Genomic DNA, 56363 nt, shown 5'->3' on the forward strand with positions numbered 1-56363 from the left:
TACTTTTTGTCTTCAGGTGCGTGAATGGCATCGGCGCCGTGTTTTTCACCGCCCATGTCTACTTGATCGCCGAACTGCATAAGCATATAGAGAGAGATGGCTGCAAAAATAGCAAAACCGAGTGCAAGCTTCCACATATTTTGTCTCCTGATGGTTGGTGTGACGGAGGTGCTTGCGTCCATTAAAAAAGCCTCAACCCGGTTGGGTTGAGGCTTAAACCTTGGAGCAAGCCCTGCTTGGATTACACCAAGCAGGTATTGCAGAGAGCTTACGCTCGATCAGAACAGGTGACGGATACCAATAGCAACGGAGCGAGCATCTTCGCCAGCGGTGCCAGTCAAGTAGGATGCGTTGTCGCCGTTGCCTACCTTGGTGAAGTAGCCGTATACCTTGGTACGCTTGCTCAGGTTGTAGTTGTAACCCAGAGTCCATTGGGTGGCTGCAGAGCCATCAACGGAGGTGCCGGCAACCTTCATCTTGCCAGCGCGGCCCACATTCGCGTGGAACTCGGATGCACCCATGGTGTACATGGCAGACAGTCGGTATGCATGGCGCTTGGCATCGGCATCGGTCGCGTTGACATCTTGCAGCTTGGCGTACTGATAGTAGGCGCCCAGCGTCAGAGCGTTGATGGAATAGCTTACGCGTGCAGCGAATTGCTGGCCTTTATCAGATCCGTAGCCGTTCACTTCAGTTGGCGAGTTGCTGTAGCCCAGGCCCACACCCAGAGGGCCATTGGCGTAGTTCACAGCCAAATCCCAGGCGTTACGACCACCTGTGGCTTGCTCGTGGAAGGAATGCTGAATTTCTGTAGTGAAGCCACCAACATTGGGTGTCACATAAGCCAGCTTGTTGGTTTCACGCATGGTGTATGCGTAGAGTGCATCAGACGACAGGCCTGTGTCATGGTTGTGCATGCTGATGTAGTCAGCAGTGGCCAGATAAGAGGCCGCATTGAATGTGCCCAAACGCACAGTACCAAAATTGCCCGACAGATTCACTTCGCTGTGGCGAGAGAAATTGATGCCAGCCCCACCGCCGCCGGTGCCATCGTCAGAGTTGAACAAGCTTTCCAGCTGGAATCCCACCTTCAGGCCATTACCCAGGTCTTCAACGCCGCGAAAACCAACGAAGGAGCTGTTGCTATTCATTTCGGTCACTTTGTCGCTGCCGAACTTCACATTTTCAATTGTGGTATTCACGCGGCCGTACAGAGTCACGCTGCTTTGGGCCATTGCAGCGGAAGTGCCGCACACAGCCAGCACAGCCAGCATCAAGCGAGTTGTCTTCGTCATGTTATTTCCTAGTCCTAGGTGATTGAAGGTAGCCAGTAACTTTGGTGTTAGACACATTCAAAGGGCTGGATAAATTCTAGTTTTGTGCTTTCGAAGGGGGGGGATTTGTGTGCATATTTCGTGACACATGATGCGTTGCAGCAACAACGGAAAACCCTTTGCCCTCTTTGGGTGCGAATGCACCAAGAAAAATCCCCGCACTAGGGCGGGGATGCACCAATAGTTATTAATTGGTTAGGTGGGCGGTATTAATCTTCCGCGTAAATATCCACATCCTTGGTTTCACGCAGGAACAGTGTGCCGACTACAGCGGTCACGCCGGCGATGATGATGGGATACCACAGACCGTTATACATATTGCCGGTCTGCGCCACGATGGCGAACGACATGGTGGGCAGCAAGCCACCAAACCAGCCGTTACCAATGTGGTAGGGCATGCTCATCGAGGTGTAGCGGATACGTGTGGGGAACAGCTCAACCAGCATCGCGGCGATTGGGCCGTAGACCATGGTGACCAGCAGCACCAGATAGAACAGGATGGCCACCATCAGCGGCTTGTTCATCTTGGCGGGGTCAGCCTTGTCTGGGTAGCCGTCTTGCTTCAGCGTTTCGGACAGGTTCTTGTTGAACTCAGCACCCTTGGCCTTGGCATCGTCGGCACTCAAACCGACCAGCGAGTAGCTGTTGATGCTGTGGTCACCGATCTTGATGACCGCAGGTGTGCCGGCAGGTGCGGCTTCGGTGTCATAGCTGACGGAGCGGTTGGCCAGCGCTTGCTTGGCCACGTCGCAGGAGCTGGTGAACTTGGCAGTGCCTGTGGGGTTGAACTGGAAGGAGCACTCTGCAGGGTCGGCAATGATGACGACCTTGGCGTTGGCTTGTGCATTGGCCAGATCAGGGTTGGCTGCGCTGGTCAGTGCCTTGAAGGCCGGGAAGTAAGTCAGTACGGCGAGTACGCAGCCCAGCATGATGATGGGCTTGCGGCCAATCTTGTCCGACAGCGAACCAAAGATCACAAAGAACGGGGTGCCCAGCAGCAAGGCTGCGGCAATCATCAGGTTGGCTGTGACGGCGTCGACCTTCAGCTGCTGTGTCAGGAAGAACAGCGAGTAGAACTGGCCGGTGTACCAGACCACGGCCTGGCCGGCTGTCAGACCCACCAGCGCCAACAGCACAACCTTCAGGTTTTTCCATTGGCCGAAGGATTCGGTCAATGGTGCTTTGGAGGTCTTGCCTTCAGCCTTCATCTTCTGGAAAGCGGGGGACTCGTGCAGGGTCATGCGAATCCAGACCGACACAGCCAGCAGCAAGATGGAGACGAGGAATGGAATGCGCCAGCCCCAGTCAACAAACTTTTCTTCGCCCAGCGTGGTGCGCACACCCAAGATGACCAGCAGCGACAGGAACAGGCCCAGCGTTGCGGTGGTCTGGATCCAGGAGGTGTAAGCGCCGCGCTTGCCGTGGGGGGCGTGCTCCGCCACATAGGTGGCAGCGCCACCGTATTCACCGCCCAGCGCCAGTCCTTGTAGCATGCGCAGTGCGATCAGGATGATGGGAGCCGCCACGCCGATGCTGGCGTAGGTTGGCAAGACGCCCACGATGAACGTGGAAATGCCCATGATCAAGATGGTGACCAGGAAGGTGTACTTGCGGCCAATCATGTCGCCCAAGCGGCCAAACACCAGCGCGCCGAACGGGCGCACGATAAAGCCTGCTGCAAACGCCAGCAGCGCAAAGATGAAGGCAGAGCCCGCATCCAAACCGCTGAAGAACTGCTTGGCAATGATGGCGGCGAGCGAACCGTAGAGGTAGAAGTCATACCACTCGAACACGGTGCCGAGGGATGAAGCAAAGATCACTTTGCGCTCTTCTGGCGTCATGGGGCGAGAGGCTACGCCTTTCGCGCCTACGCCGTTTGCAGCGTTGATGGCCATGTGTTGTCTCCTGAATGTGTTTTATGAGCCGCCTTGTGCGGGCCATCCCATTTTTGGAGTCACTACTGACCGGCTTCTGACGTCAATCCAACGTGAACTTGCATCAAACTGACGCACATCTGACAAATTCGGGTCAAACCCGCGTCTTGCGTTTCGTGATGTGAGAGTGCGCGCAAATGCCTAAAAGCAGGGGGCAGATCTGAAATCAGGCCAAACCCGAGGAAATGGCCTTGGCGTTTTCCCATCCCCCCGATTGGAACCAGGCGTGGCCATCCAGGCAGTCGCGCAGCATGGGCAAACTGTCCAAGCCCCAGAACACTTGCCCCTGAAACTCAAAGGACGGCACGCCAAAAACGCCAGTAGCAGATGCTTGCTCGGTATTGCTGCGTAGCAACTGTTTGGCGTGTTCCACCAAGTTCTCTGTGGTTTGAAAGTTTGGCTCCAGCGTCTGCTGCAGCGCTTGCAGGCGCACAGGGTCCAGCGCGTTCTCTCCACCTTCCCAGACATGGCGCAACACGGTCTCAGCAACGTAGCGGTTGATGCTGCCATCACGGCTGGTGTGCAGGGCCAGGCGCAGCAGTGCCAAGGGGTTGAAAGGGTGTAAGGCCGGGGTGCGCAGTGGAATGCCCATGTGCTGGCCCAGCCACTCGGCATGGCGATAGGTCCACAGTCGTTTATCCGGGATGCCTGCAGGGCCAGGATTGCCGTTTTGTTGCAGCAGCGCCCCCAGAAAAACGGGGCGGTATTCCACATGCACGCTCAGACCAGCGAGGGTGTGCGGTAGTTGCTGAAAAGCCAGCCATGCGTAGGGCGACACAAAATCCAAGTGCATGGTGATGTGGTGCATGGCGCGGCTCTTTCCAATGGGGTCAGCTGGTGGTGCAAAGGGCCCGCGAGCGCACGCGTTCCCAGATGTCGCGCTTGGCGCTCGCATCTGCGCTGCCCCAGGCACGTAATTCGTCCAGTGTACGCAGGCAGCCTACGCAGTACTGTCGCGCATCATCCATGCGGCAGACGGACACACAGGGGGAGGGGACAACGTCGCTCGTGTGCAGGTCGACGGTACGCAGCTTGTGCAGCAGTGCAGGGGGGGCGGGGGGCATCATGGGCATGGGCGCGATGTTAGGCAGCATCCGCCAGCGGCGCTTGGGCGATGTCGACAACAGGCGCTTGCGTAAGGCTTTGCAGCTGTTCCAGCGAGAGCGCAAACACCGCATGCGGGTGTCCTGCAGCCGCCCACAAGACGGCAAAGCGCGACAGAGAGCTGTCAATCAGCGTGGTGGGTGGGCAAAGGTGTGCGACGGGGCTGACACCACCAATGGAAAAACCGGTCTGTGCTTTCACATATTCGGCATCTGCACGGCCAATCTTGCCGACCAGGGCTGCGACCTTTTTCTCGTCCACCCGGCGGTCTCCGGCTGCTACCACCAGCACGGGCGCGCCATCTGCCTTGCTGCGAAAGATCACGCTCTTGGCAACTTGCCCCACCCAAATACCCAGCTGGTCTGCGGCTTCCTGTGTAGTGCGTGCAGCCCCTTTCAGCATCTGGGGGGCATGGGGGGGTTGGCATCCTGCAAAAAACGGGCAACCCGCTGCACGCCTTCAGGCAATGCCAGCACTTCAGCGCCGCACATTCAAACCGCCTCGCACACGGAAGCACTCGCACGCTTGGCCAGAATGGCTTTGGCCACGCGTGACTGCGTGGTGCGGCCCAGCGCTGCGCTGATAAATGCCCCGGTATCCACCAACTGATCCAAGTCGAGGCCCGTTTCAATGCCCATGCCATGCAGCATGTAGACCACGTCTTCGGTGGCCACGTTGCCGGTGGCTCCCTTGGCGTAGGGGCAGCCACCCAGGCCTGCTACCGCGGTATCAAACTGCCAGACACCCATGCTGAGCGCCGCCAGCGTGTTCGCCACGGCCTGGCCGTAGGTGTCGTGGAAGTGGCCGGAAACCTCGTTGATGTCAAAGTGCTGGAGGGTGGCTTCGATGGCCTTGCGAATCTTCACCGGTGTGCCTACGCCAATCGTGTCTGCCACGCCAATGTGCTGCACACCAATGTCTTTCATCAGCTTGGCCAGGTAGCCCACCTGGCTGGGGGATACATCCCCTTCGTAGGGGCAGCCCACGGTGCAGCTCATGGCACCGCGCACATAGATACCGGCTGCGCGTGCGGCCTCCACCACGGGGGCGAAGCGCTCAATGCTCTCGGCGATGGAGCAGTTGATGTTTTTCTGGCTGAATGCCTCGCTGGCAGCGCCAAACACCACGATTTCATCGGGGCGGGTGGCTGCGGCGGCTTCGTAGCCCTTCATATTGGGTGTCAGCACCGAGTAGCGAACACCTGGCTGGCGGGTGATGCCATTCATCACCTCGGCGTTGTCTGCCATCTGCGGCACCCATTTGGGAGAGACAAAGCTGGTGACCTCAATCTCTTTGCAGCCTGCCGCCTGCAGGCGGTGCACCAGCTCGATCTTGATGGCCGCAGCAACCGGCTGCTTTTCGTTTTGCAGGCCGTCACGGGGGCCGACTTCAACCAGCTTGACGTGGGTGGGGTAGGACATGGTGGGCTCCTTGGTACGAATGGATGAAGTTATTGGACCGCCGCTGGGTGCAGGTCTTTGACCTGAGAAAACCAGTCGGTGCACAGGCTGCTATCCGCCGCAGGAGGATAGGAGGCCGGGTGGGTCGATGGGGTGGCGCGCGGCAACGTGCGTTCGTAGCCCACCAACTGCGCAATAGCCTGTGCAGGCAGCAGTGTGGTGAATCGCGGAATGCCAGCATCGTCTACCGCCTGCTGGGTCAAAGCGGACCATTGCTGCCACCAGCTGTCTTGCTGCTGGCGCAGTGCGTCATTGGTCCACATCAGAAAGGGCACTTCATACGTGCTGCGGGTGTTGCCGTGCACATAGCTGCCGCCACAGAGCGGAAAGTCCTGCCCATGGTCAGAGACGTAGATCAAGGCAGCGCGCTTGCCCTTCAGTGCTTGAAGCTGTTGGATCCACTGGGCCAGCAGCACACTGGTGTAGTGCATGCTGTTGTCGTAGGGGTCAGCCCAGCTGGCCAATGCGGGGGGCGTGCGCTTTTCCACGCGGGGGTGGCTGCCGTAGGTGTGCAGCGTGATCAACCAGGGCTGTGTGGTTGCCTGTGCTTGCTGCAGTGCCGTGTTCAGCAGTGGCGTGAGTTCGCCATCCAGCTGCCCATCTTGCAGCTTGACATACTGGTCTGAGCGCATGCGCAGCGCCACATTGGCAAAGCCAGGGGCTTGCTGGTTGGCATACACCGCATTGTGGAAACCGGCGGCCTTGCCCCAATCCAGGTAGGAAGACAGGCCCGTGGCAGGGATGGGGTTCAGTGGCTGGCCAGCCATGATCACTGGCAGTGTCTTGCCGGTATTGTTGCCATTGGTGGTCAGCGGCATGCTCAGCCAGCCATTTTTCCACGGCGCCAATTCGGCATTGGTGGGGTTGCCGGTATAGCCCAGCGTCGACCAGCGGTGTGCGCTGGCACTTTCGCCCAGCACGATCACCAGCACGTCCACCATGGGGGCATGCTGCGGAGGGGGTACCTCACTGGTCAGGCTCGTCAGCGCTGCGTGTTGTGTATAGCGCTCCCAGGATTGCACCGCCATGAGGGGGTAAACGCGGTCTACGCGGCTGAAGAAGCGGTAGAGGCTGTAGCCCTTGGCCAGGCTGATGCCCAGCCACAGCAGCCAGATGGCCAGCGTCACCCAGGCCAGCGCGCGCAGCTTGCGGTGCTGCAAGGCGCGTGGCAAACGCCACAGGTGGCGCGCAGCCAGCAGCGCGGGCAAGGCCCAGGACAGCATCAGTGCCACATCGCCGGGGCGAAAGGAACGGGCATATTCCCAGGCTTCGGACGTGTGGGAGCCCAGGATGGATTGCCAGAAAAACTCATCTGGCAGGCTGTGCACCGCCAAGAAGTAACCCAGAAAGCACATGCCCAGCAGCCACAGCAGCACCACGGCGATGCGGGTGGTGGTGCGAGAGAGCAAGATGCCCATCAGCAGCAGCGCCGACAGCAGCGCTTCACCCAAGCTGCGGGTGTTGGGCCACATCCACACCAGCGGCAAGAACAGCCACAGCCACGCCAGCAAAGTCAGCAGCTTGGCGGGCAGGCGTGGTGCAGAGGGCGCTGAGAGCGTGGCATTCATGGTGAAACAGGCAGTGGGCAAAGCGCGCATTCTGAGGGTGCGCACGGTGCCCGGTGGTGGGGTATGTCAATAACCGCGCTGGGGGTCAACCATGCCCAGCACGGCTTCGCCACGGCCCATGGCCGCTACCTTGCCCACGATTTGCGCAATGCTTTCATCGCGCAGGGTGCGGGCCGAGGTGTGTGGCGTCATGGTGATCTGGGGCATGTTCCAGAACGGGTGATCGGCGGGCAGTGGCTCCTGGCGGAACACGTCGAGCGTGGCACCCGCCACATGGCCTTCTTCGATCAGCGCGATCAGGTCTGCATCGACCAGGTGCGCGCCGCGCGCCACGTTGATCACATAGGCGCCGGGCAGCAGTTGCTGCAGGGTGGCGCGGTTGATCAGGTTTTCGGTGCCGGGCGTCAAAGGCAGCAGGTTCACCAGAATGCGCGTGCCGCGCAGAAACTCGGTAAAGCCTGCTTCGCCGCTGAACGTCTGTACACCGTCAATCTGTTTGGCAGAGCGGCTCCAGCCACGCACGGGGAATTCAAACACGCCCAGCGCCTTGGCCACACGTTCGCCCAGCACGCCCAGGCCCATCACGCCCACGGGGAAGTCCGCACGCATCTGCGGCTTGCGGAATTTCCACTGGCCGCTGCGCATGTCGGCTTCGTAGCTGTCTAGTTCACGGAAGTGGCGGATCACGGCCTGCGTCACATATTCGGCCATCTGCACCGACATGCCGGCATCGTCCAGGCGCACGATCTGGGCCTGCGGCGGCAGTCGCAGCTTGAGCAGGCCATCGACGCCCGCGCCAATGTTGAACAAGCCTTTGAGCGCAGGCTGTTCATCCATGAATTGCTGGGGCGGCGCCCACACCACGGCGTAGTCCGCCTGCGGTGCACCGGGGGCCCACACACTCACCTCTGCGCCGGGCAAGGCCGCGCGCAGTCCGTCCAACCAAGGTTCGGGCTTGGTGCCCGTGCAGCAAAAAGTCACTTTCATGGCGTGCAGATTACAGGGTGCGCGGAGTGCCGTCAGTCACCCGCAGGCAGAAATTGCAGAAAAAGGAGCGGCTAGCGCAGATGCAGCCAGCATTTCAGAAGATTTTCTATCTGAAGTGCGCTGACATCGTGCGCGAGCAGCTCTTGTTTTTAAGCCGTAGCAGTGGCCGCTTCAATGCGGATCAGCTCGGCCCCTTCGGCCACCTGGTCGCCGGGGGCGTACAGCAGCTCCTGCACCACACCGTCCGCAGGGGCGGCGATGGTGTGCTCCATCTTCATGGCTTCCATCACGGCCAGCGGCTGGCCCTTGGTGACTGCATCACCGGCCTGCACGGCAAACGACACTACCTTGCCGGGCATGGGCGCCGTCAGGCGGCCGCCCTCGCGGTGGCCTTCGCCGGCATGGGCCAGTGGGTCTTGCAGTGCCAGCACTGCCGCGCCGCGGGGGGTGAAGATGTGGCGCTCTTCGCCGCTCACATGCACCTGGCCGGTCGTGCGTGCCTGGGCAAACTGCACCAGCAGCCGATCGGCCTGGGCTTGCCAGTGCAGATCGCCCTGGGTGGCGCTGTTGCCTTCGCCCACTTGCAGCTGCAGTGCGCCCGCGCGGCCATAGGTCAGCACGGCAGGCACGGTGGCGCTGCCTTGCACAAAGGCAAAGTGGCGGCGCACGGCGGCGTGGCTGTGCCAGCCATCGCGGCGGCTGAACGGGTCGTGCCCCTGTAGCGCTTGCTCGGTCTGCAGTTGCTGGGCCACGGCCATGGCGGTGGCCAGCGGCGTGGGTACAGCGGTTTGCTCGAACAGCGCGGCTTTTTCGCGCTCGATCAAGGCTGTATCGAGCTGGGCGTTGGCGAATGCATCACTCTTTACGACGTGGCGCAGGAACTGCACATTCGTGCTCAAACCCACAATCTGTGTCTGCGCCAGTGCCGCATCCAGGCGGGCCAAGGCTTGTTCGCGGTTGTCGCCCCGCACGATCAGCTTGGCGATCATGCTGTCGTAGAAGGGGCTGATGGCATCGCCCTCGCGCACGCCGTCGTCCACGCGCACATCGCCTAGGCAGAAGCTGCTGCACGCAGGCTTGCGGTAAACATTCAGTGTTCCGGTCGCCGGCAAAAAGCCGTTGTCCGGGTTCTCAGCGCAGATGCGCGCTTCGATGGCGTGGCCGATGATCTTGAGTTCGCTCTGCTGCTTGGGCAGCGGCTGGCCTGCGGCCACGCGCAGTTGCCACTCCACCAAGTCTTCGCCGGTGATGGCCTCTGTCACCGGGTGCTCCACCTGCAGGCGGGTGTTCATTTCCATGAAGTAGAACTGCATGGCGTCCGGTGCGTCGTAGCCACCGGGTTGCTCCACGATAAATTCCACCGTACCAGCGCCCACATAGTTGACGGCTTTGGCCGCGGCCACGGCGGCTTGTCCCATCTTCTGGCGCAGGGCTTCGGTCATGCCCGGGGCGGGGGCTTCTTCCAGCACCTTCTGGTGGCGGCGCTGCACGGAGCAATCGCGCTCAAACAGGTAGACCACATTGCCTTGCGTGTCGCCAAACACCTGAATTTCAATGTGGCGCGGGCGCAGCACGTATTTTTCCACCAGCACGGCATCGTTGCCAAAGCTGTTGATGGCCTCGCGCTGGCAGCTGGCCAGGGCGGCGGCAAAGTCGGCAGCCTTCTCGACCAAGCGCATGCCTTTGCCACCGCCACCGGCGCTGGCTTTGATGAGCACCGGGTAGCCAATGCGGTCGGTTTCGCGCTGCAGCAGCGCGGGGTCTTGGTCGGCGCCGTGGTAGCCGGGCACCAGGGGCACGCCGGCTTTTTCCATCAGCTGTTTGGATTCGGCCTTCAAGCCCATGGCCCGGATGGCGCTGGCGGGCGGGCCAATGAACACCAGGCCCGCTTGCGTGCAGGCGTTGGCAAAGTCTTCGTTTTCGCTCAAAAAGCCATAGCCGGGGTGAATGGCCTGTGCGCCGGTTTGCTGCGCGGCTTCGAGGATGCGCTCCCAGCACAGATAGCTGTCTTTGGGGGCGCTGCCGCCAATGTGCACCGCTTCGTCGCAGGCGGCCACGTGCTTGGCTTGGGCGTCGGCATCGGAATACACAGCGACGGTTTGGATGCCCATGCGGCGCGCGGAGGCTGCGACACGGCAAGCGATTTCGCCGCGATTGGCGATCAGTATTTTCTTAAACATGCCTTGTCTCCGTTTATGAATGTTTTAGGCATCTAGCGCTTATTCAGCAAGCGCTAGCAGCTATGTTTTTGGTAATTCTGGGTAGGTGCTGACGTCGCCGCTGCCTATCCAGCTTTTGAGTTTGCGAATGGACGCTTTCAAAAAGCGCCACAGCAGCCACGTCACCACCCACATCACGATCACGGCCACCACCAGTACGCCGGCAAATACAGCCGGATTGGCCAGCGCCAGCCAGACTGCGCCGACAGCAGCGGCGTCTTCCGCCAGGCTGGCGCCCACGTTGCTGAATGGCTCAGGGCTGGTGTTGATGAGGGCGCGCGTGGTGGTTTTGGCGGCCTGGCTGGTGGCTGCCAAGCCGCCGCCCATGACTGCCGCCACCATGGCCATCGTGGCGTTGTCGGCACCAAACACACCGGCAGCCAGCGCCGCCCCAGCGGGCACGCGCAGCACGCTTTGCAGGATGTCCCACAGCGAATCCACGCCGGGGATCTTGTCGGCAAAGAACTCCACAAACAGCAGCCCGCCGCTGGCGATCAGCATCAGCGGGTGCTCCAGCACATGCAGACCGCCGGGCAGGTCCATCAGCCCGCTGGCACCCAGCGCACCCACGATGAACACCACGATGTACAGGCGAAAGCCGCTGGCCCAGCCCAGTGCGGCGGCCAGGGCCAGCAGGCTGGCCATGTCCATGCCGCTGGCGGCCTGGCCGACGGTGATGGCCACATCGCTGGCGCTGTCGAGCACGGCGCTGCCTGCGCGCTCGACCACCTCGCGGTCGGGGTGCAGGCCCACGCTGTGGAGCAATTGGAGGATGCTGTCCCAGATGTTGTTCATGGTGGTGGCGCTTTCAGGTGGTCAAACACACCTGCTCACGATAGCCAGTTGGGCTTGCGCTTGCTGAGAAAGGCCTGAACGCCTTCCTTGCCCTCGCTGCTGGCGCGAATGTCGGCAATGCCCTGCACGGTCTGCGCGGTCAAGGCCGCGTCGATGGTGCGTTCGGCGGTGTCGATCACCAGTTTTTTGCAGGCCCGCACCGCTGCAGGCCCGGCTTGCAGCAGGTGTTTGAGCAGGCCGTCCACGGCGGCGTCCAGATCATCGGCAGCCACCACCTGGTGCACAAAGCCGATGCGCAGCGCCTCGGCGGCGTCAAAGCGCTCGGCGGTCAGAAAGTAACGGTGGCCCGCACGCGGCCCCATGGCGCGCAGCACATAGGGCGCAATGGTGGCCGGTATCAGGCCAATCTTCACCTCGCTGAGGCAAAAGTTGGCGGCATCGGCGGCCACGGCCATGTCGCAAGCCGCCACCAGCCCCATGCCCCCGGCGTACACATCGCCCTGCACGCGGGCAATGGTGGGGTGGGGGCAGGTGTAGATGGTGTGCAGCATGTGCGCCAGCTTGCCCGCGTCAGTCACGTTTTCCTCGCGGGTGTAGTCGGCCATGCGGCGCATCCAGTTCAGGTTGGCGCCCGCGCAAAAGGCCGGCCCCTCGGCGGCCAACACCACGGCGCGCACGCCGGTGTGCTGGGAGACGCTGTCAAAGGCGGCGGTGATCTCGGCGATCACCTCGTCGCTGAAGGCGTTGCGGATCTCGGGTTGCGTCAGCGTGATGGTGGCCACACCGGCGTTCACGGTCAAAGTTACAGGGCGGGACATGGTGGACTCTCCTTATTTGTTTGATCCAATATCTGGTGCTGCTGGGTCACCCTCAATGCTGTTTGGAAGCTGAACGTTAAAGATAGACAAACTCAGTTCGGAGCGGAGTTTCTCGAAGTAATTAGCCACAGTTGAAAAATTCGTGCCCCCAATGGCTTTGCGATGAAACTTCTCGACTTTGTTTTGCAAGCTGGCAATTTCGGCCGTTCTGCTGGGTAAGACCAGGATGGAAGAGGTCAACAGGACACGAGCCGCTTTTTGTCGCGCCTCTTTGAACTGTGCATCTGGGCGAAAAGATAAATGCACATAGTCATCCGCTTGTTGCAAAAACTGCAATGCGAGGGCTCTTTCAGATTGCTGCTTTGAGCTTCTCATTGCAATCCAGTAAGCACCCAAGGCGCCTACCAAGCTGCCACACAAAGTGGAAATTAGTGTTCCCCAAAAATCATTCATAACTGTTCAACTAAATAACTTACATGCGGAAGACGCCGAACTTGGTGTCCTCCATCGGCGCATTGCGGCTGGCGGACAGGCCCAGTGCCAGCACGCGGCGCGTGTCGGCGGGGTCGATCACGCCGTCGTCCCACAGGCGGGCGCTGGCAAAGTAGGGGTGGCCCTGGTCTTCGTACTGCTGGCGGATGGGGGCCTTGAACGCGTCTTCCTCCTCGGCGCTCCAGCTGCCGCGCTTGGCCTCGATGCCATCGCGTTTGACGGTGGCCAGCACGCTGGCGGCCTGCTCGCCGCCCATGACGGAGATGCGGGCGTTGGGCCACATCCACAGAAAGCGCGGGCTGAAGGCGCGGCCACACATGCCGTAGTTGCCCGCCCCAAAGCTGCCGCCGATGATGATGGTGAACTTGGGCACGGCAGCGGTGGCCACGGCCGTCACCAGCTTGGCGCCGTGGCGCGCAATGCCTTCGTTTTCGTACTTGCGGCCCACCATGAAGCCGGTGATGTTTTGCAGGAACACCAGCGGAATCTTGCGCTGGCAGCACAGCTCGATAAAGTGCGCACCTTTCACGGCGGATTCGCTGAACAAAATTCCGTTGTTGGCGATGATGCCCACCTGCATGCCTTCAATGCGGGCAAAGCCGCAGACCAGGGTGCTGCCAAAGCGGGCTTTGAACTCGTCAAACACGCTGCCATCGACGATGCGGGCAATGATCTCGTGCACATCAAACGGCTTGCGCGTGTCGGTGGGAATCACTCCGTACAGCTCTTGTGCATCAAAAAGCGGAGCTGCTGGCGCTTGATCTGCCTGGACTGGTGCCTTGTTTTTGTTCAAGTTCTTCACCGCCGTGCGCGCCAGGGCCAGGGCATGGGTGTCGTTTTCGGCCAGGTGGTCGGCCACGCCAGACAGGCGGGTGTGCACATCACCGCCTCCCAGGTCTTCAGCGCTGACCACCTCGCCCGTGGCGGCCTTCACCAGCGGCGGGCCGCCCAGGAAGATGGTGCCCTGGTTTTTGACGATGATGGATTCATCGCTCATCGCCGGCACATAGGCACCGCCTGCGGTGCAGCTGCCCATGACCACGGCAATCTGCGCAATGCCTTGCGCGCTCATGTTCGCCTGGTTGAAGAAAATGCGGCCAAAGTGCTCACGGTCGGGGAACACATCGTCCTGGTTGGGCAGGTTGGCACCGCCGGAGTCCACCAGGTAAATGCACGGCAGCTGGTTTTGCTGCGCAATCTCCTGGGCACGCAGGTGCTTCTTGACCGTCATGGGGTAGTAGGTGCCGCCTTTGACAGTCGCGTCGTTGCACACCACCATGCAATCCACACCGCTGACGCGGCCAATGCCTGCAATCAGGCCAGCGCCCGGGGCATCGTTGTTGTACATATTCAGGGCGGCCAGCGGCGCCAGTTCCAGGAACGGCGTGCCGGGGTCCAGCAGCTGCTGCACACGGTCGCGTGGCAGCAATTTCCCTCGAGAGAGGTGCTTGGCACGGGCGGCATCGCCGCCGCCATGGGCCACTTGTTCGCAGCGGGCGCGCAGGTCATCGACCAGGGTCTGCATAGCGCGCGCATTGCTCTGGAAGTCCGCAGATCGCGGATTCAGTTGACTGCCGAGGGTGCTCATAGTGTCTCCTTCCTCATTTTGGGGTTTTTACTTGGCTATCCTTGGGGGTTTGGATCCGTTTGACAGCCGCGCGCCTGGTCGCGCAAAGAAAATGCCGCATGCACACCGTTGAAACCGTTTTGCTCGTGCTGATGCTGGGGGCCCTCACGGGTATCGCCTCGCGTTATGTGCGGGCCATCCCGCTCCCCCTGATTCAAATCGCCATTGGTGCGCTGATTGCGTGGCCGCAAAAAGGCCTGCACATCGCTTTTGATCCTGAGCTGTTCTTGCTGCTCTTCATTCCGCCCCTGCTGTTTGCCGATGGCTGGCGCATTCCCAAGCGCGAATTCTTCGCACTGGCGCGTCCCATCTTGCTGCTGGCGTTTGGTCTGGTGCTGATTACGGTGCTGGGGCTGGGCTACCTCATCCACTGGATGATTCCGGCCATGCCCCTGACGGTGGCCTTCACCCTGGCGGCGGTGGTCTCGCCCACCGATGCGGTGGCCGTCTCGGCCATCACCCGCAACCTGGGCATGCCGCACAAAACCATGCACATGCTGGAAGGCGAGTCGCTTCTTAACGACGCGTCCGGCCTGGTGGCCGTGAAGTTCGCCGTGGCGGCCACGCTCACCGGCCTGTTCTCCTGGGGCAATGTGGCCAAGGACTTCACCTGGATGGCCGTGGGCGGCCTGGCCGTGGGTGTGGCGCTGGGCTGGGGCTTCAGCTATGTGCGCGATGTCATCACGCGCCGCGTGGGTGACGTGGCTGCTACGCAAATGGTGCTGCTGCTGGTGCTGCTGCCGTTTGCGGCCTACATCGTGGGTGAAAAGATTGGCGTGTCCGGCATTCTGGCCGCCGTGGCGGCAGGTATTGCCACCAACTTCGCCGACCTGGATCGCTCCAACTTCATCTCCGAGCGCCTGCAGACCGAAGGCACTTGGAGCATGGTGGAATCCGCTTTCAACGGCGCCATCTTCCTGCTGCTGGGTCTGCAGCTGCCCTCCATCATGGGCACCACCATCCTGAACTCGGGTTACGAGTGGTGGGCACTGCTGGGCTATGTCACGGCCATCTCGTTCGGCCTGCTGTTTGTGCGCTGGGCATGGATTGAGCTGGGCGTGTTCCGCGCCCTGCGCACCGCCCACCGTGAGGGCAAGATGGCCGAAAAGCCCTCGCACCTGTTGAATCTGGCCACCACCATGGCTGGTATTCGCGGCGCGGTGACGCTGGCGGCAGCCCTGTCCATTCCCGTGCACATGAACAACGGCCGCCCCTTCCCGGAACGCGACCTGCTGATCTTCCTGGCCACGGGCGTGATTTTGTTCACCCTGATTCTGGGCGCCATTGCGCTGCCGCTGATTCTGCGCCGCATGCCTGCGCACGAAGACACGGAGACCCAGCACGAAGAGCGCGCTGCACGCACGGCCGCCTGCAAGGCCGCGATTGCCAGCCTGATCATCACCGACAGCGACGCGCAAAAGCACGACGAGCAGTGGGTGGCGCAGTACCAGGAGGTGGTGGGCCGCATCACGCAGGAATACCGCAACCGCATTCATTTGCTGGACGACAGCGGCATTGCCACTTCGACCGAAGCCCAGCGCGATGCGCCGGAGATGGTGCAAGAGCGCCGCGAGCGCTACGTCAAGGAGATGGAGCTGCGTCTGCACTGCATTCAGGTGGAGCGCGACACGCTGTACAGCGAGCGCCAGTCCCACCGCATCAACGACGAAACCCTGCGCGCCATGGTCAGCGAGCTGGACATGTCCGAAATCTCGCTGCGCAAGCGCCTGGTGGTGGCGCGCAAAGCCGCTGGCATGCCCATCACGGGCGATGCGCACTGAGGGTGCCAGACAGGGCACGGTCACAGAGCAGCGGCGGGGGCGCATACGCGTCAACGTCTCCTGAGGTGAGAGGGCCGGCCTGAGGGGCCAGACACAGGCTGCAAGCCGCCACATGGCGCTTGCAGCCTTTTTCATGCCCATCCTAGGGCGCGCGCTGATACCAAAGCAGTCACCAAGGTTGCAATAATTGCCATATGAGCACGCCTTTGCTGGTCGCCACAGCCGCCGCCCAACACCCTGCCCACACGCCCATGGCCTTTGTGCGCAGTGTGGTGCACGCCTATACGCTGCGCCAGCAGTCGCCTGAAGCGGCCTTGCAGGTGGCACAAATTGCGCCAGATGCACTGGCCGATGACGCTGCCCGCATCACCGCCTTGCAGATGGAGCTGCTGTGCGACCACGCCATGCGCGAGCTGGATGACGAAGCCTTGGGCTGGTTCCGCCGCCGCCTGCCCTGGGGCAGCTATGGCCTGCTGGCGCGCGCCAGCATCAGCAGCCCCTCGCTGGGGCTGGCCGTGGCGCGCTGGTGCCGCCACCACGGTTTGCTGACGGACGATGTGGTGCTGAGTGTGCACACCGATGGTGGCCTGGCCACGGTGCGCCTGGTGGCGCAGCGCGATCTGGGGGCGCTGCAGGAGTTCTGCATGGTCTCGGTGCTGCGCAATCTGCACGGCTTTGCCAGTTGGCTGGTGGATGCGCGCCTGCCGCTGCGTCAGGCCAGCTTTCCGTTTGCTTCACCGGCGCACCATGCGGTGTACGACGTGCTGTTTGATGCCCCCGTGCGCTTTGGTGCCGCCGCCGCCAGTCTGGAGCTGGATGCGCACTGGCTGCAGCTGCCCGTGCTGCGCGATGAAGCTGCCCTCAACACCATGCTGCAGCGCGCTCTGCCCATTCAGGTGCGGCCCTACAAGCCTGCCCAGCCGCTGGTGCAGCGGGTGCGCCAGGCGCTGGCGGCGCACCCGCAGTGCAGCCACACGGCGCACAGCCTGGCGGCGGCGCTGCACTTGGCACCGCGCAGCCTGCACCGCCAGCTGCAGCAGCAAGGCAGCAGCGTGCAGCAGCTCAAGGACGATGTGCGCCGCCACCGCGCCCTGCATTTGCTGCAGCGCAGCGACATGCCCATCAAGCGCGTGGCGCAGGCCTGCGGCTTTGCCAGCGAGAAAAGCTTTATCCGCGCCTTTCAGCAGTGGATGGGGCAGCCCCCCGGGGCCTACCGCCAGGCGCAGCGCAGCCGCTGAAAACGGCGGGCGCTTGTGTCACACTGGCCTGATTGTTCGCCGGGAATTTGCATTAACCATAGCTGCTAGCGCTTGTTGCATAAGGGCTAGAGGCTGAAAACACTCCAAAGTCATGTCCCACGCTGCCGCCCCTGCTTCTTCCGCCTGGTTCACCCCCAGCAGCCTGTTGCGCATCTCGGTGGCGGTGGCGCTGCTCACCATCGTGCTCAAGATGCTGGCCTGGTGGCTCACGGGCTCTGTGGGCCTGCTGTCGGATGCGCTGGAATCCTTCGTCAACCTGGCGGGGGCCACGTTTGCGCTGGCCATGGTCACCATTGCCCAGCGCCCGGCCGATGCCGATCACCCCTACGGCCACCACAAGGCCGAATACTTTTCGGCCGGGTTTGAGGGGCTGCTCATCATCGGCGCCAGCCTGGCCATCCTCTGGGTCAGCACCGACCGCTGGCTGCACCCGCAGCCGCTGGAGCGCCTGGACTGGGGCCTGGGCCTGTCGCTGCTGAGCACCGCACTCAACGGCGCCCTCGCCGGGGTGATGTTCCGCAGCGCGCGCCGCTACCGTTCCATGGCGCTGGAGGGCGATGCCCGCCACCTGATGACCGATGTCTACACCTCCGTCGGTGTGGTGCTGGGCCTGGGGCTGGCCCATGTCAGCGGCTGGTGGTGGCTGGACCCGCTGTCGGGCGTGCTGGTGGCGCTGAACATCCTGTGGCACGGCGGCGTCATGCTCTGGCGAGCCTCGCAGGGGCTGATGGACATTGCCCTCGACCCCGAGCAACTCGCGCAGATCGACGCCGTGCTGCAGGCCCAGACCCAGGCCGCACACACGCAAACGGGCGAAACCCTGGTTTTTGACAGCGTGCACACGCGCCAGGCCGGGGGGCACAGCTTTGTTGACCTGCACCTGCATGTGCCCGGCCACTGGACGCTGGCCCAGGCCGCCGACTGGCGCCAGCGCACGGAAGCCGCCCTCATGGCCACCATTCCCAGCCTGCAGGCGCGCATAGAGCTGCTGCCGCAGGGCGCGGCCACGGTGCTGGAGCGCCAGAACGGCCATCGCAGCTGAGCGGCAGCGGGGAATTGCCCGCGCGCCACACCGTGCCACCGCCGCTCCCCGGATAATTGGGGGCTATGACTACCTCCACCAGCGCCGCAGGCGCAACCGCTTCGACGGCGTTCTCTTCGCTCACCCTGCACCCTAGCACCTTGCAGAACCTGCAAGGGCTGGGCTATGAGCAGATGACGCCCATCCAGGCGGCCAGCCTGCCCCTGACGTTGGCGGGCCGTGACCTGATCGCCCAGGCCAGCACCGGCAGCGGCAAAACCGCCGCCTTTGGCCTGCCCCTGCTGGAGCGCCTGAACCAGCGCTGGTTTGCCGTGCAAGGCCTGGTACTGTGCCCCACGCGCGAGCTGGCCGACCAGGTGGCCACCGAAATCCGCCGCCTGGCCCGTGCGCAAGAGAACATCAAGGTCGTCACCGTCTACGGCGGCGTGCCCACGCGCAACCAGATTGCCAGTCTGGAAAATGGCGCGCACATCGTGGTTGGCACACCGGGCCGCATCATGGATCTGATCGACCGTGGTTCGCTCGATATTTCCAGCATCCAGACCCTGGTGCTGGACGAAGCCGATCGCATGCTGGACATGGGCTTTTACGCCGACATCACCACCGTGGTCGAGCAGTGCCCCGAGCAGCGCCAGACCCTGCTGTTCTCGGCCACCTACCCCGACGACATCGCCAAGCTGGCCCACCGCTTCATGCGCGAGCCCGAGATGGTCAAGGTGGCCGCCCAGCACAGCACCGCCAAGATTGCCCAGCGCTGGTACGAAGTGCCCCACAAGCAAAAGGTCGACGTGGTCGTGCAGATGCTGGCGCACTTCCGCCCTGAATCGACCATTGCGTTCTGCAACACCAAGCAGCAATGCCGCGACGTGGTGACCGAGCTGCAAGCCCAGGGCATCAGCGCCTTGGCCCTGTTCGGCGAGCTGGAACAGCGCGAGCGCGACGAAGTGCTGGTGCAGTTTGCCAACCGCAGCTGCAGCGTGCTGGTGGCCACCGACGTGGCCGCGCGCGGCCTGGACATTGCCAACCTGGCCTGCGTGATCAATGTGGACGTGACACCGGATTCGGAAGTGCACATCCACCGCATTGGCCGCACCGGCCGCGGCGATGCCGAAGGTCTGGCGCTGAACCTGGTGGCCATGGACGAGATGCCCTATGTGGCCAAGATCGAGCAACTGCAAGAGCGCAACTCGGAATGGTTCGAAGTGGCCGAATTGACGCCCGCCCCCGGTGGTGCTTTGCTGCCGCCCATGATGACCATTCAGCTCATCGGTGGCCGCAAGGAAAAAATCCGTGCGGGTGATGTGCTGGGTGCCATGTGCGCAGACTTTGGCTATGCCAAGGACCAGATCGGCAAGATCAGCGTGAATGACTTTTCCACCTATGTGGCGGTGGATCGCCGGATTGCTGCCGAAGCCTGCGCTAAGTTGAATAACGGACGCGTGAAGGGCAAGAGCGTGCGGGCACGTGTGCTGTAAAAATCTTTTCAGGTTTTTGGAAGAAGGCTGCTGGTTGAGAGACTGGTGGCCTTTTTTGTTTTTGTAGTGTTTTTGGGGTCTAGCGCTTATGTAGCAAGCGCTGGTAGCTATGGTTTGTTGTGCTTATTGTTTTGGTGCTGGTTGTAGCACTGATGTCCGAGGCCGGTTCGTCGCACCGGCGGGCGAGTAACTTTCTTGTCCGCGACAAGAAAGTCACCAAAGAAGCGCGTCTGCCGACGGCTATCCGGCGGAACTCACTGCGCTCCTGCGTCGCTCCGTTCAAGCAGCCGCCGGGAAAATGAAGGACTTCCACGAAGTGGGGCGCGACGCTTGCGCGCGCGGGGTAATGGCGTTAATAATTTGATGATTTTTATCTTCTTATAAAAATACTTTTGCCTAGGATTTATAAAAATGAAAAGAAGTGTTTATTACGACTTGATCGTTGAGCGCATCTCAAAAGCTTCTTCTGAAGCGAAGATTTGTGCCGAAACTATTGGGCATCCAGCGCTTTCTGGGGCAATAAGAGAAATTGCTTTGAAAAATTGTGTGGAACCTTATTTGACACATAGTTTTAAATGTGGTACAGGTAAAGTGGCAGATACTTCTGGTTATATGTCAAGACAAATAGATCTTTTGGTCTATGAGACAAAATTGGCACCACCGCTAATGTTAAATAAAGAATTTGGCATATTCCCTGCGGAGTGTTGTGAATATGCATTTGAGATTAAAAGTACTCTTAATGCTACTGAAATTAGAAGTGCTATAGAGGTTGGAAAGTCAATTAGAGAACTAAAAAGATTTCCAAGAAAAAAGATGATGGATCTATATCTTATGAGAATACCGGAATGAAAACGGTTTTATTTGCATTTGACTCAGATATTGATGGAGATGAAATTATAAGGTATATGAAGTATGATGAACAGCCGCCTGTATTTACAGTAATTGTAGTTTTAGGTAAGGGTTACTGGATTTGGAATAAAGGCTGGCATGGTGTTACGATTAAAGATTATAAAGATCCATTTTCCTTCTTTGCATTATTTATAACAGGGTTTGTCAATACTCTTGTTGACAGAGAGGCATCAATGAGATGGTTTAATCCTGGTAGTTATATATTAGGCGGAGATATATTTGCTAAAAGATATGAAGAAATTTAAATTTATAAGGAGCTTTGAAAGGTGGATTTCCAATCCGCTCTTCGTTTTTGGCTCTGTCGCTAGGCAGTCTTAAGCCCTCCTACCCGTGCCGAGGCGCTCAGAGCGCAGGGGGGCAGATGCGCCGTAGGACGCATCTGCTTCGTCATCTGGCTGGCCGCAGCTGTTTGAGCGCAGCGCTGTAAGCGCGCAGTGAGTTCTGCGGCCCCACCCTGTGATCGAGCACCGCAGGTTGCCCGCTTGGGTTTTGCGCAGCAAAGCCCAAAGGGACGCGGGTAGAGGTGTGCACTTCTTTTGCTTACTTTTCTTGTGCAAGCAAGAAAAGGAAGTCGCCTGCCGCGCGACAAGCGGCCAGCCAAACTCAAAACAGCAATAACAACAAAATCAACCTATAGCCCTTATGCAACAAGCGCCAGCCGCTCATAAATCCATGAACGCTGGCGCTTGCAATGCGGCAGACCCAAGGCCAAGCCAAGGGCCCCACAGAGGCGGGCTGAAAAAATTACTTCAGCAAATCTTGCACCTGACCCAAGGCGGTCTGACCACACTGGTCATCCAGATGCCCGCCGGGCGCACCGGCAATACCCACTGCGCCGATCACTTCGTTGCCCACCTTCACGGGCAAACCACCGCCCAGCAGCAGATAGCCGGGGATGTGCACCAGGTTGGCGCCGCCGGGGTTCTTCTGGCTGCCTTCCATCATGGCCAGCGTGCTGTTCTTGGCCGATGCGGCGGTGTAGGCCTTCAGGCGGCTGCCTTCCAGGGTGTGGGGGCCGGCGTTGTCGGCACGCTGCACGGCGCGTACGGTGGCGGCGCGGTCGACCACGGTGGCGGTGACGGCATAGCCGTTGGCGGCGCAGGCGGCCACGCTGCGGGCGGCGATCTGGTTGGCCAGTTCCAGCGACATGTTCTTTTCAGTGCGCACGGCCTGGGCGTTGGCGGCGGTGGCCAGCAGGCCCAGGGCCAGGGTGAGGGCGGTGGTGGCAAGACGTGACATCGACAGTTCCTTTGCAAATGGGGGGAGCGCCGCTGGTCGCGGCGTCTGCATGAAACTGTAGGCGCAGCGGGCGCGCGGCACCATGCGTGCGGCTACGCCAGTGACTGCGTAGAACTACGGAGGGCTCAGCCCTGCTGGGGTGGCGCGGCGTGTGCTTCGGCCAGCTGGGCGTAGTGGCGGATCAGCCCGGCCAGCGACGGGGCTTCCAGCTTGGCAAACAGGTTGGCGCGGTGGGTTTCCACGGTGCGCGGCGACAGCTCCAGCGCACGGCCAATCTCTTTGTTGGTCAGGCCCTGAACGATCAGCGCCAGCACCTCGCGCTCGCGCGGCGAGAGCTGGTCGTAGCGCTGCTGGGCATCGCGGTCGGCCTGGGTGCGGGCGCGCAGGCGCACGTGCTGGCGCACGGCGGTTTGCAGCGCCTCCAGCAGCACCTCATCGTCCACCGGCTTTTCCAGAAATTCGGCCGCGCCGCTTTTGAAGGCGCGGCGGCACATGTCGACCGTGCCGTGGCCGGTGAGCAGCACGATGGGCTGGTCTACCCCCTGGAACCGCAGCTGGGTGAGCAACTGCAAGCCGCTGATGCCGGGCATGCGCACATCCAGCACGATGGCGCCGATGGCCTGGCGGTCAAACTGTGCGGCAAATGCGGCGGGGTCGGCCCAGGTCTGCACGCGCAGGCCTACGGTGCCAATCAGCAGCGCCAGGCTGTCGCGCACGGCCTGGTCATCGTCCACCAGGTGAATCAGTGGCGAATGGGGGTCGTGCGGCTTATGCATGGGCGCCTCCGGCAGCCGGGGTGCTGGCGGGCAGCAGCAGTTCAAAACAGGCGCCGTGCAGCGGGCCACTGTCGGCCAGCCGCAGCTCGCCGCCCATGGCTTCGGCCAGGCCCTGGCTCAAGGTCAGCCCCAGGCCCAGCCCTTGTTCGCGGGTGGTGGTGAAGGGGGTGAACAGGCGGGTGCGAATCTCGGGCGCAATGCCGGGGCCGTTGTCTTGCACGACAAGGTGAATGGTGTGGCCTTCCTGGCGCTGGGCGATGTGCAGCTGGCGCTGTGTGGGTGCGAGGCCGTCCATGGCCTGCAAGGCATTGAGCAGCAGGTTGTGCAGAATTTGCTGCAGCGCAATCGGGTCGGCCTGGGCCGTCAGCGGTGCAGCGGGGGCGGGTTGCAGCAGCTGCACCTGGCGCTGGCGCAGCTCGGGCTGCAGCAGTTGCAAGGTGTCGTGCAGCACCTGGGCGATGGGTACAGGTTGCGTGGGTGCATCGGCATCGGGCCGCTCGACCAGACGGCGCAGGCGGCCAATCACGGCGGAGGCGCGCTTGGCCTGTTCGGCCGCTTGCTGCATGGCCTGGCGCGCGGCGGGCACATCGGGCTCGGCATCGTCCAGCAGGCGGCGCGCAGCCTGGCTGTTGGAGAGGATGGCGGTCAGCGGCTGGTTCAGTTCATGGGCCATGCCGGCGGCCAACTCGCCCAGCGTGTTCAGCCGTGCAATGTGGCCGTATTGCAGCAGTTGTTCGGCGCGTTGGCGGGCGGCGCGCTGTTGCCAGGCCGCGCGCAAGGCAGCCACCACCAGCGCACAGCCCAGCAGCCAGGCCAGCATGCTCCACCAGGGCAGCAGGCGCGGGTGCAGCTTGTAGCGCTCGTGCAGCTCCAGCACCTGGCTGGGAGACGACAGGGTTTTGCTGACCGACCAGGCCCAGCCGGGCGTGGCAGCTTCAGGCGCCCCCGCTTGCAGCAGCAGGTCTTGGCCATTCTGGCTGAGCCAGATGCGCACGGGGCTGTGGCTGGCCGGGTAGGGCCATTCGTCTTGCGGAATGGTGGCGCGCAGGTCGAGCTTGAGGGCATAGCTGGCTGGTTGGCCGTGCTGCACCACGTACAGCTTGCCGTCGGCCAGGTGGCTGGCATCCATGTGGGCGTGGCCGCTGGCTTGTGATTGCTGCTCTAGTTCGCGCAGCGCAGCGGGCCAGCGCGCAGGCCAGGGTTGGTCGGCCTGGCGCTGGGCCACGCCCAGCACCTGCGGGTACAGGCGCGACAAACCGGTGGCGCCGGCGTTGGCCATGGCGTCCGCACCCAGCGCGGGTTGCAGCAGTGTCAAGGTGGCCAAAATGGCGTCGTGCTGGGCCAGTTGCTGGCTCAGCAGCCGGTGGGCGACCCGGGCGTTGGTGGTAAAGCCCTCGCGCAGTTCGTCCAGGCGCTGCTGGGCCAGCCAAGCGCAGCCGCTGCCCGCCGCCAAGGCCCAGGCCAGCAGCCAGCCCAGCCAGGAAGGTGTCCGTGTCATGCGCAGGATTCTGGCACTGCCCCAGCAACCGGCGCTGATCAGGGCTGAATGCGGGGTGGCCGCAGCGGCCCGGCGCAGCAGGCGGTGTGTGGCTGGTGTGCTGTGAGTAACTTTGGCATGAAATTTGTCTCTAGCGCTTATGGAGTAAGCGCTGTTAGCTCTCAAAAACTAAGCGTCTTGCGCCGTGTTGGCCCGCTGCAGGCCTTCCAGCAGTGCCTGTTGCAGCGCAGGCGGCAGCGGTTGCATCAGCGTTTCCATCACCTGCAGCTGCGCGGCTTGCAGCTGTTGCACCAGTTGTGCGCCTTGTGGGCTCAGGTGCAGGCAGCGCACGCGCTTGTCGTCGTAGCTGGGGGTGCGGGTGAGCCAGCCACGCGCTTCCAGCGTGGCGAGGAGGCGGGTCATCTGGGCCTTGTCGGTGTGGCTGCGCTCAATCAGGTCTTTCTGGGTGAGCCCCGGGTGGCTGCCGGTGTACATCAGCACGCGTGCTTCGTTGAAGGTCAGCTCGGGGTTGGCGGCCTCCAGCCCGCTGCGCATGCGGGTGCGGCACAGGTGCATGAAGGCATGCAGGCTGTCAAAGATTTCAAGCGCGATGGGGGTGGTCATACGGTCATTAAGTTGACAAAGTCAATCAATTAATTATGATTGACTTTATCAACTAAACAACTACCTGTCCAACTGCGCATCCCATTGCTGGGCGGTGCAGCGGGGCCTTGATGCCATGTCCACACCTGTTACCCCTACTGCGTCCCCACGCAGAAAGCTGCCACGCCGCTATACGCCGCTGGTGTTCTCGTTTTTTATGGCGTCCATCATGGGGGCGCTGATGTGCTCGACCATCGTGGCGCTGTCCACCGGCGTGGGCGATGGCTACGCCTTGCGCGTGCTGCGGGCCTATGCCGTGGGCATGCCGGTGGCCTTTTTCTGCGTGCTGCTGGTGCGCCCGATCGTCATGAAGCTGGTGGCGCTGACCGTGGAGTCCACGCCCAGCTGAAGGGGCACGGGCTGCGCCTAGCCCTTCAAGAAGAACAACACGGCCATGACCAGCCCGGTCAGCACAATGCCCCAGCGCAGCACCGTGGGCGGAATCTTGCGTGCCACGCGGGCGCCGCCGTAACCGCCCAAGGTGGCGGCCACCATCATGAGCAGGGCGTGCTTCCACTCCACAATGCCGCCCGCCGCATAGATGGCTACGGCAATGGCGGTGAGCAGGGCTGAGACCAGGTTCTTCATGCCGTTCATGGCGTTGAGCTGGGTTTGTCCCAGCAGGCTGAACAGCGCCAGGCACAGAATGCCCAGCCCACCGTTGAAGTAGCCGCCGTAAAACGCCACGGCCAGCATGCCGGCTGCGGCCTTGGTGGCGCTGGCGGGGGCCTGGGCATCGGTGCTGCGGGCCGCCCAGGCGCGGATCTGCGGGCCAAAGGCGAACAGGGCGGTGGCGCCCAGCAGCAGCCAGGGCACCACGCGGCGGAAGGTGTCGTTGGGCGTGAACAGCAGCAGTGCCGCGCCGGCGGCGCCCCCTAGCAGGGACAGGGCGATGGAGGTGCCCATGGTCAGCCCCGGTGGCGGGGCCATGTCTTCCTTGAAGCCCCAGGCACTGGCGGCATAGCCGGGCAGCAGGGCGACGGTGCCTGTGGCATTGGCGGTGACGGGTGGAATGCCGGTGAATACCAGCGCGGGCAGGGTCAGAAAGCTGCCGCCTCCAGCCACGGCATTGAGTGCGCCCGCCACAAAGGCGGCGGCCAGCAACAGGGCGATGTGTGCCCAGGGGCCAATGCCCAGAATGTCCATGTGTGTCTCCCGTGTCCTTGGTGTTGTGTGTGTAGAGGGACAAACCGCACCAGGGTGGTGCGGTGCAACGGGATCTTAGTGGGTGTGCCTGCGTTCGCGGGTCGCGCAAAAGTCAAAGGACTTTGGACTGCTGCGGGGCTAGTGCGGGCTGCTCAGGCGCGAATGTAGGCCCAGCCATAGACCTGCAGCCGTGCCAGTGCCAGAACGGCAGGCTCGCCCAGCACCTGCAGGGGCGCATGGCCGCTGCGTTGCAGCTGGGCCAGGGTGTTGGGGCACAGGTAGGTCAGCGCATCGGCTTGTGCGTGCGGCGTTGGCGATGATGCGCACCTGGGTCTGGGGTTCGGCGCGCAGGGCGTTGACGGCATTCATGCGGGCGCGTTGCAGGCCTTCGGCATCGGGGGCGTGCAAAACAATGTGCAAAGTCGAATTCATGGCGGAACAGATCAGGACGAGAGAGCGTGAGCTTGCCACACGCCGTCGGGTGCGCCAGCGCCGGAACCAAAAGCGTTGATAGGCACTTGCATGTAGGTGCGTCCATCGCCGGCCGCTGGCGGCAGCTTGCCTGCCCGCACATTGACCTGTACCGAGGGCAGGATGAGGGTGGGCATGGCCAGCGTGGCGTCGCGCTGGTTGCGCAGGGCGACAAAGGCGGCTTCGCTCACGCCGTCGTGCACATGAATGCTGCGGGCTTTTTGATCGGCCACGGTACACGTCCACGCCGGGCCACGCTCGGGCGGTGGGTAGTCGTGGCAGACGTGGATGCGGGTGTGCGCAGGCAGGGCCAGGATGCGCTGGATGGAGCGGTACAGCTGCGCGGCATCGCCGCCCGGGAAGTCGGCCCGTGCCGTGCCCACGTCGGGCATGAAGAGGGTGTCGCCCACAAAAATAGCGTCACCGACGCGGTATGCCATGTCGGCCGGCGTATGGCCGGGCACGTGCAAGGCGGTGACGGCCAGGTTGCCCACCAGGAACTGTTCACCGTCTTCAAACAGGTGGTCAAACTGGCTGCCATCGGGCAGAAAGCTGCGCTCAAAGTGAAAGACGCTGCGGAACATCTGTTGCACGGTGCGGATGTGGCTGCCAATGGCCACCTTGCCGCCCAGTTGGTGGCGAATGTGCTGCGCGCCCGAGAGGTGGTCGGCGTGGGCATGCGTCTCCAAAATCCATTGCACCTGCCAGCCCTGGCTGCGCACGTAGTCGATGATGTGGTCGCTGGAGGCGCTGGTCAGCGTGCCGGACTTGGGCTCGAAGTCGAGCACGGGGTCAATCACCGCCACCTGGCCGCTGGCTGTGTCGGCCAGCACATAGCTGACGGTGCCGGTGACAGCATCAAAAAAGGCTTCGGTGTGCAGGGCAGCAGGGGCTCTCACAGTATTCAATATACTTTTAAATATAATATGAAAAATGAATTTAATGCTTGCGAAGGGTGCCACGGCATGACCACCATCCCTATGGATGCCACTGCGCTGGACGTGAACGCCATGCGCGCCCATGCGGGTGAGGCGGTGGCGCTGCTCAAAGTGCTGGGCAATGAAGACCGGCTGATGCTGCTGTGCCAGATTGCCATGCAGCCGCGCACGGTGGGCGAGCTGGAGCAGCTGACGGGCATCACCCAGCCCACCTTGTCGCAGCAACTGGGCGTGCTGCGCCGCGAGGGGCTGGTGAGCACCGAGCGCGAGGGCAAATTTATCCGCTACCAGGCCGCCGATGCGCGCGCGCTGCAGCTCATGCAGCTGGTGCACCAATTGTTTTGTGAAGGAGCGCAGGCATGAGCATTGCGTGGGAGCTTTTTACGCCGGGTGCATCGCTGGCCGGTGGCGTGTTGATTGGCGGGGCGGCCGCCATCTTGGTGGTGGCGCTGGGGCGCATTGCGGGCATCAGCGGCATCGTGGGTCACTTGCTGCAGGCCAGCACCTGGCGCAGCCCGCAGCAGTGGGGCTGGCGCTTGGCGTTTGTGCTGGGCATGCTGGCTGCGCCGTGGGTGTGGCAGCTGTTTGCGCCGCTGCCGCAGGTTACCCTGCCTGACAACCCGTGGCTGATCGTCGCCGCCGGTTTGCTGGTGGGTTTTGGTACACGCCTGGGTTCGGGCTGCACCAGCGGTCACGGTGTCTGCGGCTTGTCGCGGCTGTCGTTGCGTTCGCTGGCGGCAACGCTGGTCTTTATGGCAACCGGTGCAGCCACGGTGTGGGTGCTGCGCCATGTGCTGGGGGGCTAAATCATGCAAGCACTGGTGGCCTTGGTGGCGGGGTTGGTGTTCGGACTGGGCTTGATGCTCTCGGGCATGGCAGACCCCGCCAAAGTACAAAACTTTCTGGACTTTTTCGGGGCGTGGGACCCATCGCTGGCGCTGGTCATGGGCGGCGCGATTGCCGTGGGGCTGCTGGCATTCACATGGGCCAAAAAACGCCAGACGGCGTTGCTGGGCACCCCCATGCAGATGCCAACGGCCACGGCACTGGATGGCCGGTTGTTGGCGGGGGCGGGCATGTTTGGTGTGGGCTGGGGGCTGGCTGGCTTTTGCCCAGGCCCGGCGGTGATGAGCTTAGCCACGGGCCACAGTGCGGTGTGGCTGTTTGTGGTAGCCATGCTGGCGGGCATGTGGTTGCAGCACCAGTGGGTCAGTCGCTCCTGATAAGGAAGCTGCAAGCGCTGGAATTGCCTGGATTTCAGCAGTAAAAGACTTTGAAACGCTGTGGGTCAAGCGCAGGCTGCTACCAATCATGCAGGGGCTCTGGCAGGTGTATCCGCTGAAACAGTGCTTGGGGCTTTCTAGAATGTGCGGCTGATGCCTAGCCAGAAAGAACAAGCACGATGACGAATACAGCCCTGCAAGCGCGCTACGGAGATGACGCGCCCGCCCTGACCCTGCCCGAACTGCCCGTGCTGGATGCCATGTTGAGCCACCGCTCGGTGCGCCACTTCCTGCGCGATGCCTTACCCGCGAACACCATTGAAACGCTGGTGGCGGCCGCCCAGTCGGCACCCACCTCGTCCAATCTGCAAACCTGGAGCGTGATTGCGGTCGAGTCGCAAGCGCGGCGCGAGGCGCTGGCCAATTTGGTGGGGCCGCAAAAGCACCTGGCCGTAGCGCCCCTGGTGCTGGTGTTTTTGGCTGATTTGTCGCGCATTGACCGCCTGGCACAGGCGCAGCAGCGCGAGCCCGTGGGCCTGCACTATCTGGACACGTTCTTGATGGGCGTGATTGATGCGGCGCTGGCCTCGCAAAATGCCGTCGTGGCCGCCGAAGCCATGGGCTTGGGTACCGTCTTTGTGGGCGGCATGCGCAACCAGCCCGAAGAAGTGGCCAAGGTGCTGGGCACGCCCAGCAATGTGTTTCCCGTGTTTGGTCTGGTGGTGGGCCACCCCGATCCGGAGCGCCCAGCCGCAGTGAAGCCCCGCCTGCCGCAAAGCGCGGTGCTGCACCGCGAGCAGTACCAGGTGCCTGCTGATCAGGCGGAAGAAATTGGCAGCTACAACGCCTCGCTGCGCGCTTTCATGCGAGCTAACGGCATGCGCGAGATGGACTGGAGCACGCAGGTAGTGGACCGCCTGCTGACGCCCGAGTCGTTGACGGGCCGCCACCGCCTGTTTGAAGCCCTGCGCAACGCCGGGTTTGAGTACAAAGACATTTAAAAACGCCACCACCGCGCCACATCCGTCGTGCGCGGTGGGCGGTAGAGCCGCACACGTTGGCATGAAAAATGAGTGGAGGGGGCATGGATCACACCAATTTCTCACTGGCTGCTGCACTCATTGGTGAGCATGCTTCCATGGTGGCATTGCGGCAACTGGTGCAGCGTGTGGCACAGAGCCAGGCCAAGACAATTCTGATCTACGGTGAAACAGGCACCGGCAAGAGCCTGGTGGCGCGCAGCATTCACGCACTGTCAGCGCGCAGGGCTTCGCCGTTGGTGGATATCAACTGCGCTGCCATTCCCGCAGAGCTGCTGGAGTCGGAGCTTTTTGGGCATGAACGCGGTGCTTTTACAGGGGCGGTGCAGCGCAAGCAGGGACTGATTGAAGCAGCCCACGGCGGCAGTGTGTTCCTGGACGAGGTGCGTGAGCTTGACCCTGTGATGCAAGCCAAGATCTTGACGCTGCTCGACAACCACAGTTTCCGCAAAGTGGGCGCAGTGCAGCCGCTGCAGGTGGATGTGCGGTTTATTGCAGCGACGAACCGGATTCTGCTGTCCGAAGTGAAGGCGGGCAGGTTTCGGGAAGACCTGTATTACCGCCTGCAGGTTGTGGCAATCAATGTGCCGCCACTGCGCGAACGGGGTGACGATATCTTGTTGCTCGCGCAGCATCGGCTGGATCGTTTCAATCGCCTGCATGGCAGTCACATGACCGAGATTGATCCGGATGTGCAACAGATCTTCAAAACCTATGCGTGGCCGGGCAATGTGCGGGAGCTGGAGAACCTGCTCGAGCGCATTTGCCTGCTTGAGGATGGGCATCGCATTCAGATGCAGCACCTGCCGTCACGCATTTTGAGGGATGTGGCGGTGCCCGTAGCGGCGCCAGTGCAAGCACAGTCAGTGGATGAGATGGTGGGGAGCTACCAGGCAGCGACAGAGCAGTTTCAGCGTGCACTGATCGCGAAGGCATTTGCTCAAACTAACGGCAACCAAACGCAAATGGCCCAGGTGCTGGGGCTCACGCGCCATGCGCTGCGCCATCAAATCCAGAAGCTCAATATTCGCTGGGAGACAACCGCATCGTTGTAACGTTGAAGGTGAAGTTTTCACGCAGTTGCGTGAGATGCACGCGATTTTGATTTTTTTGTTTTCTTAAGTGATTGTTTTTCAATGATTTTAGATTGGGTTGAGCTTGGCATGCTGTGTGCAATAGGTTCTGGCGTCATGTCTTTCGTGACGTTTACGGAACCACTGAAATGCACAACTTGAAAATCATTTGCCCCAATGGCCATCTTGGCTTTGCGCCCTTGCGCGAAGAGAGTTTCAACATCGGCGTGGAGGCACAGCCGGACTACATTGCTGCGGATTCCGGCAGTGACGATGTGGGGCCGGTGCCTTTGGGCTCGGATACATCCACCAGCCCTGAAGCGTGGCAGCGTCACGACTTGGAGCGGATGCTGCTGGCCTCGCGCAAATTAGGGGTGCCCATGGTCATCGGCTCTGCGGGGGATACCGGCTCCAACAGCCGGGTGGACCTGTATGTACGCCTGCTGCAAGAGTTGGCGCAACAGCACGGGTTGCCCAAGTTCAAGATTGGCTATTTCTACTCCGAAGTCAGCACCGACGTGGTCCGTCGAAAAATGCAGTCGGGCAGCGCGGTCCAGGGGCTGGATGGGTTTGAGGACCTGACGGATGCGGAGCTGTCTGCCACGGACCGCATTGTGGCGGTGGCGGGCGTGCACCCTTATCTGGAATTGCTGCGTCAGGGTGTGGACGTCATCATCGGGGGGCGTAGCTCCGATGCGGCGGTGTTTGCAGCACCGGCTCTGCACCATGGGTTTGCGGCCGATCATGCGTACTACCTGGGCAAGGTCTTGGAGTGCGCCTCGTTCTGCGCCGAGCCTTACGGCGGCAAGGAAACGGTCATGGGGGTGATATCCCATGAGGATGTGCAGGTGACAGCCATGTCGCCGGTGCAGCGCTGCACCATCGCATCGGTCTCGGGTCATGCCATGTACGAGCGCTCGAATCCTTATGAGGAGTATGTGCTTGGTGGCCGTTTGAATATGGCCGACTGCCATTACGAGCAGTTCTCGGAGCGAACCACCCGTATTACGGGCTCCAAGTTTGAGCCCGCCCAGCGATTGCGCGTCAAGCTCGAAGGCGCGGGCAAGGTGGGAGAGCGTTTTGTGGGCCTGTGCGGCATCCGCGACCCCTACACCATTGCGAACGTGGATCGTGTCATTGCATGGGCGCGTGAGCAGGCACGTCTGCGGTTTGGTGAGAGTGGCTACGCACTGCACTACAACGTGTATGGCCGCGATGGTGTGATGGGCGAGCTGGAGCCTTTGCGCGATCAGCCTGGGCATGAACTGTGCGTGATGGTGCAGGGTGTTGCACCGACGAAGGAGATGGCGGAAGAGCTGACCATGATTGGCCTGCGCCAGATGTTTTATGCCCGACTGCCGGACGTCAAAGGTACGGCAGGCTCGGTTGCTTTCCCCCTGGACGAAGTGCTGCACGCCAGCCCGGCATACCGCTGGACGCTCAACCACACCATGGAAGTCGACGATCCGCTGGAATTATTTCCGACGCATGTGGTTGAGGCAGGTGTTTAAGTCAAGAGAGGCAATAACGATGAAAACGCAAAAATTGAGTGCATTGGCCAAGACGATCCGCAGCAAGAACGCAGGGGTCAACAAGATCACGTTCGACATTATTTTTCGCGATACCAAGACCTACGAGGCGGTGAAGCGCTCTGGTGTCATCAGCAGGCAAACCATGGAGACGCTGTTCAAAGTGCCAGCGCAGCGCATTTCCGATTTTGTCGAGTACGACCCGGGGCTGGCGATCAAGTTCACCATGTACCGCCGCTCGCCCAGCGGCAGTGCCGGAGACGGTGACATTTTTGGTGCGCAGCAATATGCGCCATTGCTTGATATCGACGTGCCAGTCTGAAGGTTTGAATCAACTTATCCACTGAGGAGGCGGAACCATGCGTAATCTAGTGAAGTATGTTGGTGCGTTGACTGTGGCGGTGTGGGGCATGGCCAGTGGTCATGCGGCAACGGGGCAAGCGCCCCAGCAAGTTCCACCCATGATTAAAATTTTGGTGCCCTTTTCTGCGGGGGCCAGCAACGATGCGATTGCGCGTGCGATTGCCCCTTCTCTGGCAAAGCGCTTGCACACCACGGTGATTGTGGAGAACAAGCCTGGGGCGGCGGGGACGATTGGTGCGGATGCAGTGGCCAAAAGCCGCCCTGATGGCTCTGTGCTGCTGCTGACGTCTTCGACGTTCCTCACTGCAGGGGTGACGCAGGCCAAACTGCCTTATGACCCTGTGAGCGCTTTCACGCCGGTGGCGCTGGTGGGGCAGGGCCCCATGCTGGTGGCTGTGGCAGCGTCGATGCCGGTCAACTCTCCCTCGGAGTTGGTGGCGGCGGCAAAGCGCAGCCCCGGCACCATCACGTATGGCAGCTCCGGCAATGGCTCTATCGCCCATCTGTCGGCAGAGATGCTGGGTAAAGCCGCAGATATCCAGATGACCCATGTGCCCTACAAAGGCGCAGCCAATGCGCTGCTGGACATGGCCTCTGGGCAAATCGACATGATGATCTCGAACTACTCCTCACTGGCCCCGCAAATTCAGGCAGGCAGGGTCAAGGCACTGGCGGTCACCAGCAGCCAGCCCTCGGCGGCTTTCCCGAAGTTGCCGGTCATGGCAGAGGTTGCACCCGGGCTGGAAGCAGAAATCTGGGTCTCTGTGTTTGCGCCTGCGGGAACGCCGGAAGGATTGGTGAATTTGCTCAACCGTGAAATCAGCGAGATTGCCAAAGAAAAGGAAGTTTTGACGCTGCTGGAAATGGACGGCACGGTGCCTGCTGATCTGTCACCTGCCGCATTGAAGGCGCGTATTCCTGTGGACCTGCAGCGCTGGAAACAAATTGCGGTGGAGAAAAAAATCCTGACCGAGTGAGTGTGCAAGGCCGACGGTATGGACTGATCCTGAGTCGATACGAAAAAGCCCCAGTTCATTGCTGAACTGGGGCTTTTGAATTTGGTGGCTTGGGACGGGATCGAACCGCCGACACGCGGATTTTCAATCCGCTGCTCTACCAACTGAGCTACCGAGCCGTTCACTGTTTAAGTGAGAAGGAGATTGTAGCGCAAATTTCTGGGGGTTTTAAGAAAATCCTGAAAAAGATGCGCGGCCTGCCATCTCTGGGGCGTGGGGCAGGGCGTTTGCCGCGTTAGGGTGCGTTGACAAAACCGCCATCCAGGGCGGGTTCGCGCAGCAGGTCTTCGTGCACGCCCATGCTTTCGCTGGCGCGCTCCAGTGCCTCCCACATGGGGGCGGGCATTTGCAAAATGCGCTCGGGTGTGCGGGATTGGGCAATCCATTCGCTGATAAAAGCGTGCTGATCGGTGGTCAACAGCTCGAGGTGCAGCATCTCGTCAATGGTCTTCATCGGGTGCCCTCTCTGTATGTAGTGATGGACTGGGGCTGGACTGGTCGTGCCAGCACCCCGTCGTGTGCCATGACCTACATGGTGCCAGAGCTGCGGCGCTGCAAAAGGCTGGTGGGTATCGTGGGTATAAAAAAAGCGCCGGTCAGGCGCTTTTTGGTGGCACATGCGGTGCGTCAGTCCTTGGCGTAGGGGTCGGCAAAACCGAGCTCGGCCATGATCTCGGTCTCGTAGGCTTCCATCTCGTCGGCATCTGCTTCGCTGGTTTCGTGGTCCCAGCCCTGGGCGTGCAAGGTGCCATGCACCACCATGTGGGCGTAGTGCTCTTCCAGCGATTTGTTTTGCTCCTGCGCTTCGCGCTCAATCACCGGGCCGCAGATCACCAGGTCGGCCTGCACCGTGGGTTCGTACTGGTAGTTGAAGGTCAGCACATTGGTGGCGTAGTCTTTTTTGCGGTACTGCAGGTTCAGGGCCTGGCCTTCGTCAACGCCCACAATGCGCACGGCCATTTCGGCATCCACAGCCAGGGCATGCTTGATCCATTGGGTGACCTTGGCTTCGGTCAGCAGGGCTTGGTGCGCGGTCAGGTTGTCAAACGTGCCGAATTGCAAAGAGAGATCGATATTATTCAGAGTCATTTTGGCCTCTAAGGCTTATGAATTAAGCGCTAGTAGCTATCAATACTTATGGTTTTAACGCGCCGAGCGCCCACCGTTGCCGGCGTCGTAGGCATCCACAATGCGCGCGACCAGCGGGTGGCGCACCACGTCGGCACTGGTGAAACGGTTGATGGAGATGCCTTTGACGCGCTTGAGCACACGCTCTGCGTCAATCAGGCCGCTCATTGCGCCCTTGGGCAGGTCGATCTGGCTGACGTCACCCGTGACCACGGCCTTGGCGCCAAAGCCGATGCGGGTGAGGAACATCTTCATCTGCTCGGGCGTGGTGTTCTGCGCTTCGTCCAGAATCACAAAGGCATTGTTCAGCGTGCGCCCGCGCATAAAGGCCAGGGGGGCAATCTCCAGTGCATTGCGCTCGAAAGCCTTTTGCACCTTCTCGTAGCCCATCAGGTCATACAGTGCGTCGTACAGGGGGCGCAGATAGGGGTCCACCTTCTGCGTCAGGTCGCCGGGCAGAAAGCCCAGGCGCTCGCCCGCTTCGACGGCCGGTCGGGTCAGCACAATGCGCTGCACGGCGCTGCGCTCCAGCGCATCGACGGCACAGGCCACGGCCAGATAGGTTTTACCGGTGCCAGCGGGGCCGATGCCAAAGGTGATGTCATGCTCGGCAATGTTCTGCAGGTACAGCGCCTGGTTGGGCGTGCGGGCACGCAGGTCGGCACGGCGGGTGGTGAGCTGGATGGCGTCAGGCTTGGCTTCGATCATCTCGGCGTCCCCGGCCAGCATCAGCTGCAGGGTTTCTTCCTTGATGGGGTCGTCGGCCATTTCATACAGCGCTTGCAGCAACTCCATGGCTTCCGTAGCCTTGGCTTTGGGGCCATCCACCTTGAACTGCTCGTGGCGGTGCGCAATCTTGACCTGCAGACCCACTTCAATGGTGCGCAGATGGGCATCTGCAGGGCCACACAGGTGGGTCAGGCGGGTGTTGTTGTGGGGTGTGAAGGTGTGGCGCAAGATCACGCTGATAATTCCTTGCTAGGAAAGTCGCAGCCAAACCGGCTGCACAAAAAGGATCGCAATGATAGGCAAACTGACTGGAACCCTGCTGGAGAAGAACCCGCCAGAAGTCTTGGTGGACTGCCATGGCGTGGGCTATGAGGTGCAGGTGCCCATGAGCACGTTCTACAACCTGCCCAACCTGGGCGAGAAAATCAGCCTGCTTACGCACTTTATCGTGCGTGAGGATGCCCAGTTGCTGTATGGGTTTGCGACCGCGCAAGAGCGTCAGACATTCCGCGCGCTGATCAAGATCACCGGCGTAGGTCCGCGCATGGCGCTGTCGCTGCTGTCAGGGCTGAGCATTGATGAGCTGGCACAGGCTGTGGCGCTGCAGGAAGTGGGTCGTTTGGTCAAAGTGCCGGGCATTGGCAAGAAGACGGCCGAGCGCTTGCTGCTGGAGCTCAAGGGCAAGTTGGGCGATGCTGTGGTCAGCGGTGCGGCCGCACAGGTCAAAAGCGATGCGCAGTCCGACATTCTGCAGGCGCTGCTGGCACTGGGCTACAGCGAAAAAGAAGCAGCCATCGGCCTCAAGGGGCTGCCCGCCGATGTGGGGGTCTCTGACGGTATCAAGCTGGCCATCAAGGCTTTGACAAAGTAAGCGCCCATGAGCATTCACACCGAAGATTTTGGCGAGGGCTTTGCCCCTGCGCCCGCGCGCAAACCCCGCGCCAAGGCAGCGCCCAAAGCCCCCGCCGCTGAAGGTGCCGAGGGCAGCGTGCGCAGCCCCACCATCTCGCCCGCGCCGGTGAACAAGCACGAAGAAGCGCTGGAGCGCGCGCTGCGCCCCAAATTGCTACAGGAATATGTGGGCCAGGCCAAGGCGCGCGAGCAGTTGGAAATTTTCATCGGCGCTGCGCAAAAACGCGGTGAGGCGCTGGATCACGTGCTGTTGTTTGGCCCGCCCGGGCTGGGCAAGACGACGCTCAGCCACATCATTGCGGCAGAGCTGGGCGTCAATCTGCGTCAGACCAGTGGCCCGGTGCTGGAAAAGCCCAAGGACCTGGCGGCGCTGCTGACCAATCTGGAAGCCAACGATGTGCTGTTCATCGATGAAATCCACCGCCTCAGCCCGGTGGTTGAAGAAATTCTGTACCCCGCGCTGGAAGACTTTCAGATCGACATCATGATCGGGGAAGGCCCGGCGGCACGTTCCATCAAGCTGGATCTGCAGCCCTTCACGCTGGTGGGCGCTACGACCCGCGCGGGCATGTTGACCAACCCGCTGCGTGACCGTTTTGGCATTGTGGCGCGGCTGGAGTTCTACAACGCCGAGGAGCTGGCGCGCATTGTCACGCGCAGCGCAGGCCTGCTGGGTGCCGTGATCGACCCGGAAGGGGCGCAGGAGATTGCCAACCGTTCACGCGGCACGCCGCGCATTGCTAACCGCTTGCTGCGCCGTGTGCGTGACTATGCCGAGGTCAAAGGCGACGGCACCATCACCCGCGTGATGGCGGAAAAAGCGCTGTCCATGTTGGATGTGGACCCGCGCGGTTTTGACGTGATGGACCGAAAGCTGCTTGAAGCCGTGGTGCACCGCTTTGATGGCGGCCCGGTGGGTGTGGACAACATCGCCGCCAGCATTGGCGAGGATGCAGGCACGATCGAGGATGTGATTGAGCCTTACTTGATTCAGCAGGGTTATCTGCAGCGCACGCCGCGCGGGCGCATTGCCACCAAGGCGGCTTACCAGCATCTGGGACTGGTGGCACCACAGGCGGCAGGTTCGCTGTTCAACTAATAAAGCGTTGGTCTGGCACGCGTGCTTGGGCACCTGTGCGATGCTGTGTGCAGAGCCTCTTTGGGAGATGCGTCTTGAACCTTCCGATTTCTTCACCGGACAAGCCCCAGGTCCAGGTACAGGCACGCCCGCGCTGGTGGCTGCTGCTGGGCATGGCTGCGCTGGTGCTGGTGGGGGGCTATGCCGGTGTGCAGAAGTGGCGCGGCCCGCAAGTGCCGGCGGTACAGGTGCAGACGCAGCCGCTGGTGCGCACGCTGCAATTTTCAGCGCGGGTTGAAACCCGCTCGCGCGTGGGCGTAGGCAGCACGGTGGTGGGGCGTGTAGCGCAGGTGCAGGTGCGCGAGGGCGATGCCGTGCAGGCTGGCCAGTTGCTGGTGCAGCTGGAGCAGGCCGAGCAGCAAGCTGCCGTGCAGCAATCGCAAGCCAGCCTGGCGCAGGCGCAGGCACAGCTGGCCAATGTGCGCACCAACAGCCGCATCGGCAATCAGGCCCAGGTGGCCCAGGCCCAGGCCAGTGTGGCCCAGGCCCAGGCAGACTGGGCGCGCAACCAGCAACTGGTGCAGCAGGGCTTTCTGAGTCAGGCTGCACTCGACGAAAAACGCAAGGCCCTGGACGTGGCCAGAGCGCAGCTGCAGGCCGCGCAGGCGCAGGCTGCGGCCTCGGCCGATGGCGGCGCTGAACTTCAAGGCGCCCAAGCGCAGGTGGCACAGGCACAGGCCGCGCTGCAGGCCGCACAAGCGCAGCTGGTGCAAACCCGCCTGAGTGCCCCCAGTGCCGGCAAGGTGCTGCTGCGCGATGTGGAGCCGGGTCAGATCGTGCAGCCCGGGACGGCCCTGCTGCAGCTGGCGCTGGATGGCCCGACACTGATCGTGGCACAGGTGGACGAGCGTTTTTTGAGTCAGCTGCGCGAAGGCCAGAGCGCCGAGGTGGTGGCCGATGCCTTTGCCGATCAGCGTTTGCCTGCGCAGGTGGTCTCAATTGCGCCCGGGGTGGATGCGCAGCGCGGTGCGGTGGAGGTCAAGCTGGCGCTGAATGGCGCGCTGCCGGTCTTTTTGCGCGAAGACATGACGTTGTCCGTCTCTGTAGAAACCGGGCGCGAAGTTAGCGCACTGGTGCTGCCGCTGGAGGCATTGCAAGGTGCACGCGAAGGCAGTCTGCAGGCGCAGGTGCTGGTGCTGGAGGGCGGAAAGGCCGTGGCGCGTACCGTGCAGGTCGGGTTGCGCACCTTGCAGGCGGCACAGATTACGAACGGGTTGCAGGCGGGGGACGTGGTGGTGCTGCCACCAGCGCAGGATGGCCAGCGTGTGCGTGCACAGCAGCGTAGGGCACCGTGATGGCGCAGCGCATGCCTCTGGGCTTTGAGTGGCGCGTGGCATTGCGCTTTTTGCGCGAAGGCCGCATGCAAAGCCTGCTGATCGTGGCCGGTGTGGCCGCAGGCGTAGCGGTCATCACCTACATTGCCGCGCTGATTCAAGGCCTGCAGGCCAATACCGTGGCCAAGACGCTGGGGACGCAGGCGCACATCAGCTTGCGAGCACCGGAAGATGTGCTCACGCCCATCACCAGTACGGTGGCTGGGGCGGTAGAACTCAGTGAAACGCAGCCACGTGCGCAGCGCCTGCGCTCGGTGGCCAACTGGCAGCAGTTGTTGCCTGCGCTGGAAAAAGTGCAGGGGGTGACGGCGGTCTCCCCCATGGTGTCCGGCTCGGGTTTGGCGCTGCGCGGAGAGGCTTCGCAGTCGATGGCGCTGATGGGCGTGGAGCTGGAGCGCTATCAGCGGATCGTGAATCTGCGTGAAAAAATCGTTGCAGGTGCGTGGGGGCTGCAACCGGGCGACGCCATGATTGGCAAAGAACTGGCAGCCGATTTGGGTGTGCGTGCGGGCGACCGCTTCACCATCGACACCGGTAGCGTGACAGACAGTGTGCGCGTGTCGGCGCTGCTGGATATGGGGGTGAAAGATTTGAACCGCCGTACCGTCATCATCCCATTGCGCAGTGCGCAAAGCCTGCTGGGCGTGCCTGGCGGTGCCACGGTGCTGGATATGCAGGTGCAAGATGTCTGGCAGGCGGATGTGCTGGCCCAGCAGTTGCGTGCGCGCTATGCCTATGAGATTGAAAGCTGGCAAGACACGAATGCGCAGCTGTTGTCTGCCTTGAAAGCCCAGAGCATGAGCACCGCGATGATTCGCGCGGTGGTGCTGGTGGTGGTGGTGCTAGGGATTGCCAGTGTGCTGGTAGTCAGCGTGGTGCAAAAGCGCCGCGAGATCGGCATTTTGCGCGCCATGGGCACCACGCGTGGGCAGGTGTTGCGTGTGTTTTTGCTGCAGGGCGCTGTGGTGGGGGCAGTCGGTTCGGTGCTGGGCGTGGCGCTGTCATGGGCCTTGATTGCCGTGTTCACTGCCTTTGTGCGCGGGGAAGACGGTGGCCCGCTATTTCCGATTGCGTTGGGTTGGAGCGAGGTGCTCTCGGCCACCCTGACGGCCACGGCCTGTGGTGTGCTGGCCGCCGTAGTGCCCGCGCGCAGTGCTGCGGCGATGGACCCGGCGCAGGCCATCCGGGTGTGAGGGAACGTTATGGCTGAAAAGAACGATGCAACACCGGCGCTGCTGCAGCTCAGTGCGGTGCGCAAGTCCTATAACGTGGGACAGCCCAACGAGGTGGAAGTGCTGCATGGGGTCGATCTGCAAGTGCAGGCCGGTGAATTCATAGCGCTGGTGGGGCCTTCGGGCTCTGGCAAAAGCACGTTGCTGAATGTGCTGGGACTGCTGGAGCGCATGAGCAGCGGCCGTTATTGGCTGCAGGGCCAGGAAACCAGCGCACGCGATGACAACGGCCTGACGCTGCTGCGTCGCCAGAGCCTGGGCTTTGTGTTTCAGTTCCACCACTTGCTACCGGCGTTCACGGCGCTGGAGAACGTGACCCTGCCGGCGTTGATGGCGCAGGGCATGGTCGGCGCACAGGAGCGCTCGCGTGCCGGCGCACTGCTCAAGGCCGTGGGGCTGGGCGATGCACTGCACAAAAAACCGTCTGAGTTGTCTGGTGGCATGCAGCAGCGCGTGGCGATTGCACGGGCCCTGGTGCATCGGCCACCGCTGGTACTGGCGGACGAGCCAACGGGCAACCTGGATACCCATACTTCGCAGGATGTGTTTGCGCTGCTGCGCGAAATCCACGCTGAGCAAGGTACGGCGTTTCTAATCGTCACGCACGACCCGCGCCTGGCCGAGCGCTGTGATCGTCGTGTGGAGGTGGTGGATGGGCAGATTGCGCAGGATCAGCGCCTTCAAAACTTATAGTGTTTTTGGCCTCTAGCACTTGTTTAGTAAGCGCTGGTAGCTCTTATTTTTAATGGCGCGACGCGCGCAGTGTAGGCAGCATGCCGTGCACGATCAGCCATTGCGCCACGTAGTACGTGCCCAGCACCCAGAGCTGGGCTGCGGGAACGGGGGCCACAAATTTGTCGATCGCCAACGTGGTGTCGCTGAGCACAAAGATGATGGCCCCGGCAGCCACGCAGCAAGCTGGCGTGGTGCGCAGCACCGTGGCACGCCCGATGGCTTGCGCCGCCATCAAGGTAATGACCAGCACATAAGCGGCCACAGGGATACGCATGGCAGCGGGCAGGCCATGCATCCACAAATAGGTATAGATGCCGGCGCCGGCCAGCAGGCAGCCCAGCAGGGCCAGTTTGTGGGGTTGCCAGCGGCTGTCGCGCGCAAACAGGGCGATGTAGCACAGGTGCGCCAGCAAAAACGCCACCAGCCCTGGCAGGAAGGTACGGGGCGTCAGCAGGCAGACATCACCGATCAAGCTCAGAGCCAGGCCAGCCAGCAGCAGCCAGGTGGAGCGGTGGTGGCGATCCGCCAGTTGCCAGACACAGGCCAGCGCGATCACCATGGTCAGCGGCTTGAAAGTGGCGTAAGCGCCAAAGTGGCCCCACAGGGCGCTGAGGGTGGTGGCTGTGGCGCAAAGCGCCATGGCCCATTGCAGCGGGTGTAGGCGGTGTGAGGTGGTGTGCATAAGCGGCGTAGTCTGCCGCCTGCGCGCAGGCTTGCGCATTGGTGCTGTCCCTGCATGGTGTCCGCAGAGCCACACCATGGGCGCTCCACAGCGCGTGAAAGTGGGCAATCTCTGAAGCCGGTGGAGTTTCGTGCTTTCCCTTAAAATTGACCCTCTTTACCTTGAGCGGCCTGCTGTGCACCTGCGCGTGCGGCCCTTTGTCGCAACGCGTGGCAGCAGCCACGACAGAACCGTCCCCATCCAGTGTCATACGCTCCAGAAACACGGCGCCGCCGCACCTTTGCCATCATTTCTCACCCGGATGCGGGTAAGACCACGCTGACCGAAAAGCTGTTGCTGTTCTCGGGAGCGATCCAGATTGCGGGTGCCGTGAAGGGCCGCAAGGCCTCGCGCCACGCTACGTCCGACTGGATGGAAATTGAAAAGCAGCGTGGTATCTCGGTGGCATCGTCGGTGATGCAGATGAGCTACCGCGACCACGTGATCAACCTGCTCGACACCCCCGGCCACAAGGACTTCTCGGAAGACACCTACCGCGTGCTGACTGCCGTGGACTCGGCCCTGATGGTGATTGATGCGGCCAACGGTGTGGAATCGCAGACCCGCCGCCTGATCGAGGTTTGCCGCCAGCGCAACACGCCCATCATCTCGTTCATCAACAAGTTTGACCGTGAAGTGCGCGACCCGCTGGACATCATGGACGAAGTCGAGCGCGAGCTGGGCATGCCTTGCTGCCCCATCACCTGGCCTGTGGGCCAGGGCAAGCTGTTCGGCGGCATCATCAATCTGCGCACGCAGAGTATGACGGTGTTCGCCCCCGGCAGCGACCGGGGCCCCAAGGATTTTGAAGTCATCCCCCTGACCGAAGCCGACAAGCTACGTGCCCGTTTTGGCAAGGCCTTTGACGATGCGCTGGAGTCGATGGAACTGGCTGTGGGCGCTTCCGCTGAATGGAACCACGAAGATTTCCTGGCCGGCAAGCTGACGCCCGTGTTCTTCGGCTCCGGTGTGAACAACTTCGGTGTGATGGAAGTGCTGGATGCGGTGGTCGACATGTCGCCTCCACCCGGCCCACGCACGGCCTTTGTGGAAGTGAACCGCAACCGCGAAGAAAAAGTGGTGCACCCTGAGGACAAGGGCTTCTCGGGCGTGGTGTTCAAGGTGCAAGCCAATATGGACAGCAACCACCGCGACCGCATTGCGTTCGTGCGTGTGGCCAGCGGCAAGTACACCCCCGGTATGAAGATGAAGGTGCAGCGCACCGGCAAGGAACTGCGCCCCACCTCGGTGGTGACCTTCATGTCGCAACGCCGTGAAGCGGTGGACGAAGCCTACGCGGGCGACATCATCGGTTTCACCATCCACGGTGGTGTGCAGCTGGGTGATTCGATCACCGATGGCCCCAGCCTGCAGTTCACCGGCCTGCCCTTCTTTGCGCCCGAAATGTTCATGACCGTGGTCTTGAAGAACCCGCTGCGCACCAAGCAGCTGCAGCAAGGTCTGATGCAGCTGGGCGAAGAAGGCGCGATCCAGGTGTTCAAACCCGATGTCGGCGGCAATATGTTGCTGGGCGCCGTCGGTCAGTTGCAGTTTGAAGTGGTGCAGCACCGCCTGAAGACCGAGTACGACTGCGATGTGCGCCTGGAAGGCTGCCAGTACACCGGCGCGCGCTGGATCACGGCAGACACCCCCGCCGAGTTGCGCGAGTTTGAAAATGCATACCCCATGCGCTTGGCGCACGATGCGGCCGATACCTTGGCCTATCTGTGTACCAGCCCGTACGACGTGCGCCTGGCGCAGGAGCGTTTCCCCAAGATCCATTTCCATCCGCTGCGGGAGCATGCGGGCCTGGCGTTGGGTTCCGCCAACTAAATCGTTGCGCATATCGGCCTGCAGACGTTGTTGCACTGGCTTGTCGTAGCGCTGCTACTGCCTTCGCCAGTGCGTCGCGTCTGCACCGCTTCGCTGACCGATCTGCCCAACGCGGCAGAGTGATCGTCTCACCCGTGCTTGGCACGGGTTTGTTTTTGAGAGTGTGTTGTGAGCCAAGATTTCCTGCGTCCCCTGTCCGAATTGCCTGTGCCCACGAACTTGCTGGGCGTTCTGACCGATATCGATGACACCCTGACCACCGATGGCGTGGTGCCTGAGCATGTGGTGGCCGCCATTGGCCGCTTGCAAGATGCGGGCTTGAAAGTGGTGCCGATCACAGGCCGCCCGGTGGGTTGGAGCGTGCCGTTTGCTCGGTCCTGGCCGGTGAATGCCATCGTGGCCGAAAACGGTGCGGTGGCGCTGCGCCGCAATGCCGAAGGCGGTCTGGACAAGCTCTACCAACAAGACGACGACACGCGTGTGCACAACTTTGCCAAGATGCAGGAAGTGCTGGCGCAGATTGAGCAGCAAGTGCCCGGCGCGCAGCGCGCCACCGACTCGCATGGCCGCGAGTGCGACATCGCTGTGGACCACAGCGAGTTCACCACCATGCCCCAAGCGCAGATTGACCAGTGCGTGGCCATCATGAAGGCGGCGGGCATGAATGCCACCGTCAGTTCCATCCACATCAACGGCTGGTTTGGTGACCACAACAAGCTCGAAGGCGCGCGCTGGATTGTGCGTGAGCTGTTCGACATCGATCTGGACGCCACGCTGGGCCAATGGGTCTACATTGGCGATTCGACCAATGACCAGCTCATGTTCCAGAACGTGCCCTTGAGCGTGGGCGTCGCCAACATCGCGCGCTTTGTACCGCAGCTGCAGCACCTGCCGCGCTACGTCACGCAGGCCGAGCGTGGTGATGGTTTCGTGCAGCTGGCGGCGCATTTGCTAGGGCGCTGAACCGGCAGAATGTGACGCTGGTAAATATGATTCAAATAAGCCTCTAGCCCTTGCCTGATAAGCGCTAGCAGCTATGAATAGATGAATAAAAAGCCCAAGGTGAATGCCTTGGGCTTTTTTGTAGCTGGCAGCGCTGGCTCAGTCAATGCTGACCTGGGCTTTGTCGATCACGCCTTTGTACATGGCGGAGTCCTGCTCGATCAGTTGCTGAAACGCTGCGGGATCGCTGCCCACGGCGCCAAAGCCCAGCTGGGTCAGCTTGTCCTTGACCTCGGGGGATTGCACGGCTTCGGCAATGGTCTTGGACAGCTTGTCGACGATGGGTTGGGCCGTACCCTTGGGCGCCAGCACACCCACCCACGAATTCATCACAAAGCCGGGGAAGCCAGATTCTTCCATGGTGGGGATCTGGGGTTCACCGGGCCAGCGCTGCTTGGAGGCCACGGCCAGCACCTTGATCTTGCCGTTCTTGGCGTGGGGCATGGGAACCAGCGCGGGGTCAAACAGCATGTCGACCTGGCCGCTCATCAGGTCCGCCAGGATGGGGGCGCTGCCGTTGTAGGGTACGTGTTGGGCGTTGAGCTGGTTCTCCTGGGCAAAGCGCGCACCAATCATGTGGGCGCTGGCGCCAGTGCCGCTGGAGGCGTAATTCAGGGGGTGTTTTTGACCGTACTCCGCCAGTTCCTTGGCGTTTTTGACGGGCAGTTTGTTCGAGGTAAACAAGAACATCGGCAGATCGGCCACGTGGCTTACCGCCACAAAATCACTGGGTTTGTAGGGCAGCTTTTTGTACAGCGACATATTGACCGTGTAGGCCGCCAGCACGCTGACAAAGTTGTAGCCATCGGCGGGCGTGCGGGCCATTTGCGCGACGCCGATGGTGCTGTTGGCGCCGGGTTTGTTTTCAATGATGACGGGCTGCCCCAGGCGCTTGCTGACGGCATCAAACACCGTGCGGCTAACGATGTCGGTGGAGCCGCCTGGCGTGTAGGGCACTGTGACTTTGATGGCCTTGGTGGGCCATGGTGCCGTGCTGCCCTGTGCATGGCTGTAGCCAGCTGCCAGCAGGGTGGACAGGGCCAGTACCGTGGTCAGGCTGCTGTGGCGGCAGGAGGGGGTGCGCTGGGCCATAGGGGTGTCTCCGGTTTCTTGGTTTCTCAGGCAGCGGTACTGCCGTTTTATAAATGTCGCCATCAATGTATGAATGACGACATTTCAAATATAGAAACCAAGGCCGGGACAGCCACTGGGGCAATCCCTTGCCGTCTGTCGCGCAGGTGTCAGCCAGTGGTTGCCGCCGCAAAGCGGCGGGCTACTTCCGGCCAGTCAATGACACGGTAGAAGGCCTGGATGTATTCAGGGCGGCGGTTCTGGTAGTGCAGGTAGTACGCGTGTTCCCACACGTCCAGCCCCAGGATCGGCGTGTGGCCCGATGCAATGTCCGTCATCCAGGGGCTGTCCTGGTTGGCGCTGCTTTCCACATGCAGCCTGCCCTGTGTATCCACCGCCAACCAGGCCCAGCCGCTGCCAAAGCGGGTCAGCGCTGCTTGGGTAAAGGCTTTCTGGAAGGCTTCAAAACCACCGAGATCGCGGTCGATGGCAGTGGCCAAAGCACCAGTAGGCTGACCGCCACCGGTGGGGGACATCACGCTCCAGAACAGGCTGTGGTTGGCATGGCCACCGCCGTTGTTGCGCACCGCCGCGCGCAGCTGTTCAGGAAGTGTCTGGAACTGGGCCAGTAGTTCTGGCAGCGGCATGTCCATCCACTGTGTGCCTTCCAGCGCGGCGTTCAGGTTGTTGACGTACGTCTGGTGGTGCTTGGTGTAGTGGATCTCCATGGTCTGGGCGTCGATATGGGGTTCGAGCGCGGTGTACGCGTAGGGCAAGGCGGGCAGGGAGTAAGCCATCGAAGGTTTCCTGTAGTGGAGAAAAGAGCATGTACGGCTTCAGGCCGCATCTTCGTGGCTGGGCTCCGTGGCCTGGCTAGGTTGGTGTGGTGCGTGCAGCAGGTCCAGTGCCGGCGGCTGTGCTGCCAGCAAACAGGGTTTTCCGGTGCGCTTGCATTGGTCGTTATCGCGCCAGTGGTCGCCATCCAGGACACAGCCTGTCTGGCAAATCAGCAACTCCGTGGTGCGCTGGCTGGCGGTATCGGCGGCCAAAGTCTGGGCATCCGAAGCGGTGGCGATCTGGTGCGGTGACTGGGCGGCGTACCAAGGTGCCAGCTGTGCTTGCAGGGCCAGCCGGGTTTCCCGTTCCCAGCACAGCGCCGTCTCGCGGATCACGGCTTGTGCACGCAGTTGAAAAATGGTGGCCTGCAGCTGCTCGATGTGGCGGTGCTGTTCGCTGATGTGCGCGCTGCAGCGCGTCTGCGTTTCTGCATACAGACGCATGAGCGCACAGTGTTCATGGGCGGCAAGGTCAGCGAGGTCGGATGTCTGAAACATGGTTGGTGCACCTCCATGTGGGGCCTGAGCAGGCAAGGGAAACAAAGCAAGCAGTCCGGATGGGATGGGAGTGTGGATGTTGCAAGTATTAAATGAGAATTATTTTTATTCAATATGCAAGGCAATGTCGTAATCTGCAAAGGGTTTAGCGGGGCGCTGCCAGCAGGGTGGATGGGCGAAAAAAAAACCGAACCTGTGAGGGTTCGGCTGGAGGGGGAGCGCGGTGCCCGGCTTAGCGTGCCAGCACGGGCGCAATGGCCAAGCCGGTGTGGGTGCCAAGGGCCACCACCTCCTCGGGCGTGCCTGCCGCCACGATCTGGCCACCGCCGGTGCCGCCTTCGGGGCCCAGGTCAATGATCCAGTCGGCTTCGGCAATCACATCCAGATCGTGCTCGATCACGATCACGCTGTGGCCGCCGTCCACCAAGCGGTGCAGCACGCGAATCAGCTTGTCCACGTCGGCCATGTGCAGGCCCACGGTGGGCTCGTCCAGCACATACAACGTGTGCGGCGTTTTATTGCCGCGCTTGGTAATGTCATCGCGCACTTTGGTCAGCTCGGTCACCAGCTTGATGCGCTGGGCCTCGCCGCCGCTCAAGGTGGGGGAGGGCTGGCCCAGTGTTAGATAGCCCAAGCCCACATCTTTAAGCAGCTGCAGTGGGTGTGCAATCGACGGCATGGAGGCGAAGAATTCCACTGCCTCGTCCACTTCCATCTGCAGCACATCGCCAATGCTTTTGCCGCGCCAAGTCACGGCCAGCGTCTCGGGGTTGAAACGTGCGCCGTGGCAGGTTTCGCAAGGCACTTTCACATCGGGCAAAAAGCTCATCTCGATGGTACGCATGCCTTGGCCTTCGCAGGCGGGGCAGCGGCCTTCGCCGGTGTTAAAACTGAAGCGCCCAGCGCCGTAACCACGGGCCTTGGCCTCCAAAGTGTCTGCAAACAGCTTGCGGATGGTGTCCCAAAAACCGATGTAGGTGGCGGGGCAGGAACGCGGCGTTTTGCCAATCGGCGTCTGGTCCACTTCCAGCACGCGGTCAATCACTTCGGTGCCCCAGATGGCTTCGCAGCCCACCAGTGCGGGTGTCTTGCCGGCTTCAGCGGCCTCGCGGCCCGCCTTGGTGCTGCGCTGGCTGACAAGGTTGGCCACATTGGTCAGCAGCACATCGCGCGCCAGCGTGGATTTGCCGGAGCCGGACACCCCCGTGATGGCCACCAAGCGCTTGAGCGGCACGCTGGCTTCAATGTCTTGCAGGTTGTGCAAGTTGGCGCCGTTCACTACCAGCCATTGCAGCGGACCGGTGGCCTTGCTGGTGGGCTGCTGTAGCTCCGCATTCAGCGCAGCGCTGTCGGCAGCCAGTGCGGCAGCCGCATCGGCAGCGATTTGCTTTTTGGTGCATTTTTTGGGTTTTGCGCTGGCTGCACCTACACTAGTAGCTTCTGTTTGAATAGCATCAGCATCGTCTCCCCCATGCACCGCACGACGGGCTTGGTAGGGGTGGCGCATGGCGTGCAGCAGGTAGCGGCCGGTTTGCGAATCCTCGGCGGCCATGATGTCCGCCGGCGTGCCTTGGGCCACCAGGTGGCCACCACGCTTGCCTGCGCTGGGGCCGATGTCGATCACATGGTCGGCACGGCGGATGGTGTCTTCATCGTGCTCCACCACCACCAGCGTGTTGCCCTTGTCGCCCAGCTTGTGCAGGGCGTTGAGCAGGATGTGGTTGTCGCGTGCGTGCAGGCCGATGGTGGGCTCGTCCAGCACATAGCACACGCCCTGCAGATTGCTGCCCAGCTGGGCGGCCAAGCGAATGCGCTGGGCTTCACCTCCACTCAATGTGGGCGCGCCACGGTCGAGTGTCAGGTAGTTCAGGCCGACTTCTTCCAAGAACTCCAGACGGCCCAGAATTTCGGGCAGCAGGTCGCGGGCAATATCGGTTTCGCGGCCGGTGGTGCTGAGGTTCTGGAACCACTGGCGCAGTGCACTCACCGACATTTGTGCCAGTTGCGTAATGCTCTGGCCGTGGAAGCTCACTGCGCGTGCTCGCGCGTTCAGGCGTGTGCCCTGACAGCTGGGGCAGGTGCATTCTTCGAGGTCTTCGACCTCGTTGGCAGTCAGCGTCAGCTCGCGGCCCCGGTTGTCTTCGGCCAAGGTGCTGTCGTCGTACACCTTGCGCTGGTCTTTGGTCAGTTTCACGCCCGTGCCCACGCAGTCTGGGCACCAGCCGTGCTTGCTGTTGTAGCTGAACAGGCTGGGCTCCAGCTCGCTATAGCTGGTGGCGCAGATCGGGCAGGCGCGCTGGGTGGAGAAGACTTGCAGCGTGCCCACGCCCAAGCCTTGGTCGGGTGCGCCAATGGCGGCCTCAAGGTTGTCGATGCCCGACAGCACATGCACCACGCCTTTGCCAATTTCCAGCGTTTTGGTGAGTTGAGCGCGGAGTTCTTTCTCGTTCGCCGCCGTCACCTTGACGCTGGCCACGGGCAGCTCAATCGTGTGTTCCTTGAAGCGATCCAGACGCGGGAAGCCGGTGGTGGGCAAGAAAGCACCATCCACGCGCAGGTGCGTGTAGCCCTTGGGGCGTGCCCAGTCGGCCAGCTCGGTGTACACGCCCTTGCGGTGCACCACCAGCGGAGCCAGCAGGCCGATGTGCTGCCCTTTGAACTGGCTGAGCAGTTGCGCCGCAATGCGTTCGGGCGTTTGTGGCTCTACCGCAGCGCCGTCGTGCACACAGTGTTGCGTGCCCAGCTTGACGTACAGCAGGCGCAGGAAGTGCCAGACTTCGGTGGTGGTGCCCACGGTGGACTTGCGCCCGCCGCGCGACAGGCGCTGCTCAATCGCCACGGTGGGCGGAATGCCCCACACGGCATCCACTTCCGGACGGCCCGCGGGCTGAACGATGGAGCGCGCATAGGCGTTCAGCGATTCGAGGTAACGGCGCTGGCCTTCGTTGAACAAAATATCAAACGCCAGCGTGGATTTGCCGGAGCCAGAAACGCCCGTCACTACGTTGAACTTGCCGCGCGGAATGTCCACGCTCAGTCCCTTCAAGTTGTGTTCACGGGCGTTCACAATTTCAATGGCATTTTTGGTAGCAGGCGCTTTGCGGGCGGGCGCTGACAGCTCTTTTTTGTAGAGCATGGGAGCGACTTCTTCCACCAACTGCCCGCCAACCCCCATGGCCAGGTCGTATTCACGCAGCGCTTGCGCGGTGTGAGAGCCTTTGACTTGTCGCACGTCCTCGGGCGTGCCTTGGGCAACGATGAAGCCGCCGCCATCGCCACCCTCGGGGCCGAGGTCAATCAACCAGTCGCTGGCGCGGATCACGTCGAGGTTGTGCTCAATCACGATCAGGCTGTTGCCCGCTTCCAGCAGCTTGCGCAGCGCGCGCATCAGCTTGGCAATATCTTCAAAGTGCAGGCCGGTGGTGGGCTCGTCAAACAAAAACAGCGTGCCCTTACGCGCGATTTTTTGTTTGGATTTGGAGGCGGTTTTGGCCGCTTCCGCGAGGAACCCTGCGAGCTTCAAGCGCTGGGCTTCACCCCCAGAGAGCGTGGGCACGGGCTGGCCCAGCTTTACGTATTCCAAGCCCACATCGACGATGGGTTGCAGCGCGCGGATCACGTCTTTGTCGCTGGCGAACAGCATGGCGGCTTCGGCCACGGTCAGCTCCAGCACATCACTGACATTCAACGCGCGGCCATCGCGCTCAATGGTGATTTCCAGAATCTCGGCGCGGTAGCGGCTGCCGCTGCAATCGGGACAGCGCAGGTAGACGTCGGAGAGAAATTGCATCTCCACGTGTTCAAAGCCAGAACCTCCGCAGGTGGGGCAGCGGCCGTCACCGCTGTTGAAGCTGAATTTGCTGGCCGTGTAGCCACGCTGCGCGGACAGGGGCGCGAGGGCAAACAGCTCGCGAATGCTGTCCCACGCACCGACGTATGACACGGGGTTGGAGCGTGCGGTTTTGCCAATGGGGGACTGGTCCACAAACACCACATCGGCCAGATGATCGGCGCCCAGCAGGCGGTCAAATGCACCGGGGCTGTCCGTGGGCTTGCCAAAGTGACGCATCAGGGCCGGGGCCAGAATGTCCTGAATCAGCGAGGACTTGCCGGAGCCGGAAACGCCGGTGATGGTGACCAGGCGCTGCAGTGGAAAGTCGACATTCAGGTTTTGCAGATTGTGCTGGCGCGCGCCTTCCAGAATCAGGCGCGGCGTGCTGTCGGTGACCATGCGTTTGAGGCCAAAACCCACTTGCTTGCGCCCGCCCAGGTACGCGCCAGTCAGCGTGTCGGCGTGCTTGAGCTCTTCGGTGGTGCCGTCAAACACAATCTGGCCGCCTTTGGCGCCGGGGCCTGGGCCCATGTCGATCATGCGGTCGGCGGCAAACATCACAGCGGGGTCGTGCTCCACCACCACCAGCGTGTTACCCGCATCGCGCAGGCGGTGCATGGCCTGGGTGATGCGCTCCATGTCGCGCGGGTGCAGGCCAATGCTGGGTTCGTCCAGCACAAACAGCGTGTTCACCAGAGAGGTGCCCAAGGCCGTGGTCAGATTGATGCGCTGCACCTCACCGCCCGACAGCGTGCGGCTTTGGCGGTCGAGCGTGAGGTAGCCAATGCCCACGTCGACGAGGTATTTCAGACGCGTACCGATTTCTTCGTTCAGCAGTTTGAGGGCTTGGTACTCGCCCTCGGCCAAGCCGGTGGCGTTGGCCAGATTCAGGCTGTCAAAAAAGCTGCGCAGCCGCGTAATCGGCAAGCGCATCAAATCATGCAGGCACAGGCCGGGCAGGGCCTCCAGCTCGGCACGGCTCCATGCCACGCCTTGGGGCAGAAAGCGCTGGGCTGGGGGCAGCACCGCATCGGCTTGCGCCTTGCTGCCAATGCGCCACAGCAGGCTTTCGGTTTTCAGGCGGGCGCCCGCGCAGGTGGGGCATTCCGTGTAGCTGCGGTACTTGGACAGCAACACGCGGATGTGCATCTTGTAGGTTTTGGTTTCCAGGTATTCAAAGAAGCGGCGAATGCCGTACCACTGCTTGTTCCACGTGCCTTTCCATAGCGGTGAGCCTTCAATCACCCAGTGCTTTTGCTCGGTGGTCAGCTTGCTCCAGGCAATGTCGCGCGGAATGCCTTCGGCCTCGGCGTGGCGCATCAGGTCGTCCTGGATCTCTTTCCAGCCGGGCGTTTGAATGGGTTTGATGGCACCGGTGCGCAGTGTGAGTTTGTCATTCGGAATGACCAAGCCCCAGTCCACACCAATCACGCGGCCAAAGCCGCGGCAGGCCTCGCACGCGCCCACGGCCGAGTTGAACGAGAACAGCGAAGGCATGGGCGCTGTGTAGCTGAGGTTGCTTTCGGGGCAGTGCAGGCCCTGAGAGAACTTCCAGGTGAACGTCTCGCTCTCCTCGGGCATCACATACACAGTGACATGGCCGTCGCCACGTTTGAGGGCGACATCAATCGCCTCCATGGCGCGGGCGCGCTCCACGCGGCTGAAGCGGAAGCGGTCGGCCACCACGTCCAGCACTTTGACTTTCTCGGGCGCTGCCGCTTTGGCTTTTTTGCCTTTGGCGGGGACTTCGGTCGCAGGGCGCTCTTTGTCGACCTCGCGTTCGGCCTGTACCTTGGTAAAGCCGCTAGCAGACAGCCATTGTTCGACTTCTTCTTGCGTGGTGTTGGCCGGCAGCTCCACTGGGAAGGTCAGCGCAATGCGCGGGTCGCCTGCGGCCTCGCAACGCTGCTGCAGCGCTGCAAAAATCGTTTCATTGGTGTCGTGCTGCACCGGCAGCGTGGTTTGCTGGTCAAACAAATGGGCCGCGCGCGCAAACAGCAGCTTGAGGTGGTCGTTCAGCTCCGTCATCGTGCCCACGGTAGAGCGGGAATTGCGTACCGGGTTGGTCTGGTCGATGGCAATGGCGGGAGGCACACCTTCTACGCGGTCGACTGCGGGCTTGTCCATGCGATCCAGAAACTGGCGCGCATAAGCGCTGAAGGTTTCGACATAGCGGCGCTGCCCTTCGGCAAACAGCGTGTCAAACACCAGGCTCGACTTGCCGGAACCACTGGGGCCGGTGACCACGGTGAGTTCACCCGTGCGAATGTCCAAGTCCACGTTCTGGAGGTTGTGCTGGCGTGCGCCACGGATGCGAATTTGGCCTTGGGTCATGGTGTGCAGGGAGTGAGCGAAAACAAAGCGGCCAATCATTCTAGGCAGGGTGGTGCCGTTGGTCGGAAAAAGCGGCAAAAGCACATGCAGTTGTGGGCCAAAAGTACAAAGGGCTTGCCTTTGCAGGCAAGCCCTTTGTGTGCAGGTGGCGTGGGCCGATTTACTTGCGCTTGCTCTCCAGCGCGCGGTTGAGTCCCAGTGCCAGCAAGGTACATAGAGAGCCCGACAGCAAATACGCCCCTACTGCGATGGGGCCGAACTTGGAGGAGAGGAACAAGGCGACCAAGGGCGCGAATGCGGCACCCAGCAGCCAAGCGACGTCCGCAGAGTAAGCCGCGCCGACAAAGCGGTATTTGCGCGAGAAGTTGGCCGTGACAGTGCCGGAGGATTGACCGTAGGACAGGCCGAGCAAGACAAAGCCAATCAAGATGAACATGTTTTGTCCGGCCGTGCCACCGTTGAGCAACATGGGCGCGGCAAAGCTGAACAAACCAATCAAGACGGCCATGGAGCCCAGGGTGTTGCGTCGCCCAAATTTGTCCGCCATCCAGCCAGACAACACGATGGCGCCACATGCCAGCAGTGCGCCCAGCACCTGCATCCACAGGATTTGCGTAACCGATGCGTCGCCGTAGAGGGTCATCCACGACAGAGGGAATACCGTGACCAGGTGGAACAAGGCAAAACTGGCCAGCGCCGCCAAGGCACCGAGCAGCACATTGCGGCCTTCGCCGCTGCGTGACATCTCAAAGGGTGCGGAAGGGGTCAGCTCCATGTTTTTGAACTGGTTGGTGTATTCCTCGTCAGCCACCAGACGCAGGCGGGCAAACAGTGCCACCACATTGATCGCAAAAGCGACGCAGAAGGGATAGCGCCAGCCCCAACTGATGAACTCGTCATGGGGCAGTTGGTTGTAGATGTACGCAAAGACTGAAGCGGCCACCACGAACCCGATGGGGGCGCCCAACTGGCCAATCATGGCCCACCAGCCGCGTTTTTCCTTGGGTGCGTTCAGCGCCAGCAGAGAGGGCAGGCCTTCCCACGAGCCACCGACGGCCAGTCCCTGCGCGATCCGCAGGCCGACCAACCACCAGATGGCTTGAGGGCCAATGCTTTCGTAGCTGGGAAGCAGTGCAATGCCCACGGTTGCACTGCCGAGCAGAAACAGCGCAATGGTGAGCTTGGCGGCCATGCTCCAGCGGCGCTGTATTTCCATGCCGAGCAGGGTGCCGATCGGTCGCGCAATGAATGCCAGCGCGAAGACGGCAAATGCCGCCAGCATGCCTTCCAGTGTGGAAAGGAAGGGGAAATACACATAGGGAAACACCAACACACAGGCAATGCCGAAGACAAAGAAGTCAAAGTACTCCGAGGCTCGGCCAATGATGACGCCAGCGGCGATCTCACCGGGGGTGATGTTTTCGCGGTGTTTTGCCTCTGCCTGTTGCGGGTTCACAGAACCGGCGCCCATGGGGTTGTGGGTGTGTGCAAAGCCATTCATAGGTGCATGCCTCCTCGAAAACAATGCACCACTTGTACGCGGCTTGATGGATGTCAACAAGCGTGATTTATCCGTCTGCGCTGTAGGAAAAGGGTTTGTTGGGATGTCTGAGCTACATAAAAGTAGCAAAGACCACGGTTAAAGCGTGGTGTTCACTGTGGCTGGAATGCCCCGATATGGGGGTCCACTTGACATTTATCAAGAGGTTTTTCTTATTTCAGTATGTCCTGAAAAATCAAGGATTTAGACATTCTTTGATGGAGGTCTATTGACAGTTTGGGGGGGTACTTTCCTACGTAAAGACATCACGCGGCACTGCGTTGACCAGTGGGGGGCAGGAAGAAGATGGGGGAGAAGAGTAAATTCAGCTGGTTTAGTAATCCGCGTTTACACCTAACAACGCGCGTTTTTTCGCGTTAACAGCATGCCTACATCCACGGAAACCCGCGGGCCAGCCTGGCTCGCTGCGGCTGCTTTACTTGCGACCCTTACCGGTTGCAGCAAGGCTGTCGTGCTTAATCCCGCAGGGGACATTGCTGCTCAGCAAGGCGACTTGGTGGTTACAGCCACCTTGTTGATGCTGATCATCATCGTTCCCGTGATTCTGCTGACTCTGTTGTTCGCCTGGAAGTATCGCCAGTCGAATACCGAAGCCGAGTATGACCCCGAGTGGCACCACTCGACCGCTCTTGAGCTGGTCATCTGGAGTGTGCCGCTGATCATCATCATTGCGCTTGGCGCTCTGACATGGATCGGCACTCACAAGCTCGACCCTTACCGTCCGCTGGACCGTATCTCCGAGAGCAAAGCGTTGGATGCCAACGTGAAGCCCCTGGAAGTGCAAGTCGTTGCCATGGACTGGAAATGGATGTTCATTTATCCCGAGCAAGGTATTGCGACGGTGAATGAGCTGGCCGCGCCTGTGGATCGTCCGATTCACTTCTCGTTGACCTCGACACACACCATGAGCGCGTTCTACGTGCCTGATCTGGCCGGCATGATCTATGCCATGCCTGGCATGCAGACCGAGTTGAATGCCGTGATCAACCGCGAAGGCGTCTTCAAGGGCTTGAACTCGCACTACAGCGGTGCTGGTTTCTCTGGCATGACTTTCAAGTTCCATGGCCTGAGCAACGAAGGCTTTGACGCCTGGGTACAAAAGGCCAAGGATACCAATGCTCCGCTGAACCGCGACAGCTATTTGGACCTGGTCAAGCCTAGCGAACGTCACCCCGTGACACGCTTCTCCTCCGTACAAGACGGCTTGTACGACCGCGTTCTGAACCGATGCGTGGAAGAAGGAAAAATGTGCATGCACCACATGATGGCCATCGACGCTGCTGGCGGCGCTGCCTACATGAAGGCGGTGGGTTTGAACCTGCCTGAAGATGTGTGTTCTGTCGAAAACGCTGACCAAGTCGTGGCCCTGATGGACCAACGTTCTTTGGCACAGCAGTAAGCAGTTGACGGAAGGAAAGCAGGCTGCGGCCCGCTTTTCGGCCATTTAGCAAGAGACTCGATATGTCTGAACCAACAACAATGCCCCATGATCCGCTCATTGGGCGGATCACCTGGGACTCCATACCGATGGCGCATGAGCCCATCGTGTTGTGGACTTTTCTCGCCGTGGTGCTCGGCGGTCTGGTGGTGTTTGCCGCACTGACCAAGTTCAAGCTCTGGGCGCCTCTGTGGCGTGACTGGATTTGCTCGATCGACCACAAGAAGATCGGCATCATGTATGTCATCCTCGGTATCGTCATGCTGCTGCG

52 protein-coding genes, 1 tRNA gene and 1 pseudogene (1 of these 54 running past the window's edge) are annotated in these 56363 nt (G+C 61.5%); 24 read left to right on the top strand and 30 right to left on the bottom strand.

The features are described 5' to 3' along the window. Positions 1-278: 278 nt before the first annotated feature. From AC27VO_RS13360 to AC27VO_RS13420, 13 genes and pseudogenes are all read right to left on the bottom strand, one after another. Positions 279-1295 (bottom strand): porin, encoded by a 1017-nt coding sequence (locus tag AC27VO_RS13360; RefSeq protein ID WP_488667211.1) that lies wholly within the window; start codon positions 1293-1295, stop codon positions 279-281. 248 nt (positions 1296-1543) lie between these two features. After that, a complete protein-coding gene (locus AC27VO_RS13365) occupies positions 1544-3229 on the bottom strand; it encodes an MFS transporter (RefSeq protein ID WP_488667212.1) in 1686 nt (561 codons plus the stop codon). Between the two features lie 205 nt (positions 3230-3434). Beyond that, complete coding sequence (locus AC27VO_RS13370) at positions 3435-4076, bottom strand: 2-hydroxychromene-2-carboxylate isomerase (protein ID WP_488667213.1); 642 nt, start codon at positions 4074-4076, stop codon at positions 3435-3437. 22 nt (positions 4077-4098) lie between these two features. Further along, entirely contained in the window at positions 4099-4341 is a 243-nt protein-coding gene (locus tag AC27VO_RS13375) for a DUF1289 domain-containing protein (RefSeq protein ID WP_488667214.1), read from the bottom strand. 10 nt (positions 4342-4351) lie between these two features. Continuing rightward, positions 4352-4863, bottom strand: a pseudogene (locus AC27VO_RS13380) (YbaK/EbsC family protein). Continuing rightward, positions 4864-5793, bottom strand: a complete 930-nt coding sequence (locus tag AC27VO_RS13385) for a hydroxymethylglutaryl-CoA lyase (protein ID WP_488667215.1) — start codon at positions 5791-5793, stop codon at positions 4864-4866. It abuts the pseudogene before it with no gap. A gap of 29 nt (positions 5794-5822) precedes the next feature. Next, positions 5823-7400 (bottom strand): sulfatase-like hydrolase/transferase, encoded by a 1578-nt coding sequence (locus AC27VO_RS13390; protein WP_488667216.1) that lies wholly within the window; start codon positions 7398-7400, stop codon positions 5823-5825. 66 nt (positions 7401-7466) lie between these two features. Beyond that, on the bottom strand, positions 7467-8387 hold the full coding sequence (locus AC27VO_RS13395) for a 2-hydroxyacid dehydrogenase (protein ID WP_488667217.1): 921 nt from the start codon (positions 8385-8387) through the stop codon (positions 7467-7469). Positions 8388-8536: 149 nt separating this feature from the next. After that, positions 8537-10567 (bottom strand): acetyl/propionyl/methylcrotonyl-CoA carboxylase subunit alpha, encoded by a 2031-nt coding sequence (locus tag AC27VO_RS13400; RefSeq protein ID WP_488667218.1) that lies wholly within the window; start codon positions 10565-10567, stop codon positions 8537-8539. A 60-nt stretch (positions 10568-10627) separates the two neighbouring features. Beyond that, positions 10628-11401, bottom strand: coding sequence for a DUF4126 domain-containing protein (locus AC27VO_RS13405; protein ID WP_488667219.1), 774 nt, complete (start codon positions 11399-11401; stop codon positions 10628-10630). Positions 11402-11436: 35 nt separating this feature from the next. Further along, positions 11437-12219, bottom strand: coding sequence for an enoyl-CoA hydratase/isomerase family protein (locus AC27VO_RS13410; RefSeq protein WP_488667220.1), 783 nt, complete (start codon positions 12217-12219; stop codon positions 11437-11439). A gap of 12 nt (positions 12220-12231) precedes the next feature. After that, positions 12232-12672, bottom strand: a complete 441-nt coding sequence (locus AC27VO_RS13415; protein ID WP_488667221.1) for a hypothetical protein — start codon at positions 12670-12672, stop codon at positions 12232-12234. A gap of 19 nt (positions 12673-12691) precedes the next feature. Next, a complete protein-coding gene (locus AC27VO_RS13420) occupies positions 12692-14299 on the bottom strand; it encodes a carboxyl transferase domain-containing protein (protein WP_488667222.1) in 1608 nt (535 codons plus the stop codon). A 98-nt stretch (positions 14300-14397) separates the two neighbouring features. Here AC27VO_RS13420 and AC27VO_RS13425 point away from each other — a divergent pair, with 98 nt between their 5' ends. From AC27VO_RS13425 to AC27VO_RS13450, 6 genes are all read left to right on the top strand, one after another. After that, on the top strand, positions 14398-16119 hold the full coding sequence (locus AC27VO_RS13425) for a Na+/H+ antiporter (RefSeq protein WP_488667223.1): 1722 nt from the start codon (positions 14398-14400) through the stop codon (positions 16117-16119). Between the two features lie 194 nt (positions 16120-16313). After that, on the top strand, positions 16314-17357 hold the full coding sequence (locus AC27VO_RS13430; RefSeq protein WP_488667224.1) for an AraC family transcriptional regulator: 1044 nt from the start codon (positions 16314-16316) through the stop codon (positions 17355-17357). A 112-nt stretch (positions 17358-17469) separates the two neighbouring features. Further along, on the top strand, positions 17470-18420 hold the full coding sequence (locus AC27VO_RS13435) for a cation diffusion facilitator family transporter (RefSeq protein ID WP_488667225.1): 951 nt from the start codon (positions 17470-17472) through the stop codon (positions 18418-18420). A 65-nt stretch (positions 18421-18485) separates the two neighbouring features. Then, a complete protein-coding gene (gene dbpA, locus AC27VO_RS13440) occupies positions 18486-19895 on the top strand; it encodes an ATP-dependent RNA helicase DbpA (protein ID WP_488667226.1) in 1410 nt (469 codons plus the stop codon). 411 nt (positions 19896-20306) lie between these two features. Continuing rightward, a complete protein-coding gene (locus AC27VO_RS13445; RefSeq protein ID WP_488667227.1) occupies positions 20307-20744 on the top strand; it encodes a DUF6602 domain-containing protein in 438 nt (145 codons plus the stop codon). Beyond that, the gene (locus AC27VO_RS13450; protein WP_488667228.1) at positions 20741-21049 is read left to right on the top strand and encodes a hypothetical protein; all 309 of its coding nucleotides are present in this window, start codon (positions 20741-20743) and stop codon (positions 21047-21049) included. The genes AC27VO_RS13445 and AC27VO_RS13450 overlap by 4 nt, the downstream gene beginning before the upstream one ends. A gap of 499 nt (positions 21050-21548) precedes the next feature. Here the strand turns inward: AC27VO_RS13450 and AC27VO_RS13455 are convergent, their stop codons facing one another. The 4 genes from AC27VO_RS13455 to AC27VO_RS13470 form a co-directional block, all read right to left on the bottom strand. Then, entirely contained in the window at positions 21549-22043 is a 495-nt protein-coding gene (locus tag AC27VO_RS13455; protein ID WP_488667229.1) for a GlcG/HbpS family heme-binding protein, read from the bottom strand. A gap of 125 nt (positions 22044-22168) precedes the next feature. Beyond that, positions 22169-22819 carry a response regulator transcription factor gene (locus AC27VO_RS13460; RefSeq protein ID WP_488667230.1) on the bottom strand — a complete coding sequence of 217 codons (651 nt, stop codon included), beginning with the start codon at positions 22817-22819 and terminating at the stop codon, positions 22169-22171. Then, positions 22812-24317 carry a sensor histidine kinase gene (locus AC27VO_RS13465; RefSeq protein WP_488667231.1) on the bottom strand — a complete coding sequence of 502 codons (1506 nt, stop codon included), beginning with the start codon at positions 24315-24317 and terminating at the stop codon, positions 22812-22814. The genes AC27VO_RS13460 and AC27VO_RS13465 overlap by 8 nt, the downstream gene beginning before the upstream one ends. A 168-nt stretch (positions 24318-24485) precedes the next feature. Continuing rightward, positions 24486-24920 (bottom strand): MarR family winged helix-turn-helix transcriptional regulator, encoded by a 435-nt coding sequence (locus AC27VO_RS13470; protein WP_488667232.1) that lies wholly within the window; start codon positions 24918-24920, stop codon positions 24486-24488. Positions 24921-25035: 115 nt separating this feature from the next. On the opposite strand from AC27VO_RS13470, the gene AC27VO_RS13475 reads away from it, so the two are divergent. Then, the gene (locus AC27VO_RS13475; protein ID WP_488667233.1) at positions 25036-25308 is read left to right on the top strand and encodes a DUF2798 domain-containing protein; all 273 of its coding nucleotides are present in this window, start codon (positions 25036-25038) and stop codon (positions 25306-25308) included. A gap of 17 nt (positions 25309-25325) precedes the next feature. Here AC27VO_RS13475 and AC27VO_RS13480 read toward each other — a convergent pair whose 3' ends face one another. The 3 genes from AC27VO_RS13480 to AC27VO_RS13490 form a co-directional block, all read right to left on the bottom strand. Then, positions 25326-26105 carry a sulfite exporter TauE/SafE family protein gene (locus AC27VO_RS13480; RefSeq protein WP_488667234.1) on the bottom strand — a complete coding sequence of 260 codons (780 nt, stop codon included), beginning with the start codon at positions 26103-26105 and terminating at the stop codon, positions 25326-25328. A gap of 152 nt (positions 26106-26257) precedes the next feature. Then, positions 26258-26470 (bottom strand): hypothetical protein, encoded by a 213-nt coding sequence (locus AC27VO_RS13485; RefSeq protein ID WP_488667235.1) that lies wholly within the window; start codon positions 26468-26470, stop codon positions 26258-26260. A 78-nt stretch (positions 26471-26548) separates the two neighbouring features. Beyond that, positions 26549-27475 carry an MBL fold metallo-hydrolase gene (locus AC27VO_RS13490; RefSeq protein ID WP_488667236.1) on the bottom strand — a complete coding sequence of 309 codons (927 nt, stop codon included), beginning with the start codon at positions 27473-27475 and terminating at the stop codon, positions 26549-26551. 81 nt (positions 27476-27556) lie between these two features. On the opposite strand from AC27VO_RS13490, the gene AC27VO_RS13495 reads away from it, so the two are divergent. The 8 genes from AC27VO_RS13495 to AC27VO_RS13530 all read left to right on the top strand — a co-directional run bounded on the left by AC27VO_RS13495 (position 27557) and on the right by AC27VO_RS13530 (position 33719). Then, positions 27557-27877 (top strand): ArsR/SmtB family transcription factor, encoded by a 321-nt coding sequence (locus tag AC27VO_RS13495; RefSeq protein ID WP_488667298.1) that lies wholly within the window; start codon positions 27557-27559, stop codon positions 27875-27877. Continuing rightward, positions 27874-28320 carry a YeeE/YedE family protein gene (locus AC27VO_RS13500; RefSeq protein WP_488667237.1) on the top strand — a complete coding sequence of 149 codons (447 nt, stop codon included), beginning with the start codon at positions 27874-27876 and terminating at the stop codon, positions 28318-28320. The genes AC27VO_RS13495 and AC27VO_RS13500 overlap by 4 nt, the downstream gene beginning before the upstream one ends. Positions 28321-28323: 3 nt before the next feature. Continuing rightward, positions 28324-28737 (top strand): DUF6691 family protein, encoded by a 414-nt coding sequence (locus AC27VO_RS13505; protein WP_488667238.1) that lies wholly within the window; start codon positions 28324-28326, stop codon positions 28735-28737. Between the two features lie 179 nt (positions 28738-28916). Continuing rightward, on the top strand, positions 28917-29738 hold the full coding sequence (locus tag AC27VO_RS13510; protein WP_488667239.1) for an NADPH-dependent oxidoreductase: 822 nt from the start codon (positions 28917-28919) through the stop codon (positions 29736-29738). An 83-nt stretch (positions 29739-29821) separates the two neighbouring features. Next, positions 29822-30832 carry a sigma-54 interaction domain-containing protein gene (locus tag AC27VO_RS13515; RefSeq protein ID WP_488667240.1) on the top strand — a complete coding sequence of 337 codons (1011 nt, stop codon included), beginning with the start codon at positions 29822-29824 and terminating at the stop codon, positions 30830-30832. A gap of 167 nt (positions 30833-30999) precedes the next feature. Further along, a complete protein-coding gene (locus AC27VO_RS13520) occupies positions 31000-32361 on the top strand; it encodes an acyclic terpene utilization AtuA family protein (RefSeq protein ID WP_488667241.1) in 1362 nt (453 codons plus the stop codon). Between the two features lie 19 nt (positions 32362-32380). Then, positions 32381-32701: a DUF4387 domain-containing protein gene (locus AC27VO_RS13525; protein ID WP_488667242.1), complete on the top strand. Its 321-nt coding sequence runs from the start codon at positions 32381-32383 to the stop codon at positions 32699-32701. Between the two features lie 37 nt (positions 32702-32738). After that, on the top strand, positions 32739-33719 hold the full coding sequence (locus tag AC27VO_RS13530) for a tripartite tricarboxylate transporter substrate-binding protein (RefSeq protein WP_488667243.1): 981 nt from the start codon (positions 32739-32741) through the stop codon (positions 33717-33719). An 82-nt stretch (positions 33720-33801) separates the two neighbouring features. On the opposite strand, the gene AC27VO_RS13535 is transcribed toward AC27VO_RS13530, so the two are convergent. The 4 genes from AC27VO_RS13535 to AC27VO_RS13550 all read right to left on the bottom strand — a co-directional run bounded on the left by AC27VO_RS13535 (position 33802) and on the right by AC27VO_RS13550 (position 35849). Continuing rightward, positions 33802-33877: transfer RNA gene (locus tag AC27VO_RS13535), tRNA-Phe, on the bottom strand. A gap of 116 nt (positions 33878-33993) precedes the next feature. Further along, the gene (locus AC27VO_RS13540) at positions 33994-34212 is read right to left on the bottom strand and encodes a hypothetical protein (protein ID WP_488667244.1); all 219 of its coding nucleotides are present in this window, start codon (positions 34210-34212) and stop codon (positions 33994-33996) included. 173 nt (positions 34213-34385) lie between these two features. After that, on the bottom strand, positions 34386-34847 hold the full coding sequence (gene ybeY, locus AC27VO_RS13545) for an rRNA maturation RNase YbeY (protein ID WP_488667245.1): 462 nt from the start codon (positions 34845-34847) through the stop codon (positions 34386-34388). Positions 34848-34901: 54 nt separating this feature from the next. Next, on the bottom strand, positions 34902-35849 hold the full coding sequence (locus AC27VO_RS13550) for a PhoH family protein (protein WP_488667246.1): 948 nt from the start codon (positions 35847-35849) through the stop codon (positions 34902-34904). A gap of 58 nt (positions 35850-35907) precedes the next feature. On the opposite strand from AC27VO_RS13550, the gene ruvA reads away from it, so the two are divergent. From ruvA to AC27VO_RS13575, 5 genes are all read left to right on the top strand, one after another. After that, the gene (gene ruvA / locus AC27VO_RS13555) at positions 35908-36486 is read left to right on the top strand and encodes a Holliday junction branch migration protein RuvA (RefSeq protein ID WP_488667247.1); all 579 of its coding nucleotides are present in this window, start codon (positions 35908-35910) and stop codon (positions 36484-36486) included. A gap of 6 nt (positions 36487-36492) precedes the next feature. Beyond that, positions 36493-37626, top strand: a complete 1134-nt coding sequence (gene ruvB / locus AC27VO_RS13560) for a Holliday junction branch migration DNA helicase RuvB (protein WP_488667248.1) — start codon at positions 36493-36495, stop codon at positions 37624-37626. A gap of 74 nt (positions 37627-37700) precedes the next feature. After that, the gene (locus AC27VO_RS13565) at positions 37701-38960 is read left to right on the top strand and encodes an efflux RND transporter periplasmic adaptor subunit (RefSeq protein WP_488667249.1); all 1260 of its coding nucleotides are present in this window, start codon (positions 37701-37703) and stop codon (positions 38958-38960) included. Between the two features lie 11 nt (positions 38961-38971). Next, positions 38972-40192, top strand: coding sequence for an ABC transporter permease (locus tag AC27VO_RS13570; protein WP_488667250.1), 1221 nt, complete (start codon positions 38972-38974; stop codon positions 40190-40192). 9 nt (positions 40193-40201) lie between these two features. Next, positions 40202-40924: an ABC transporter ATP-binding protein gene (locus AC27VO_RS13575; RefSeq protein WP_488667251.1), complete on the top strand. Its 723-nt coding sequence runs from the start codon at positions 40202-40204 to the stop codon at positions 40922-40924. Positions 40925-40973: 49 nt separating this feature from the next. On the opposite strand, the gene AC27VO_RS13580 is transcribed toward AC27VO_RS13575, so the two are convergent. Further along, entirely contained in the window at positions 40974-41648 is a 675-nt protein-coding gene (locus AC27VO_RS13580) for a lysoplasmalogenase (protein WP_488667252.1), read from the bottom strand. A gap of 243 nt (positions 41649-41891) precedes the next feature. Here AC27VO_RS13580 and AC27VO_RS13585 point away from each other — a divergent pair, with 243 nt between their 5' ends. Beyond that, the gene (locus AC27VO_RS13585) at positions 41892-43520 is read left to right on the top strand and encodes a peptide chain release factor 3 (protein ID WP_488667253.1); all 1629 of its coding nucleotides are present in this window, start codon (positions 41892-41894) and stop codon (positions 43518-43520) included. 168 nt (positions 43521-43688) lie between these two features. Continuing rightward, positions 43689-44483 carry an HAD-IIB family hydrolase gene (locus AC27VO_RS13590; protein WP_488667254.1) on the top strand — a complete coding sequence of 265 codons (795 nt, stop codon included), beginning with the start codon at positions 43689-43691 and terminating at the stop codon, positions 44481-44483. A 138-nt stretch (positions 44484-44621) separates the two neighbouring features. Here AC27VO_RS13590 and AC27VO_RS13595 read toward each other — a convergent pair whose 3' ends face one another. From AC27VO_RS13595 to AC27VO_RS13615, 5 genes are all read right to left on the bottom strand, one after another. Then, positions 44622-45614, bottom strand: coding sequence for a Bug family tripartite tricarboxylate transporter substrate binding protein (locus AC27VO_RS13595; RefSeq protein WP_488667255.1), 993 nt, complete (start codon positions 45612-45614; stop codon positions 44622-44624). Between the two features lie 149 nt (positions 45615-45763). After that, positions 45764-46390 carry a superoxide dismutase gene (locus AC27VO_RS13600; RefSeq protein WP_488667256.1) on the bottom strand — a complete coding sequence of 209 codons (627 nt, stop codon included), beginning with the start codon at positions 46388-46390 and terminating at the stop codon, positions 45764-45766. 39 nt (positions 46391-46429) lie between these two features. After that, positions 46430-46927, bottom strand: coding sequence for a DUF2325 domain-containing protein (locus AC27VO_RS13605; protein WP_488667257.1), 498 nt, complete (start codon positions 46925-46927; stop codon positions 46430-46432). 232 nt (positions 46928-47159) lie between these two features. After that, the gene (gene uvrA, locus AC27VO_RS13610) at positions 47160-53093 is read right to left on the bottom strand and encodes an excinuclease ABC subunit UvrA (protein ID WP_488667258.1); all 5934 of its coding nucleotides are present in this window, start codon (positions 53091-53093) and stop codon (positions 47160-47162) included. A gap of 160 nt (positions 53094-53253) precedes the next feature. Next, positions 53254-54594, bottom strand: a complete 1341-nt coding sequence (locus tag AC27VO_RS13615; protein ID WP_488667259.1) for an MFS transporter — start codon at positions 54592-54594, stop codon at positions 53254-53256. Between the two features lie 424 nt (positions 54595-55018). Between AC27VO_RS13615 and cyoA the strand changes: the two genes are divergently transcribed. Together cyoA and cyoB are read left to right on the top strand one after the other, a co-directional pair. Continuing rightward, the gene (cyoA, locus tag AC27VO_RS13620; RefSeq protein ID WP_488667260.1) at positions 55019-56053 is read left to right on the top strand and encodes a ubiquinol oxidase subunit II; all 1035 of its coding nucleotides are present in this window, start codon (positions 55019-55021) and stop codon (positions 56051-56053) included. Between the two features lie 62 nt (positions 56054-56115). Next, positions 56116-56363: the 5' end (the start) of a cytochrome o ubiquinol oxidase subunit I gene (cyoB, locus tag AC27VO_RS13625; RefSeq protein ID WP_488667261.1), read on the top strand. Its footprint extends 1759 nt past the window's final position; 248 of the gene's 2007 nt are visible here — the first part of the coding sequence; its start codon is at positions 56116-56118; its stop codon lies off the right edge, out of view.

The organism is Comamonas sp. 14P8.1.4 (assembly GCF_057799285.1).

Coding starts and splice junctions, on each gene's coding strand:
- ybeY (WP_488667245.1), bottom strand. CDS start 34,847: ATGACTCTGAATAATATCGATCTCTCTTTGCAATTCGGCACGTTTGAC.
- AC27VO_RS13480 (WP_488667234.1), bottom strand. CDS start 26,105: ATGGACATTCTGGGCATTGGCCCCTGGGCACACATCGCCCTGTTGCTG.
- AC27VO_RS13410 (WP_488667220.1), bottom strand. CDS start 12,219: ATGTCCCGCCCTGTAACTTTGACCGTGAACGCCGGTGTGGCCACCATC.
- ruvA (WP_488667247.1), top strand. CDS start 35,908: ATGATAGGCAAACTGACTGGAACCCTGCTGGAGAAGAACCCGCCAGAA.
- AC27VO_RS13385 (WP_488667215.1), bottom strand. CDS start 5,793: ATGTCCTACCCCACCCACGTCAAGCTGGTTGAAGTCGGCCCCCGTGAC.
- AC27VO_RS13575 (WP_488667251.1), top strand. CDS start 40,202: ATGGCTGAAAAGAACGATGCAACACCGGCGCTGCTGCAGCTCAGTGCG.
- ruvB (WP_488667248.1), top strand. CDS start 36,493: ATGAGCATTCACACCGAAGATTTTGGCGAGGGCTTTGCCCCTGCGCCC.
- cyoA (WP_488667260.1), top strand. CDS start 55,019: ATGCCTACATCCACGGAAACCCGCGGGCCAGCCTGGCTCGCTGCGGCT.
- AC27VO_RS13470 (WP_488667232.1), bottom strand. CDS start 24,920: ATGACCACCCCCATCGCGCTTGAAATCTTTGACAGCCTGCATGCCTTC.
- AC27VO_RS13445 (WP_488667227.1), top strand. CDS start 20,307: ATGAAAAGAAGTGTTTATTACGACTTGATCGTTGAGCGCATCTCAAAA.
- dbpA (WP_488667226.1), top strand. CDS start 18,486: ATGACTACCTCCACCAGCGCCGCAGGCGCAACCGCTTCGACGGCGTTC.
- AC27VO_RS13365 (WP_488667212.1), bottom strand. CDS start 3,229: ATGGCCATCAACGCTGCAAACGGCGTAGGCGCGAAAGGCGTAGCCTCT.
- AC27VO_RS13495 (WP_488667298.1), top strand. CDS start 27,557: ATGGATGCCACTGCGCTGGACGTGAACGCCATGCGCGCCCATGCGGGT.
- AC27VO_RS13580 (WP_488667252.1), bottom strand. CDS start 41,648: ATGCACACCACCTCACACCGCCTACACCCGCTGCAATGGGCCATGGCG.
- AC27VO_RS13425 (WP_488667223.1), top strand. CDS start 14,398: ATGCACACCGTTGAAACCGTTTTGCTCGTGCTGATGCTGGGGGCCCTC.
- AC27VO_RS13465 (WP_488667231.1), bottom strand. CDS start 24,317: ATGACACGGACACCTTCCTGGCTGGGCTGGCTGCTGGCCTGGGCCTTG.
- AC27VO_RS13485 (WP_488667235.1), bottom strand. CDS start 26,470: ATGCCGTCAACGCCCTGCGCGCCGAACCCCAGACCCAGGTGCGCATCA.
- AC27VO_RS13375 (WP_488667214.1), bottom strand. CDS start 4,341: ATGCCCATGATGCCCCCCGCCCCCCCTGCACTGCTGCACAAGCTGCGT.
- AC27VO_RS13475 (WP_488667233.1), top strand. CDS start 25,036: ATGTCCACACCTGTTACCCCTACTGCGTCCCCACGCAGAAAGCTGCCA.
- AC27VO_RS13505 (WP_488667238.1), top strand. CDS start 28,324: ATGCAAGCACTGGTGGCCTTGGTGGCGGGGTTGGTGTTCGGACTGGGC.
- AC27VO_RS13600 (WP_488667256.1), bottom strand. CDS start 46,390: ATGGCTTACTCCCTGCCCGCCTTGCCCTACGCGTACACCGCGCTCGAA.
- AC27VO_RS13525 (WP_488667242.1), top strand. CDS start 32,381: ATGAAAACGCAAAAATTGAGTGCATTGGCCAAGACGATCCGCAGCAAG.
- AC27VO_RS13570 (WP_488667250.1), top strand. CDS start 38,972: ATGCCTCTGGGCTTTGAGTGGCGCGTGGCATTGCGCTTTTTGCGCGAA.
- AC27VO_RS13515 (WP_488667240.1), top strand. CDS start 29,822: ATGGATCACACCAATTTCTCACTGGCTGCTGCACTCATTGGTGAGCAT.
- AC27VO_RS13450 (WP_488667228.1), top strand. CDS start 20,741: ATGAAAACGGTTTTATTTGCATTTGACTCAGATATTGATGGAGATGAA.
- AC27VO_RS13390 (WP_488667216.1), bottom strand. CDS start 7,400: ATGAATGCCACGCTCTCAGCGCCCTCTGCACCACGCCTGCCCGCCAAG.
- AC27VO_RS13530 (WP_488667243.1), top strand. CDS start 32,739: ATGCGTAATCTAGTGAAGTATGTTGGTGCGTTGACTGTGGCGGTGTGG.
- AC27VO_RS13615 (WP_488667259.1), bottom strand. CDS start 54,594: ATGAATGGCTTTGCACACACCCACAACCCCATGGGCGCCGGTTCTGTG.
- AC27VO_RS13520 (WP_488667241.1), top strand. CDS start 31,000: ATGCACAACTTGAAAATCATTTGCCCCAATGGCCATCTTGGCTTTGCG.
- AC27VO_RS13395 (WP_488667217.1), bottom strand. CDS start 8,387: ATGAAAGTGACTTTTTGCTGCACGGGCACCAAGCCCGAACCTTGGTTG.
- AC27VO_RS13460 (WP_488667230.1), bottom strand. CDS start 22,819: ATGCATAAGCCGCACGACCCCCATTCGCCACTGATTCACCTGGTGGAC.
- AC27VO_RS13370 (WP_488667213.1), bottom strand. CDS start 4,076: ATGCACCACATCACCATGCACTTGGATTTTGTGTCGCCCTACGCATGG.
- AC27VO_RS13435 (WP_488667225.1), top strand. CDS start 17,470: ATGTCCCACGCTGCCGCCCCTGCTTCTTCCGCCTGGTTCACCCCCAGC.
- AC27VO_RS13500 (WP_488667237.1), top strand. CDS start 27,874: ATGAGCATTGCGTGGGAGCTTTTTACGCCGGGTGCATCGCTGGCCGGT.
- AC27VO_RS13400 (WP_488667218.1), bottom strand. CDS start 10,567: ATGTTTAAGAAAATACTGATCGCCAATCGCGGCGAAATCGCTTGCCGT.
- AC27VO_RS13405 (WP_488667219.1), bottom strand. CDS start 11,401: ATGAACAACATCTGGGACAGCATCCTCCAATTGCTCCACAGCGTGGGC.
- AC27VO_RS13540 (WP_488667244.1), bottom strand. CDS start 34,212: ATGAAGACCATTGACGAGATGCTGCACCTCGAGCTGTTGACCACCGAT.
- AC27VO_RS13360 (WP_488667211.1), bottom strand. CDS start 1,295: ATGACGAAGACAACTCGCTTGATGCTGGCTGTGCTGGCTGTGTGCGGC.
- AC27VO_RS13595 (WP_488667255.1), bottom strand. CDS start 45,614: ATGGCCCAGCGCACCCCCTCCTGCCGCCACAGCAGCCTGACCACGGTA.
- AC27VO_RS13605 (WP_488667257.1), bottom strand. CDS start 46,927: ATGTTTCAGACATCCGACCTCGCTGACCTTGCCGCCCATGAACACTGT.
- uvrA (WP_488667258.1), bottom strand. CDS start 53,093: ATGACCCAAGGCCAAATTCGCATCCGTGGCGCACGCCAGCACAACCTC.
- AC27VO_RS13510 (WP_488667239.1), top strand. CDS start 28,917: ATGACGAATACAGCCCTGCAAGCGCGCTACGGAGATGACGCGCCCGCC.
- AC27VO_RS13420 (WP_488667222.1), bottom strand. CDS start 14,299: ATGAGCACCCTCGGCAGTCAACTGAATCCGCGATCTGCGGACTTCCAG.
- AC27VO_RS13415 (WP_488667221.1), bottom strand. CDS start 12,672: ATGAATGATTTTTGGGGAACACTAATTTCCACTTTGTGTGGCAGCTTG.
- AC27VO_RS13455 (WP_488667229.1), bottom strand. CDS start 22,043: ATGTCACGTCTTGCCACCACCGCCCTCACCCTGGCCCTGGGCCTGCTG.
- AC27VO_RS13430 (WP_488667224.1), top strand. CDS start 16,314: ATGAGCACGCCTTTGCTGGTCGCCACAGCCGCCGCCCAACACCCTGCC.